Origin of the sequence: Achromobacter veterisilvae (genome assembly GCF_900496975.1) — a bacterium.
Lineage (GTDB): Bacteria > Pseudomonadota > Gammaproteobacteria > Burkholderiales > Burkholderiaceae_B > Achromobacter > Achromobacter veterisilvae.
The window spans coordinates 54663-108293 of record NZ_UFQC01000020.1 but is presented as its reverse complement, the minus strand read 5'-3'; the positions used below and the strand labels follow the sequence as shown (position 1 = coordinate 108293).

The 53631-nt window shown below is 67.3% G+C and carries 59 protein-coding genes, 1 tRNA gene and 1 other RNA gene (2 of these 61 running past the window's edge); 30 read left to right on the top strand and 31 right to left on the bottom strand.

What is annotated here, in order from left to right:
* On the top strand, window positions 1-645 hold the 3' portion of the coding sequence (hppD, locus tag AVE30378_RS19205; RefSeq protein WP_129242443.1) for a 4-hydroxyphenylpyruvate dioxygenase. 468 nt of this gene lie to the left of the window's left edge; the window shows 645 of its 1113 coding nt (coding positions 469-1113); its start codon lies beyond the left edge, outside the window; the stop codon is at window positions 643-645.
* 103 nt (window positions 646-748) lie between these two features.
* Here hppD and msrA read toward each other — a convergent pair whose 3' ends face one another.
* The 3 genes from msrA to ilvD form a co-directional block, all read right to left on the bottom strand.
* Entirely contained in the window at window positions 749-1303 is a 555-nt protein-coding gene (gene msrA, locus AVE30378_RS19200) for a peptide-methionine (S)-S-oxide reductase MsrA (RefSeq protein ID WP_129242442.1), read from the bottom strand.
* An 80-nt stretch (window positions 1304-1383) separates the two neighbouring features.
* Window positions 1384-1719 carry a c-type cytochrome gene (locus AVE30378_RS19195; protein ID WP_208742411.1) on the bottom strand — a complete coding sequence of 112 codons (336 nt, stop codon included), beginning with the start codon at window positions 1717-1719 and terminating at the stop codon, window positions 1384-1386.
* Window positions 1703-3388, bottom strand: coding sequence for a dihydroxy-acid dehydratase (gene ilvD / locus AVE30378_RS19190; RefSeq protein ID WP_129242441.1), 1686 nt, complete (start codon window positions 3386-3388; stop codon window positions 1703-1705). The genes AVE30378_RS19195 and ilvD overlap by 17 nt, the downstream gene beginning before the upstream one ends.
* Window positions 3389-3465: 77 nt before the next feature.
* On the opposite strand from ilvD, the gene lgt reads away from it, so the two are divergent.
* Window positions 3466-4254: a prolipoprotein diacylglyceryl transferase gene (gene lgt / locus AVE30378_RS19185; protein WP_129242440.1), complete on the top strand. Its 789-nt coding sequence runs from the start codon at window positions 3466-3468 to the stop codon at window positions 4252-4254.
* Here the strand turns inward: lgt and AVE30378_RS19180 are convergent.
* The 4 genes from AVE30378_RS19180 to AVE30378_RS19165 form a co-directional block, all read right to left on the bottom strand.
* A complete protein-coding gene (locus AVE30378_RS19180) occupies window positions 4229-4987 on the bottom strand; it encodes an SIMPL domain-containing protein (RefSeq protein ID WP_129242439.1) in 759 nt (252 codons plus the stop codon). The genes lgt and AVE30378_RS19180 overlap by 26 nt on opposite strands.
* A gap of 78 nt (window positions 4988-5065) precedes the next feature.
* A non-coding RNA gene (ssrS, locus tag AVE30378_RS19175) (6S RNA) lies at window positions 5066-5250 on the bottom strand.
* A gap of 48 nt (window positions 5251-5298) precedes the next feature.
* A complete protein-coding gene (locus AVE30378_RS19170) occupies window positions 5299-5610 on the bottom strand; it encodes a cell division protein ZapA (RefSeq protein WP_129242438.1) in 312 nt (103 codons plus the stop codon).
* A complete protein-coding gene (locus AVE30378_RS19165) occupies window positions 5610-6056 on the bottom strand; it encodes a hypothetical protein (RefSeq protein ID WP_165360241.1) in 447 nt (148 codons plus the stop codon). The genes AVE30378_RS19170 and AVE30378_RS19165 overlap by 1 nt, the downstream gene beginning before the upstream one ends.
* A gap of 474 nt (window positions 6057-6530) precedes the next feature.
* Between AVE30378_RS19165 and AVE30378_RS19160 the strand changes: the two genes are divergently transcribed.
* From AVE30378_RS19160 to AVE30378_RS19145, 4 genes are all read left to right on the top strand, one after another.
* Entirely contained in the window at window positions 6531-6995 is a 465-nt protein-coding gene (locus tag AVE30378_RS19160; protein ID WP_129242436.1) for a tripartite tricarboxylate transporter TctB family protein, read from the top strand.
* A gap of 13 nt (window positions 6996-7008) precedes the next feature.
* Window positions 7009-8514, top strand: a complete 1506-nt coding sequence (locus AVE30378_RS19155; RefSeq protein ID WP_129242435.1) for a tripartite tricarboxylate transporter permease — start codon at window positions 7009-7011, stop codon at window positions 8512-8514.
* Between the two features lie 181 nt (window positions 8515-8695).
* Complete coding sequence (locus AVE30378_RS19150) at window positions 8696-10300, top strand: gamma-glutamyltransferase family protein (protein ID WP_129242434.1); 1605 nt, start codon at window positions 8696-8698, stop codon at window positions 10298-10300.
* 58 nt (window positions 10301-10358) lie between these two features.
* On the top strand, window positions 10359-11264 hold the full coding sequence (locus AVE30378_RS19145; protein ID WP_129242433.1) for an NAD(P)-dependent oxidoreductase: 906 nt from the start codon (window positions 10359-10361) through the stop codon (window positions 11262-11264).
* 65 nt (window positions 11265-11329) lie between these two features.
* On the opposite strand, the gene AVE30378_RS19140 is transcribed toward AVE30378_RS19145, so the two are convergent.
* Window positions 11330-11959, bottom strand: a complete 630-nt coding sequence (locus AVE30378_RS19140; RefSeq protein ID WP_129242432.1) for an FMN-dependent NADH-azoreductase — start codon at window positions 11957-11959, stop codon at window positions 11330-11332.
* A 204-nt stretch (window positions 11960-12163) separates the two neighbouring features.
* Here AVE30378_RS19140 and AVE30378_RS19135 point away from each other — a divergent pair, with 204 nt between their 5' ends.
* The gene (locus tag AVE30378_RS19135; RefSeq protein WP_129242431.1) at window positions 12164-13099 is read left to right on the top strand and encodes a LysR family transcriptional regulator; all 936 of its coding nucleotides are present in this window, start codon (window positions 12164-12166) and stop codon (window positions 13097-13099) included.
* On the opposite strand, the gene AVE30378_RS19130 is transcribed toward AVE30378_RS19135, so the two are convergent.
* The 6 genes from AVE30378_RS19130 to AVE30378_RS19105 all read right to left on the bottom strand — a co-directional run bounded on the left by AVE30378_RS19130 (window position 13093) and on the right by AVE30378_RS19105 (window position 19120).
* The gene (locus AVE30378_RS19130) at window positions 13093-14022 is read right to left on the bottom strand and encodes a 2-hydroxyacid dehydrogenase (protein WP_129242430.1); all 930 of its coding nucleotides are present in this window, start codon (window positions 14020-14022) and stop codon (window positions 13093-13095) included. The genes AVE30378_RS19135 and AVE30378_RS19130 overlap by 7 nt on opposite strands.
* Before the next feature lie 111 nt (window positions 14023-14133).
* Window positions 14134-15663 (bottom strand): tripartite tricarboxylate transporter permease, encoded by a 1530-nt coding sequence (locus AVE30378_RS19125; RefSeq protein WP_129242429.1) that lies wholly within the window; start codon window positions 15661-15663, stop codon window positions 14134-14136.
* Window positions 15664-15669: 6 nt separating this feature from the next.
* On the bottom strand, window positions 15670-16098 hold the full coding sequence (locus AVE30378_RS19120; RefSeq protein ID WP_129242452.1) for a tripartite tricarboxylate transporter TctB family protein: 429 nt from the start codon (window positions 16096-16098) through the stop codon (window positions 15670-15672).
* 259 nt (window positions 16099-16357) lie between these two features.
* The gene (locus AVE30378_RS19115) at window positions 16358-17890 is read right to left on the bottom strand and encodes a sensor histidine kinase (RefSeq protein WP_244235099.1); all 1533 of its coding nucleotides are present in this window, start codon (window positions 17888-17890) and stop codon (window positions 16358-16360) included.
* Window positions 17887-18567 (bottom strand): response regulator, encoded by a 681-nt coding sequence (locus AVE30378_RS19110; RefSeq protein ID WP_062681263.1) that lies wholly within the window; start codon window positions 18565-18567, stop codon window positions 17887-17889. The genes AVE30378_RS19115 and AVE30378_RS19110 overlap by 4 nt, the downstream gene beginning before the upstream one ends.
* Complete coding sequence (locus AVE30378_RS19105; RefSeq protein WP_042796390.1) at window positions 18548-19120, bottom strand: RNA pyrophosphohydrolase; 573 nt, start codon at window positions 19118-19120, stop codon at window positions 18548-18550. Before AVE30378_RS19105 ends, AVE30378_RS19110 begins: the two co-directional genes overlap by 20 nt.
* A gap of 65 nt (window positions 19121-19185) precedes the next feature.
* On the opposite strand from AVE30378_RS19105, the gene AVE30378_RS19100 reads away from it, so the two are divergent.
* The 10 genes from AVE30378_RS19100 to AVE30378_RS19055 all read left to right on the top strand — a co-directional run bounded on the left by AVE30378_RS19100 (window position 19186) and on the right by AVE30378_RS19055 (window position 28227).
* Window positions 19186-20916, top strand: a complete 1731-nt coding sequence (locus AVE30378_RS19100; protein ID WP_129242428.1) for a proline--tRNA ligase — start codon at window positions 19186-19188, stop codon at window positions 20914-20916.
* Between the two features lie 58 nt (window positions 20917-20974).
* Complete coding sequence (ybgC, locus tag AVE30378_RS19095) at window positions 20975-21397, top strand: tol-pal system-associated acyl-CoA thioesterase (protein ID WP_129242427.1); 423 nt, start codon at window positions 20975-20977, stop codon at window positions 21395-21397.
* Window positions 21398-21399: 2 nt separating this feature from the next.
* On the top strand, window positions 21400-22080 hold the full coding sequence (gene tolQ / locus AVE30378_RS19090) for a protein TolQ (protein WP_129242426.1): 681 nt from the start codon (window positions 21400-21402) through the stop codon (window positions 22078-22080).
* Window positions 22080-22538, top strand: coding sequence for an ExbD/TolR family protein (locus AVE30378_RS19085; RefSeq protein WP_129242425.1), 459 nt, complete (start codon window positions 22080-22082; stop codon window positions 22536-22538). Before tolQ ends, AVE30378_RS19085 begins: the two co-directional genes overlap by 1 nt.
* 39 nt (window positions 22539-22577) lie before the next feature.
* Window positions 22578-23729, top strand: coding sequence for a cell envelope integrity protein TolA (gene tolA / locus AVE30378_RS19080; protein ID WP_129242424.1), 1152 nt, complete (start codon window positions 22578-22580; stop codon window positions 23727-23729).
* A 16-nt stretch (window positions 23730-23745) separates the two neighbouring features.
* Window positions 23746-25068, top strand: coding sequence for a Tol-Pal system beta propeller repeat protein TolB (gene tolB, locus AVE30378_RS19075; RefSeq protein WP_129242423.1), 1323 nt, complete (start codon window positions 23746-23748; stop codon window positions 25066-25068).
* A gap of 31 nt (window positions 25069-25099) precedes the next feature.
* Window positions 25100-25600, top strand: coding sequence for a peptidoglycan-associated lipoprotein Pal (pal, locus tag AVE30378_RS19070; protein WP_062681256.1), 501 nt, complete (start codon window positions 25100-25102; stop codon window positions 25598-25600).
* 85 nt (window positions 25601-25685) lie between these two features.
* Entirely contained in the window at window positions 25686-26375 is a 690-nt protein-coding gene (ybgF, locus tag AVE30378_RS19065) for a tol-pal system protein YbgF (RefSeq protein WP_129242422.1), read from the top strand.
* Window positions 26375-27418, top strand: a complete 1044-nt coding sequence (locus AVE30378_RS19060) for a FecCD family ABC transporter permease (RefSeq protein WP_129242421.1) — start codon at window positions 26375-26377, stop codon at window positions 27416-27418. Before ybgF ends, AVE30378_RS19060 begins: the two co-directional genes overlap by 1 nt.
* Window positions 27415-28227: an ABC transporter ATP-binding protein gene (locus tag AVE30378_RS19055; protein ID WP_165360240.1), complete on the top strand. Its 813-nt coding sequence runs from the start codon at window positions 27415-27417 to the stop codon at window positions 28225-28227. The genes AVE30378_RS19060 and AVE30378_RS19055 overlap by 4 nt, the downstream gene beginning before the upstream one ends.
* A 39-nt stretch (window positions 28228-28266) precedes the next feature.
* Here AVE30378_RS19055 and AVE30378_RS19050 read toward each other — a convergent pair whose 3' ends face one another.
* Window positions 28267-28764, bottom strand: coding sequence for a YbaK/EbsC family protein (locus AVE30378_RS19050; protein ID WP_129242420.1), 498 nt, complete (start codon window positions 28762-28764; stop codon window positions 28267-28269).
* 138 nt (window positions 28765-28902) lie between these two features.
* On the opposite strand from AVE30378_RS19050, the gene AVE30378_RS19045 reads away from it, so the two are divergent.
* Window positions 28903-29712 carry an alpha/beta fold hydrolase gene (locus AVE30378_RS19045; RefSeq protein WP_129242419.1) on the top strand — a complete coding sequence of 270 codons (810 nt, stop codon included), beginning with the start codon at window positions 28903-28905 and terminating at the stop codon, window positions 29710-29712.
* Between the two features lie 19 nt (window positions 29713-29731).
* On the opposite strand, the gene AVE30378_RS19040 is transcribed toward AVE30378_RS19045, so the two are convergent.
* Complete coding sequence (locus tag AVE30378_RS19040; protein ID WP_129242418.1) at window positions 29732-30202, bottom strand: Lrp/AsnC family transcriptional regulator; 471 nt, start codon at window positions 30200-30202, stop codon at window positions 29732-29734.
* A 244-nt stretch (window positions 30203-30446) separates the two neighbouring features.
* On the opposite strand from AVE30378_RS19040, the gene AVE30378_RS19035 reads away from it, so the two are divergent.
* Window positions 30447-31403: a DMT family transporter gene (locus AVE30378_RS19035; protein ID WP_244235098.1), complete on the top strand. Its 957-nt coding sequence runs from the start codon at window positions 30447-30449 to the stop codon at window positions 31401-31403.
* A gap of 7 nt (window positions 31404-31410) precedes the next feature.
* Here AVE30378_RS19035 and fusA read toward each other — a convergent pair whose 3' ends face one another.
* The 4 genes from fusA to AVE30378_RS19015 all read right to left on the bottom strand — a co-directional run bounded on the left by fusA (window position 31411) and on the right by AVE30378_RS19015 (window position 36286).
* On the bottom strand, window positions 31411-33522 hold the full coding sequence (gene fusA, locus AVE30378_RS19030; RefSeq protein ID WP_129242417.1) for an elongation factor G: 2112 nt from the start codon (window positions 33520-33522) through the stop codon (window positions 31411-31413).
* Window positions 33523-33878: 356 nt separating this feature from the next.
* Complete coding sequence (locus AVE30378_RS19025) at window positions 33879-34343, bottom strand: universal stress protein (protein WP_062681247.1); 465 nt, start codon at window positions 34341-34343, stop codon at window positions 33879-33881.
* A 98-nt stretch (window positions 34344-34441) separates the two neighbouring features.
* The gene (locus AVE30378_RS19020; RefSeq protein ID WP_129242416.1) at window positions 34442-34786 is read right to left on the bottom strand and encodes a protein tyrosine phosphatase family protein; all 345 of its coding nucleotides are present in this window, start codon (window positions 34784-34786) and stop codon (window positions 34442-34444) included.
* Between the two features lie 39 nt (window positions 34787-34825).
* Entirely contained in the window at window positions 34826-36286 is a 1461-nt protein-coding gene (locus tag AVE30378_RS19015; protein ID WP_165360239.1) for an aminotransferase-like domain-containing protein, read from the bottom strand.
* A gap of 112 nt (window positions 36287-36398) precedes the next feature.
* On the opposite strand from AVE30378_RS19015, the gene AVE30378_RS19010 reads away from it, so the two are divergent.
* Window positions 36399-37319 (top strand): DMT family transporter, encoded by a 921-nt coding sequence (locus AVE30378_RS19010; protein WP_129242415.1) that lies wholly within the window; start codon window positions 36399-36401, stop codon window positions 37317-37319.
* Complete coding sequence (locus AVE30378_RS19005) at window positions 37316-37960, top strand: LysE family translocator (RefSeq protein ID WP_129242414.1); 645 nt, start codon at window positions 37316-37318, stop codon at window positions 37958-37960. Before AVE30378_RS19010 ends, AVE30378_RS19005 begins: the two co-directional genes overlap by 4 nt.
* An 8-nt stretch (window positions 37961-37968) precedes the next feature.
* On the opposite strand, the gene AVE30378_RS19000 is transcribed toward AVE30378_RS19005, so the two are convergent.
* Together AVE30378_RS19000 and AVE30378_RS18995 are read right to left on the bottom strand one after the other, a co-directional pair.
* Window positions 37969-38661, bottom strand: a complete 693-nt coding sequence (locus tag AVE30378_RS19000; protein ID WP_129242413.1) for an LrgB family protein — start codon at window positions 38659-38661, stop codon at window positions 37969-37971.
* Complete coding sequence (locus AVE30378_RS18995) at window positions 38651-39055, bottom strand: CidA/LrgA family protein (RefSeq protein ID WP_129242412.1); 405 nt, start codon at window positions 39053-39055, stop codon at window positions 38651-38653. Before AVE30378_RS18995 ends, AVE30378_RS19000 begins: the two co-directional genes overlap by 11 nt.
* Before the next feature lie 96 nt (window positions 39056-39151).
* Between AVE30378_RS18995 and AVE30378_RS18990 the strand changes: the two genes are divergently transcribed.
* Window positions 39152-40039 (top strand): LysR family transcriptional regulator, encoded by an 888-nt coding sequence (locus tag AVE30378_RS18990; protein WP_129242411.1) that lies wholly within the window; start codon window positions 39152-39154, stop codon window positions 40037-40039.
* 38 nt (window positions 40040-40077) lie between these two features.
* The gene (locus AVE30378_RS18985) at window positions 40078-40965 is read left to right on the top strand and encodes an alpha/beta hydrolase (RefSeq protein ID WP_129242410.1); all 888 of its coding nucleotides are present in this window, start codon (window positions 40078-40080) and stop codon (window positions 40963-40965) included.
* 25 nt (window positions 40966-40990) lie between these two features.
* On the opposite strand, the gene AVE30378_RS18980 is transcribed toward AVE30378_RS18985, so the two are convergent.
* On the bottom strand, window positions 40991-41470 hold the full coding sequence (locus AVE30378_RS18980) for a multidrug/biocide efflux PACE transporter (RefSeq protein ID WP_129242409.1): 480 nt from the start codon (window positions 41468-41470) through the stop codon (window positions 40991-40993).
* A gap of 114 nt (window positions 41471-41584) precedes the next feature.
* Here AVE30378_RS18980 and AVE30378_RS18975 point away from each other — a divergent pair, with 114 nt between their 5' ends.
* Window positions 41585-42448: a LysR family transcriptional regulator gene (locus AVE30378_RS18975; RefSeq protein ID WP_129242408.1), complete on the top strand. Its 864-nt coding sequence runs from the start codon at window positions 41585-41587 to the stop codon at window positions 42446-42448.
* A gap of 13 nt (window positions 42449-42461) precedes the next feature.
* On the opposite strand, the gene AVE30378_RS18970 is transcribed toward AVE30378_RS18975, so the two are convergent.
* Window positions 42462-43277, bottom strand: a complete 816-nt coding sequence (locus AVE30378_RS18970) for a ChbG/HpnK family deacetylase (RefSeq protein ID WP_129242407.1) — start codon at window positions 43275-43277, stop codon at window positions 42462-42464.
* Between the two features lie 36 nt (window positions 43278-43313).
* On the opposite strand from AVE30378_RS18970, the gene AVE30378_RS18965 reads away from it, so the two are divergent.
* Window positions 43314-43709, top strand: a complete 396-nt coding sequence (locus AVE30378_RS18965; RefSeq protein WP_129242406.1) for a GtrA family protein — start codon at window positions 43314-43316, stop codon at window positions 43707-43709.
* Here the strand turns inward: AVE30378_RS18965 and AVE30378_RS18960 are convergent.
* Window positions 43663-45252 carry a glycosyltransferase family 39 protein gene (locus AVE30378_RS18960; protein ID WP_129242405.1) on the bottom strand — a complete coding sequence of 530 codons (1590 nt, stop codon included), beginning with the start codon at window positions 45250-45252 and terminating at the stop codon, window positions 43663-43665. The two genes, AVE30378_RS18965 and AVE30378_RS18960, sit on opposite strands and share 47 nt — an antisense overlap.
* Before the next feature lies 1 nt (window position 45253).
* Window positions 45254-46306, bottom strand: coding sequence for a glycosyltransferase family 2 protein (locus tag AVE30378_RS18955; RefSeq protein WP_129242404.1), 1053 nt, complete (start codon window positions 46304-46306; stop codon window positions 45254-45256).
* A gap of 145 nt (window positions 46307-46451) precedes the next feature.
* On the opposite strand from AVE30378_RS18955, the gene AVE30378_RS18950 reads away from it, so the two are divergent.
* The 5 genes from AVE30378_RS18950 (at window position 46452) to AVE30378_RS18930 (ending at window position 50531) form a co-directional block, all read left to right on the top strand.
* On the top strand, window positions 46452-46952 hold the full coding sequence (locus AVE30378_RS18950; protein WP_129242403.1) for a GNAT family N-acetyltransferase: 501 nt from the start codon (window positions 46452-46454) through the stop codon (window positions 46950-46952).
* A gap of 103 nt (window positions 46953-47055) precedes the next feature.
* Window positions 47056-48264: a sodium/glutamate symporter gene (gltS, locus tag AVE30378_RS18945; protein ID WP_129242402.1), complete on the top strand. Its 1209-nt coding sequence runs from the start codon at window positions 47056-47058 to the stop codon at window positions 48262-48264.
* A gap of 2 nt (window positions 48265-48266) precedes the next feature.
* On the top strand, window positions 48267-49763 hold the full coding sequence (locus tag AVE30378_RS18940; RefSeq protein ID WP_129242401.1) for a TAXI family TRAP transporter solute-binding subunit: 1497 nt from the start codon (window positions 48267-48269) through the stop codon (window positions 49761-49763).
* Between the two features lie 41 nt (window positions 49764-49804).
* The gene (locus AVE30378_RS18935; protein ID WP_129242400.1) at window positions 49805-50071 is read left to right on the top strand and encodes a hypothetical protein; all 267 of its coding nucleotides are present in this window, start codon (window positions 49805-49807) and stop codon (window positions 50069-50071) included.
* 4 nt (window positions 50072-50075) lie between these two features.
* Complete coding sequence (locus AVE30378_RS18930; RefSeq protein ID WP_129242399.1) at window positions 50076-50531, top strand: YaiI/YqxD family protein; 456 nt, start codon at window positions 50076-50078, stop codon at window positions 50529-50531.
* Window positions 50532-50547: 16 nt separating this feature from the next.
* On the opposite strand, the gene AVE30378_RS32600 is transcribed toward AVE30378_RS18930, so the two are convergent.
* From AVE30378_RS32600 to AVE30378_RS18915, 5 genes are all read right to left on the bottom strand, one after another.
* On the bottom strand, window positions 50548-50715 hold the full coding sequence (locus tag AVE30378_RS32600) for a hypothetical protein (RefSeq protein ID WP_087881433.1): 168 nt from the start codon (window positions 50713-50715) through the stop codon (window positions 50548-50550).
* Window positions 50716-50884: 169 nt separating this feature from the next.
* Window positions 50885-51013 carry a hypothetical protein gene (locus AVE30378_RS33025; RefSeq protein WP_279636203.1) on the bottom strand — a complete coding sequence of 43 codons (129 nt, stop codon included), beginning with the start codon at window positions 51011-51013 and terminating at the stop codon, window positions 50885-50887.
* A 7-nt stretch (window positions 51014-51020) separates the two neighbouring features.
* Window positions 51021-51095 (bottom strand) — tRNA-Val (locus AVE30378_RS18925).
* 61 nt (window positions 51096-51156) lie between these two features.
* Entirely contained in the window at window positions 51157-51879 is a 723-nt protein-coding gene (gene dnaQ / locus AVE30378_RS18920; RefSeq protein WP_129242398.1) for a DNA polymerase III subunit epsilon, read from the bottom strand.
* A 7-nt stretch (window positions 51880-51886) separates the two neighbouring features.
* Window positions 51887-53631, bottom strand: partial view of an efflux RND transporter permease subunit gene (locus AVE30378_RS18915; protein ID WP_129242397.1) — the 3' portion only. 1372 nt of this gene lie beyond the right edge of the window; the window shows 1745 of its 3117 coding nt (coding positions 1373-3117); its start codon lies beyond the right edge, outside the window — the gene reads right to left on this strand; it ends in the stop codon at window positions 51887-51889.

Below are 53631 nucleotides of genomic sequence, written 5' to 3'. Positions count from 1 at the left end.
GACCCGGCGAACGCGCAAGCGGACCTGAACCACCGCGGCGCCGGCCTGACGCTGGTGGACCACCTGACCCACAACGTGCACAAGGGCCGCATGGCCGAGTGGGCCGAGTTCTACGAGCGCCTCTTCAATTTCCGCGAAGTGCGCTATTTCGATATCGAGGGCAAGGTGACGGGCGTGAAGTCCAAGGCCATGACATCGCCCTGCGGCAATATCCGCATTCCGATCAACGAAGAAGGCACGGAAGAGAAGGGCCAGATCCAGGAATACCTGGACCTGTACCGCGGCGAAGGCATCCAGCACATCGCCATGTCCACGGAAGACATCTACGGCACCATCGAAGCGCTGCGCGCGAATGGCGTCGTGTTCCTGGACACGCCCGATACCTATTACGAACTGCTGGACCGCCGCCTGCCCAACCACGGCGAGGACGTGGCGCGCCTGCAGAAGAACCGCATCCTGCTGGACGGCGCCCCGGGCGGCGGCCTGCTGCTGCAGATCTTCACCGAAAACCAGATCGGCCCGATCTTCTTCGAGATCATCCAGCGCAAGGGCAACGACGGTTTCGGCGAAGGCAATTTCAAGGCGTTGTTCGAATCGATCGAACTGGACCAGATGCGCCGCGGCGTGGTCAAGTCGGTCGACTGAACGCCCGCCCCCGGCCGATTCCTTCCCCGGCCAGGCCACCGGTGCTCGCGCACCGGCGCCGGCCTTGAAACCTCACCTCGGTGAGGTTTTTTTTGCCTATTTCCTATTTCTTCAGCCGGTCCTGGAACTGCTTGCGGAACTTGGCGACCTTGGGCGCGATCACGAATTGGCAATAGCCCTGCTCGGGATGCAGCGCGAAGTAATCGCGATGGTAGTCCTCGGCCTGCCAGAACCTGGCGGGCGCCAGCAGCCTGGTCACGATGGGCGCGTCGTAGACTTTCTGCGCCTCGACCTCCGCGATGACGGCTTGCGCCTGTTCGCGCTGGGCCTCGTCCTGCCAGAAGATGGCGGATTCATATTGCGGACCGATGTCGTTGCCCTGCCGCCCCGGCGTGGTCGGATCATGGGTCGCGAAGAACACGCGCAGCAAGTCGCCGTAGGACAGCTCGGCCGGATCGAATTCAACGCGGGCGACCTCGATGTGGCCGGTATCCTTGCCGCACACCTGCTCGTAGCTGGGATTGTCCACGTGGCCGCCGCTGTAGCCGGGCAGCACGCTCTTCACACCGCGCAGATCGGTGAACACCGCTTCGACGCACCAGAAGCAGCCGCCGCCGAGTACGGCGACCTCATTGCCTGGGGAGGGTTGTTCTGCCATGACGATTCCTTCTTTCTAGATGGGCGGCCGCCGATGGCGGCCAGCGCCCGGGTTTCATGCGCGAAACGCTGCCGGCAAGACTACTGCCTGGGCGGCGCCAGCGACAGGATCCATTCCGCCAGCGAGCGGGCATCTTCCTGGCTGACCTGCGTCTGGGCGGGCATCGGAACGGCACCCCAGGCGCCCCGGCCGCCGCCCCGGATCTTGCCCGCCAGGTAATCCACCATGGCGTCGCCCTGCCCCGCGTAACGTTCGGCCACGCTTTTCAGTGGCGGGCCCACGCGCCTGGCCTCGACCTGGTGGCAGGCCATACAGGCCTTGTTCTTGGCAAGGTCCAGGCCGGTGGTTTGCGCATGCGCCGCGCCCGCGCCCAGGGCGCAAGCGGCGGCCAACAACAGACTACTCTTCAAATGCATCGGTTACGGCCCCACGGCTCGCGGTGCTGGCGAGCTTGCCGAACTTGGCAAGCACACCGCGTGTATAACGCGGCTTGGGCTGAACCCAGGCCTGGCGACGAGCCGCCATTTCTTCGTCGCTGATATTGAGCTGCAGCAGCAGCCTGTGGGCATCGATGGTAACCGAATCGCCCTCCTGGATCAGCGCGATGGGACCGCCGACGAATGCCTCCGGCGCGACGTGGCCCACCACCATGCCCCAGGTGCCGCCGGAGAAGCGCCCGTCGGTGATGAGCCCGACCGTTTCGCCCAGGCCCTGCCCGACCAGCGCCGAGGTGGGCGCCAGCATTTCGCGCATGCCCGGGCCGCCCTTGGGGCCTTCGTAGCGGATGACCACGATGTCGCCGTCCCGGATCTCGCGAGCCATGATGGCCGTCATGGCGTCGTCCTCGGAATCGAAGACGCGCGCAGGACCAGTGATGACGGGGTTCTTCAGCCCCGTGATCTTGGCCACGCACCCTTCGGGCGACAGATTGCCTTTGAGGATGGCCAGGTGGCCCTGCGGATACAGCGCGCGGTCCAGCGGCATGATGACGTCCTGGTCCGCGCGCGGCGCGTCCGGCACATCGGCCAAGGTTTCGGCGATGGTCTTGCCGGTGATCGTGATGCAGTCTCCGTGCAGCAGGCCCGCGTTGAGCAACAGCTTCATGACCTGCGGAATGCCGCCGGCCCGGTGCAGGTCGGTGGCGACGTACTTGCCGGACGGCTTCAGGTCGCACAATACCGGAACGCGCTTGCGGATGCGCTCGAAGTCGTCGATGGTCCAGGGCACTTCGGCGGCGTGCGCGATCGCAAGAAAATGCAGCACGGCGTTGGTGGATCCCCCGGTGGCCATGATGACGGACACGGCGTTTTCGATGGACTCGCGCGTGATGATGTCGCGCGGGCGCAGATTGCGCCTGACCGCCTCGACCAGCACGCGCGCCGATTCCGCCGCGGAGGCGACTTTTTCCTCGTCTTCGTTGGCCATCGTGCTGGAATACGGCAGGCTCATGCCCATGGCCTCGAAAGCGGAACTCATGGTGTTGGCGGTGTACATCCCGCCACAGGAGCCCGATCCGGGGATCGCGCATTTCTCTATCTGCTTGAAATCCGCTTCGGGCATGCGGCCCATCGTGTATTCGCCCACGGCCTCGAAGACCGAGACGATGGTGAGATCGTTGCCCTTGTAGTGGCCGGGCTTGATCGTGCCCCCGTAGACATAGATGCCCGGCACGTTGGTGCGCGCCAGCGCGATCATGCCGCCCGGCATGTTCTTGTCGCAGCCGCCGATGACCACCACGCCGTCCATCCACTGGCCCTGCGCCGCGGTCTCGATGCAGTCCGCGATGACCTCGCGCGACACCAGCGAGTACTTCATGCCCTCGGTGCCCATGGACATGCCATCGGAAATGGTCGGCGTGCCGAACACCTGGGGATTCGCGCGGGAGGCGCGGATGGCGTCGATGGCGGCGTCGGCCAACCGTTGCAGGCCGCTGTTGCAGGGCGTGATGGTCGAGTGGCCGTTGGCCACGCCGATCATGGGGTTGTCGAAATCGGCTTCCTGGTAGCCCAGTGCGTAGTACATGGCGCGATTGGGCGCGCGCGCGACGCCTTGGGTGATGTGTCGGGAACGTTCGTTGTGCGGCATGGTCTGTGTCTCCTGTCGGCCATCGGGACGCGGGCTTGCCGGTTATTATCATTCAACTTCATTGTGTCGGGCAGACCATGCTGCAATATCCAAAATTCGACCCCGTCGCCCTGCAGATCGGGCCGCTTGCCATTCATTGGTACGGGCTTATGTACCTGGTGGGCTTCGCGCTGGTGTACCTGCTGGGCCGCCGGCGCATCACCAGCGGCCACACGACGTCGCTGAACGTGCGGGACCTGGAAGACCTCATCTTCTACAGCGTGCTGGGCGTGGTGCTGGGCGGGCGGCTGGGCTATGTGCTGTTCTACAAGCCGTCGCACTACCTGTCCCATCCTGTCGAGGTGCTGTATCTGTGGCAGGGCGGCATGTCGTTCCACGGCGGCCTGATCGGCGTGATCCTGGTGATGCTGCTGTTCGCGCGCAAGAAGAAACTGCCCTTTTTCGCGGTCAGCGATTTCATCGCGCCGCTGATCCCGCTGGGGCTGGGCTTCGGCCGCCTGGGCAACTTCATCAATGGGGAACTCTGGGGCCGGCCCACGGACGTGCCCTGGGCCATGGTCTTCCCGGACAGCGGCGACGGCCTGCCGCGGCATCCGTCGCAGCTCTATGAGCTGGGCCTGGAAGGCATCGTGCTTTTCTTGCTGCTGTGGTGGTTTTCGAGCAAACCGCGTCCGCTCGGCCAGGTAAGCGCCCTGTTCCTGATGGGCTACGGGACGTTCCGCTTCCTGGTGGAGTTCACCCGCGAGCCGGACAATTTCCTGGGCCTGCTCGCGGGCGGATTGAGCATGGGACAGTGGCTGTCCCTGCCGATGGTCGCCCTGGGCGCCATCATGTTCAGCGTTACTGCAAAACGATCGTCCCGTTGACCGCGATGCTGACCGTGACCTCTCCCGCTTCCAGCGGGACGTCCGGGCTATAGCCGGCGGAGGCGTCCTTGGCCATGGCCGCCCCCAGCATGCGGGGCATGGGCGCCGGCCCCGAACCGCCGGAACCGCCGAGTTCCAGCTTGCTCAGGCGATAGCCGGAAAAACCGAAGGCATTGGCGGCCGCCAGCGCGCGGTCCTTGAAGGCTTGCGCGGCCTCTTTGAGCAGCTTGCGCTCTTCGGCCTCGCGCGCCTCGCGCGACAACAGGAAGCCGATGTTGGAGATGGCGGTCTTGTCCGACAGTTTGGACGCCAGGGCGGCGGCCGCTTCGAAGTCCTTGGATTCCAGGATCACTTCGCCATGGCCGCGCCAGGACGCGATCTTGCCTTTGCTGCTGGTATTGGGCCACACGTTGTAGCCGCCCGTCCGCACTTCCACGCCCTTGACGTCGCGCGCGCGCTTGACCACGTCGTCCAGCGCGGCGCTCAGCTTCTTGCCAGCGCCGGGCTGATCCGGCGCGTCGACTTCGGCGGACAGCGAGATGCGGACAGTGTCCTGCTTGACCTCGGAAGACGCGGTGGCCTGCAGCGACAGCTCGGGAGCGCGGCTCGCGACGGTTTCCGCGGCGGCGGGCGCTTGCGCCTGCGCGTAGGCGGGCTGCACGGCGGCAAGAGCGGCCACGGCTGCGCACGCCGCACCGAGTCTGGTCAGCGAAAAAACGGGGTGTTTGAACATGGACGGGTCCTAGGAGGGAGGACGATGGGGAGGGAGGCGCCCGGCGCGGACCTGCGCTCAGGGCAGGTCCGCTGGGATAGATGCCCCGCCTGTGCCGTCAAGGCCGGCATCTCGAACCCTGAGGTTCAAGGTGGTCGCGTTCCGTAGAGCGTCGGGTTCGTCTACAGGAGACGATCACTCCAGCTCTGCACTCCCGCAACCAATATGCCATAAGACATAGGTTCAGAGAATGTATGGCCTAGTCACGAACACGGCAGGGACAAACTGAAAAATCTTGACTACAGCTTGATGAACTACAGCCTGATGAACTGTTAGAGCAGCTTTTCCTGACCCGACAAGGCGTCATCGAGTGCTGCGTTCATGTCCTCGATTCTACGCTTGAAGTCGCCGACCGCCAAACCGCCCAAGGGACCGTCGGGCGCTTTCATCGCAAGCAGTTCGCCCGCGATCTGCAATGCGGCCATCACGGCGATGCGTTCGTTGCTCGAAACCTTGCCCGTGCCCTGGATGCGCAGCATCAGTTGGTCCACGTGGCGCACGGCGGCCACCAAGGTCGGCTTCTCTTCCGCGGAGCACGCCAGGGAATAGTCGCGCCCCAGTATCGTTACATCTACGCGTTCCATCAGTGTTGCTCTCCAGACGGCGCACCCGGCAAGCGGGCCAGCACGGCGTCGATGCGCTCGCGGGCCGAAGCGGCGGCCACGCGCAAGCGCTGTAGTTCGGTGTCACGGGTGTGCAGGTTGCCCTGCAATTCGGTTTCCCTTGCGGAGAAACGCGATTCGAGCGAATGGCGCTCGGCGGTTTCGCGGGCCAGTTGTTCGCGCAGCGCGACTTCGGCCTGCTGGGCTTGCTCGAGCATGGCGCTGACGGCCCCGTCGTGTTCCTGAAGCTTGCTTTGCAGCGTGACGATCTCGGCCTCGCGCTCGGCGGCGCGCTGCTTCAGCACGCGCTGCTCAGCTTCGGTTTCGTTCAGACGGGCGCGCAACGCGTCACGCTCTGCGTGGAGTTGGCGGGTGCGTTGCACCAGTTGCCCGATGCGGGCAGCGAGTTGGTCTAGATCTTGCAGCATGGGCGCTATCGTAAACCATCCTGGGTTGGAGGGGGCCTCTTCACGCAAGGTGAGAAACCCGGCAATATTCGGTAGGAATTACGGCTGTGGCTTCGGGATGCGACCTTACCCGATTCCGCGCCGAAAAAAATCCGATGGCAGAAATCCCGCATCTGGCCGATCCTGCTTTCGCATTTCTTTCTATAAACTTTCACTTAGCTTTCAAAAAGCCCTCAAACTTCCTGCCCCGTTACAACTTGGGGTCGGGAGTTCCCCAATTTTAGGGAAAACCCCAGGCTTTCACCGAGCTTACAGGGTTTGCAGCGTGCCGGGCGTCCATTACCATTCGCCCTTTCAAGAAACCACGCCGTCGCTTTCAGAAGAACAAATGGCACCCCGAAGTGCCTTTTTTGTGCCTGTCACCCGCCTTTCGGCGGGCCTTTCCGGCTACAAACCTTTTTCTATCTACATGCTGTAAACAGGAGCCAACCAATCATGCAGCTACGCAATCGACAGGACTTCTGGTCGGGGGTGATGTTCATCGCCCTTGGACTGGGATTCGCCTGGCAAGCCAGCAGCTACCAAATGGGTACTGCCGCACGGATGGGCCCAGGGTATTTTCCTTTCTGGCTAGGCATTGTTCTGGCATTGCTGGGTGCCATCGTGCTGCTTGGCTCGCTGTCCAAGAAAGCCCATGAAACGCACGTCGACAAGTTCGACTGGCGCATCGTTTTCCTGGTGGTCGGATCGGTCGTGCTCTACGGCTTCATCCTCAAACTGCTGGGCATCTATATCTCGGTATTCGTCCTGGTTGTCGTCAGCAGCCTGGCCAGCCACGAGTTCAGCCTGAAGGTCGCCGTCGCCAACGGCATCTTCCTGGTGATCTTCTCGTATTTGGCATTCGTCAGGGGGCTGGGGCTGATTTTCCCGCTGTGGCCGTCCTTTCTGGGCATGAACTAAGGAGCAACCGGTCATGGAATTGTTTGACAACCTGATGTTGGGTTTCTCGGTGGCGTTCACGCCCGAAAACCTGCTTTACGCCCTGCTGGGCTGCATTCTGGGCACGCTGATCGGCGTGCTGCCGGGCATCGGCCCGGTCCCGACCATCGCGATGCTGCTGCCGATCACGTACGTGCTGCCTCCGGTGGCCGGCCTGATCATGCTGGCCGGCATTTACTACGGCGCCCAGTACGGCGGCTCCACGACGGCGATTCTCGTGGCGCTGCCAGGGGAAACGTCCGCGGTGGTGACCGTGCTGGACGGGCACCAGATGGCCCGCAATGGCCGCGCCGGCGCCGCCCTGGCCATCGCCGCCCTGGGTTCGTTCTTCGCCGGCTGCGTGGCCACGCTGCTGCTGGCCGCCTTCGCGCCCCCGCTGGCTGAAGTCGCGTTCAAGTTCGGCCCCGCCGAATACTTCTCGCTGATGTGCCTGGGCCTGGTCGGCGCCGTGGTGCTGGCCTCGGGCTCGCTGCCCAAGGCGATCGCGATGATCCTGCTGGGCCTGCTGCTGGGCATGGTGGGCACCGACGTGAACTCGGGCGTCGCCCGCTTCGACTTCGGCATCCCCGAACTGCAGGACGGCATCGACTTCGCCATCGTGGCCATGGGCGTGTTCGGCTTCGCCGAAATCATGACCAACCTCGAGCAGAAGGAAAACCGCGTCGACATCACCGACAAGATCGGCTCGCTGTATCCCAACAAGCAGGAATTCAAAGAGTCGTATCCGGCGGTGATCCGCGGCACGGCCCTGGGTTCGGCCCTGGGCATCCTGCCGGGCGGTGGCGCCGTGCTGTCGTCGTTCGCGTCGTACACGCTGGAAAAGAAGATCTCGAAGAATCCGGAACGCTTCGGCAAGGGCCACCCGGCCGGCCTGGCCGGTCCGGAATCGGCGAACAACGCCGCGGCCCAGACCTCGTTCATCCCGCTGCTGACGCTCGGCATCCCGGGCAACGCCGTGATGGCGCTGATGGTTGGCGCGATGACCATCCACAACATCCAGCCCGGCCCGCAAGTCATGACGAGCCACCCGGAGCTGTTCTGGGGCCTGATCGCCTCGATGTGGATCGGCAACCTGATGCTGGTGGTGCTGAACCTGCCGCTGATCGGCCTGTGGGTCAAGCTGCTGAAGGTGCCCTACCGCATCCTGTTCCCGGCGATCCTGGTGTTCTGCACGATCGGTGTGTATTCGTTGAACTACAACACCTTCGACATCTTCACCACGGCCATCTTCGGCGTCATCGGCTACGTGTGGTCCAAGCTGAAATGCGAAGGCGCTCCGCTGCTGCTGGGCCTGGTCCTGGGCCCCATGATGGAAGAGAACTTCCGCCGTGCCCTGCTGCTGTCGCGCGGCGACTTCACCACCTTCGTCACGCGTCCGCTGTCGGCTTCGCTGCTGGCCGTGGCTGTCTTCCTCGTGATCCTGGTGGCGCTGCCCGCCATCCGCAAGAAGCGCGAAGAAACCTTCGTCGAAGAAGAGTAAAGCGCGGCTTGCCGCCCCTCGGCGGCGGTCCCGCCCCCAAGAACCCCCGGCCTGGTCCGGGGGTTTTTTTGGTCTGGCCGCCCAAGACAAAAGAAACTAATTAATACAATACAAGACTGACTGTTCTACGATTCCGGTCTTCTACGTTAAGCTACGGGTTTACCCCACGCGATGATTCGAGATGAATTTCGACTGGAACAACCCTTACCCCAGCACCCGCCGGCCAGTGTTCGCCCGCAATGTCGTCGCCACTTCGCAACCGCTGGCGGCCCAGGCCGGCCTGCGGATCCTGGCGCGAGGCGGCAATGCGGTCGACGCCGCGATTGCGGCGGCCGCCACGCTGGCCCTGACCGAACCGGTCAGCAACGGGTTGGGATCGGACTGCTTCGCGATCGTCTGGGACGGCTCGAAACTGCACGGGCTGAATGCCTCCGGCACGGCTCCCGCAGCCTGGAACATCGATTATTTCCGGCGCAGGCACCAGGGCCTGATCCCGGCCCGGGGCTGGGACAGCGTGACCGTCCCGGGCTGCGTGGCCGGTTGGGCCGCCCTGCACGAAAAGCTGGGGAGCCTGGCGTTCGCCGACGTCCTCGAACCGGCCATCGAATACGCCGAACGCGGCTTTGCCGTGTCTCCGGTCGTGCAGCAGAAATGGGCGGGGCAGGCCGATGCGCTACAGCCGCAACCCGGCTTCGCGGACCATTTCCTGCCGCGCGGCCGCGCGCCGCAGGTCGGCGAGCACTTCGTCCTGCAAGGGGCCGCGGCCACGCTCAAGCGCATCGCGGCCACCGGCGGACGGGATTTCTATGAAGGCGAAACGGCCCACAAGCTGGTGGCGCATGCCCAGGCGCACGACGCCGCGCTGACGCTGGCGGACCTGCGCGACTACGCGCCGGAATGGGTGTCACCGATAGGCCAGTCGTACCGCGGCCATACGCTGCACCAGATTCCTCCCAATGGCCAGGGCATCGCCGCCCTGATCGCCCTGGGCATTCTGCAGCACTTCGACGTGGCGGCCCGCCCCGTCGACCATCCCGACACGCAGCACCTGCTGATCGAAGCGATGAAGCTGGCCTTCGCCGACGTCTACGCGCACGTGGCCGATGCCCGCCACATGCGCGTGACGCCCGAACAGATGCTGCAGCCAGGCTACCTGGCCGAGCGCGCGCGCCTGATCGACCCCGCCGCCGCCCAGGCCTTCGACAGCGGCCATGCGCCGCAGGGCGGCACGGTCTACCTGACCGCCGCCGACAGGAACGGCATGATGGTGAGCTTCATCCAGTCGAACTACATGGGATTCGGCTCGGGCGTGGTGGTGCCCGGCACCGGCGTCAGCCTGCAGAACCGCGGGCACTGCTTCAGCGCCGACCCCGCCCACCCCAACGCGGTGGCCGGCGGCAAGCGGCCTTTCCACACCATCATCCCCGGCTTCCTGATGCGCGACGGCGCCCCCGTCATGAGTTTCGGGGTCATGGGCGGCAATATGCAGCCCCAGGGGCAGGTGCAGACGCTCGTGCGCATGCTGGACTACGGCCAGCAGCCGCAGGCCGCCTGCGACGCGCCCCGCTGGAAATGGAACCATGGACTGGCGGTGGACGTGGAGGCCGGCCTGGCCCCGTCCGTGGCCCAGGGCCTGCGTGCGCGGGGCCACGTCCTCGAAGGCCTGGAAGACCCCTACATGGACTTCGGCTCGGGCCAGTTCATCTGGCGCCTGGGCGATCCGGCGGTGGACGGCTACGTCTGCGCGAGCGACAGCCGCCGGGATGGGCTCGCCGCGGGCTTTTGATTGCGTTAAGGTTAGTGTCCTCAGACTGACCTTACCCTCATAGAGCGGAGTTCCCTGCATGGCAACGATCGGTACCAAGAGCTACGACGCGGTTGTAGCCCAGAAAGTCACTTTCCTCGGACTGGGCGTGATGGGCCTGCCCATGGCCGGCCATCTGGCCCGCGCGGGTCACGACGTCACCGTCTACAACCGCACGCCGGCGAAAGCCCAGGCCTGGGTGGCCGAGTTCGGCGGCAAGAGCGCGGCCACGCCCCGCGAAGCCGTCGCGGGCGCGCAGATCGTCTTCGCCTGCGTCGGCAACGACGACGACCTGCGCAGTGTCGTGCTGGGGCCGGACGGCGCGTTCGCGGGCATGACGCCGGGCGCCGTCTTCGTCGACCACACGACCGCGTCGGCCGACGTGGCTCGCGAGCTTTACGCGCAGGCCAAGGACCTGGGGCTGAATTTCGTGGATGCTCCGGTGTCGGGCGGACAGGCGGGCGCGGTCAACGGCGCGCTGACCATCATGTGCGGCGGCGAGCCGGCCGTGTTCGACGCGATCAAGCCGGTGGCGCAGAGCTTTGGCCGCGCCGTGACGCTGGTCGGGCCGCCGGGAGCCGGCCAACTGGCCAAGATGGTCAACCAGATCTGCATCGCCGGCGTCGTGCAGGGGCTGTCCGAAGCGATCGCCTTCGGCCAGGCGGCCGACCTGGACATGAAGCTGGTGCTGGACGTGATCAGCAAGGGCGCGGCGCAGAGCTGGCAGATGGAGAACCGCGGCGGCACCATGGTCGACGACAAGTTCGACTTCGGGTTCGCGGTGGACTGGATGCGCAAGGACCTCGGGCTGGTGCTGGCCGAGGCCCGCCACAACGGCGCGCGCCTGCCCCTGACCGCCCTGGTGGACCAGTTCTACGGCGATGTCCAGAAAATGGGCGGCAACCGCTGGGATACGTCCAGCCTGATCAAGCGCCTGCGCGGCTGAGCGCCGGCGGGGCAAGAAAAAGGCGAGCCTCGCGGCTCGCCTTTTCTGCGCTTGCGCCGGGAAGCTTACGCCGCCAGGCTGGCCGGCGCCGCGCCGGACACCAGCGCGTCGATGCGCTGCCTGGCCTGGGCAACGCCTTCCAGCGCCGCGACTTCGCCCATGGCCATGCCTTCCGCGGCGACGAACGTCAGGTCGTCCATGCCCAGGAAGCCCAGCATCTGGCGCAGATAGGGCGTCAGCGTGTCGGACGGGGTGCCTTCGGCCTTGCCGCCGCGAGCGGTCAGCACGAAGACCTGCTTGCCCTTGATCAGCCCTTCGGGCACGCCTTCCGACGTATAACGGAACGTGACCCCGGCGCGGGCGACATGATCGAGGTAGCTCTTGAATTGCGCGGGCAGGTTGAAGTTGTAGACCGGCACGGCGAAGACGATGCGGTCGGCTTCCATCAGTTCGGCGATCAGCTCGTCGCTCATTTCGACGATGCGGTGCTGCTCGACGGTGCGCGCGTCGGCCGGGGTGAACAGCGCGCCGGCGGTGTTGCCGTCGAAGTACGGGATGGGCTGCGCGCCGAGGTCGCGCACCTTGACGGCCGCGGCCGGATTGGCGGTCTTGACGCGCGCAATCAGGTGATCGGCCAATTGCTTACTGTTGGAACGGTCGCCGAGAATCGAGGAAAGGATTACCAGGGTCTTCATTGCAAATTTCTCCAGTGGGGGCCCGCGCGTCGCGGGCGGCGGGCATCCGCCAGCGCCGCGCCCGATGCCGGAACAGGCCGGCGGGCTTGGCCTGCCGCCGGATTGGCGTGGGCTGATGCCGTATGCATGGCGCCACTGTAGACGGGTTAATTGTTCACATAAATAGGGTTATGATGAACTGTTCGTTCCAGATATAGAACAATCATGCAAGATCTCAATGACCTCTACTATTTTTCCCAAGTCGTCGAGCAAGGCGGCTTCAGCGCCGCGGCGCGGGCGCTGGACATCCCGAAATCCCGGCTGTCGCGCCGGATCTCGCACCTGGAGGAAAGCCTGGGCGTGCGCCTGCTGCAACGCACGACCCGCCGGCTGCGCCTGACCTCCGCCGGCGAACGCTATCTGCACTACTGCCGCGAAATGGCGGCGTCCGCGCGCGCGGCCGACGAGGCCATGCGGCAGTTGCAGTCGGAGCCCAGCGGGCCCGTGATCGTAAGCTGCCCGGTCTCTATCGCGCAGGACGTGCTGGCGCCGCTGCTGCCCGAGTTCCTGGACGCCTGGCCGGCGATATCCGTGCAGTTGCTGGTGACCAACCGCCGCGTGGACCTGATACGCGAGGGCGTGGACCTGGCGCTGCGCGTGCGCACCAAGCTGGATACGGACGCCGAACTGGTGGTGCGCCACTTCGGCACGGCGCGGGGCACGCTGGTCGCCAGCCCGGGCTACCTGCAACGCTACGGCGTGCCCGACACGCCGCAGGATCTGGCCACCCACACCACGCTGAGCTTCAGCGACCCGCAACACGAAGTGCGCTGGCCGCTGCGCAACGACAAGGGCGAAGAAGTGCACATCGAACTGAAGCCGCAGCTATCCTGCAATGACTTCATCGTGCTGACCGAAGCGGCGGTGCGCGGACGGGGCATCGCGCTGCTGCCCTCGATCGCGACCCACGAGGAATTGCGGCGCGGCCAGTTGGTGCCGGTGCTGCCGCAGTGGCAGTCGCCCGAAGGGATCGTGCACTGCATCTATCCGTCGCGGCGAGGCATGATGCCCGCCGTGCGCGCCCTGCTCGATTTCCTGTCGGAGCGCCTGCCCTCCATGTACCAGCGGCTGGAAAAGGCGCCGGCGCCGGCGGCTCAATAGCCGCGCGAGCGCTCCACCACGCCGCTGATCGCCTCGCCGCGCTGCAACTGCGCGACCTTGCCCGCGATCTGCGCAATGCTTTCGTCGCGCAGCGTGCGCGCCGCGATATGGGGCGTCACGTGCACCCGGGCGTCGTGCCAGAACGGGTGGTCCCGCGGCAAGGGCTCGGTGTGGAAGACGTCCAGCGTGGCGCCGGCGATCTCGCCTTCTTCGAGCATCTGGACCAGGTCGTCCTCGACCAGGTGCTCGCCGCGCCCCACGTTGACCAGATGGGCGCCGGGCAGCAGCCGCGACAGCGTATCGCGATTGAGGATCCCGACGGTATCCGGCGTCAGCGGCAGGACGTTCACCAGGAATCGCGTGCGGGCCAGGAACGCCGGCAGCGCGGCCACGCCCGCGAAGGATTCGACCCCGGGGACGTCGCGCGGCGAACGCGACCAGCCCGCCACCGGGTAACCGAAGTCGGCCAGGGTCTGCGCCACGCGCAGGCCCACCTGCCCCAGCCCCAGCACGCCCACCGGCCAATCGGCCGGCCGGCTGCCTTCGCGGGTGTCCCAATGCTGGCGCGCCTGGGCATGGTCGAAGGCTTCGAAATCGCGCGAGACGCGCAGCAGCGCATACAGCGCGTATTCGGCCATCTGCACCGCCATGCCCGCGTCTTCCAGGCGCACGATGCGCACGTGGGACGGGATCTCGGGCATTTTCAGCAAGGCGTCGACGCCCGCGCCCAGGTTGAACAGCGTCGTCAGGCCGGTCTCGTGTTTGAAGAGTTCGGCCGGCGGGCGCCAGACCAGGGCGATGTCCGCACCCGAGGGCGGGCCGTCGGGATCCCATACCGAAATGCGGCAGCCGGGCATGGCGGCCGCCAGGCGCGGGACCCAGGCGTCGGGATCGTGGTGAGGACAGGCAAAAAGTATGTGCATGGTGGCATTCATGTGCGGAACTCGGGGAACCCCAAGCATGAGGGATGCCGCGCCACAAATCAAACGGCCCGGCGAAGGCCGGGCCGTGTTCGGGAGGGACGGGATACCCGCTCAGGCTGTCTGCGGCACTTCGGGCTTGTCCCCGCCCTTGTTGCGGCCGCGGCGCAGGAACGCCCACACCTGCAGCGCGATCAGCAAGGCGCTCGCGGCGATGAACCAGGCGCTGATCGGGCGTTCGACGAACACCGCCAGGTCGCCGCGCGACAGCAGCAGCGCGCGGCGGAAGTTCTCTTCCACCATCGGCCCGAGCACGAAGCCGAGCAGGATGGGGGCCACGGAAAACTCCAGGGTCATCAGAATGGCGCCGATCACGCCGAAGGCCAGCACTTCCCAGATCTGGAAGAGGCTGTTCTGCGTGCTGAACACCCCCACCGCGATGAAGAACAGCGCGGACGGGAACAGGTAGCGATAAGGCACCTGCAGCAGTTTCACCCACACGCCGATCAGCGGCACGTTCAGCACCATGAGCAGCACGTTGCCCACCCAGAAGCTGGCGATCAGGCCCCAGAAGATGTCCGGATGCTCGGTGATCAGTTGCGGGCCGGGCTGGATGCCCTGGATCAGCAGCGCGCCCAGGATCAACGCCATCACGGCGTCGCCCGGAATGCCCAGGCTCATCGTCGGGATGAAGTCCACCTGCGTCTTGGAGTGCGAGGACGCTTCGGGCGAGGCCACGCCGGCGATCATGCCGGTGCCGAACTTCTCCGGCGTCTTGGAGATTTTGCGCTCCAGCGCGTAGGCCACGAACGTGGTGATGGTGGGGCCGGTCCCGGGCATGGCGCCGAACAGCGTGCCCACCGCGGTGCCGCGGACCATGGGCCAGAAGGCGGTCTTGAGTTCTTGCTTGCTGGGCCGCATGTCCTTCAGGCGCAGCTTCGCGCCGCTGCCGATGATGCTCATGCGGTTGACGCTCATCAGGAAGTCGGCCACGCCGAACAGGCCCATGGAGATCGCCACCAGTTCCAGGCCGTCCGACAGGTCCAGCAGGCCGAACGAGAAACGGATGGTGCCCGTGTTCACGTCCGTGCCCACCACGCCGCACATCAGGCCGAACAAGGTCATCGCCACGCCCTTCAGCGGCGAGCCGCGGGACATCGTCGCGCCCGCCAGCAGCCCCAGCAGCATGATCGAGAAGATTTCGGTCGGACCGAACTTGAAGGCCACTTCCACCAGCAGCGGCGAGGCGAAGATCATGACGATGATCCCCACCGAGGCGGCGAAGAACGAGCAGATCATCGTGATGCCCAGCGCCGTCCCGCCCTTGCCCTGCTTGGTCAGCGGATAGCCGTCCAGGCAGGTGACCGCGTGGGGCGGATGCGAAGGCAGGTTGAGCAGGATCGCGCCGATGGCGCCGCCGTACTGCGAGCCGTAGAAAATACCGGCCAGCATCAGGATGGCGGGCACCGGATGCATCACATAGGTCAGCGGCAGCAGGATGGAAATGGCCGACAGGGCGCCCATGCCGGGCAGCACGCCGATGAGGTTGCCCACCAGCACGCCGAAGAACGACCACATGAGGTTATGCCACTGGAAGGCGACGCCGAAGCCGTACCAGAGGTCCATCAAGGATTGGGAAATCATGGTGCTTCAACCCCAGCGAAACAGCGGCAACTGCAATTGCAGCGCCCACCAGAAAACGACGACCGCGATCGCGGCCATGGCGATCGACAGCAGGAACGCCTGCTTGATCGTGTTCTTGCGGTCGCCCAGCGCGGAAATGAATACGATGGCGAACGTGGCGGGCAGCAGGCCGCCGTAGTGGCCCAGGGCCAGGAAGGCCAGGATGCCCAGCAGGATGCAGACGCCGCCGCGGAGGTCCGGCAGCCCGTGGGCGTGGCCGTCGCCGGGCGCCGGCGCGGCCGTCCCGCCCGAGCGCGCCGATATCGCGATCAGCGCCCCCGTCAACGCCAGCAGGCCGCCGAGCGCCGCGGGAAAGAAACCCGGGCCCATGTGGCTCAACGTCCCGATGTGATAGTCGGTCCCGCCGTAGATCGCCCCCAGCCCGATGAGGACCATCAGCGCTCCGCCGTAATAGTCCTTCCTGTTGATTGTTTTTTGCACTTCATCCTCCTTCCTGATGCAGGGCACATGCCGGCCCTCGATGTGCCGCCCCGGACGGACGCCACCCGGCCTCTGACGACAGGCCGGAGCGCAGATTACGGAAGGAAGCTGCGAATTCGCTTTCTGTGCGCTGTCGCCTTCCTGAATCCAGGGGTAATCCCTGACCGGAAGGCGGATCTCATGTGTAAGCGGTGGTGAAAGCGGCTTGCGGGGATTATTGGTCGCCCTTGAGCTCGACTTCGAGCGGGCGCGGATACTGCGAGACGGTCGAGGCGAGCGGCAGCCACAGCACGGACGACAGGCCGACGCCCCCCTGCGCGTTGGGTTCGCCGTCGCGCAGTTCGATGTCGCCGTCGTTGCGGCGGGCGTAGGCGCGGGCGATCGCCAGCCCCAGGCCCGAGCCCGACGAGGCGACCGGCTTGTCCGTGCCGACCCGTTCGAAACGCGCGAACGCGCGCTTGCGCAAGACCGGGTCCAGCCCCGGGCCATTGTCGGACACGGCGACTTCCGCGCGGTTTTCCTCGCGGCAGACGGACACGGTGATGCGAGCGCCCACGGGCGCGTAGTGGATGGCGTTGTGCACCAGGTTCGAAAGCGCCTCGTGCAGTTCGGCCTCGTTGCCCGAGACCGGCACGGGCGTCTCCTGCCCTTCTTCGGAGCCGGCCTGCACCCACCCCAGGTCCTGCTGCTTCTCGTGCGCCAGCGGCAGGTATTGCAGCACCACTTCGCGCGACACGGCGTTCATGTCCAGCAACTGGCGCGGCAACGGGTCGGCCTGGTTGGCATGCGCCAGCGACAGCAGTTGTTCGGTAAGGCGGCGGGTGCGGCCCAATTGGTCGACAATGCCGCGCAGGCCTTCCTGCGCCCGCGCCGGATCCCGTTCGCGCAGCGCATACTGCGCCTGCGTCAGCATGATGGCCAGCGGCGTGCGCAATTGGTGGGACGCGTCGGCCAGGAAGTGCGACTGTTCGTCCAGCACCCGGCGGTAGCGGGCGATGTGGTGGTTGACGGCGTCGACCAGCGGGGCCACTTCGCTGGGCACGCGCGACGCGTCCAGCGGCGTCAGGTCGTCGGGGCGGCGCCCCCGGATATCGTTGCGCAGCCGGCGCAGCGGCTTCAGCGCCCAGGACACGCCCCACCAGACCAGCAGCACCACCAGCGCCAGCATGCGGGTGTCGCGCAGGATTTCCTGGCGCCGCGCGCGGTTCTCGGCCTCGATGCGCTTGCCGGTGCTTTCGGCCACGACCACCAGCACCTGGCGGTGCTGCCCCTGGTAGTACAGGTCCCGCACCACCGAGACGACCCGCACGGGATCGTTGCGATAGACGCTATCATAGAAAACGGGCTGGCCATTGGAACGCGGCCAGTTGGGCGGGCGCGGCATTTCCGGCATGCCCAGCAGGGTCTTTCCCGGGTCCGTGGGCACCGGCGAACCGTCCGGCAGGGGCGGATCGATTTCTTCGATGCGGAAGTACTTGCGCAGGCCCGCCCGGGATTCGAGCATCACCTGCGCATAGAGCGGCGTGGCGACCTGCAGCTTGCCGTCGGGCGTGAATTCGAGGCTGCTTTCCAGGACGCGGGCGGGCTCCACCAGCGCGCTGTCGTAGGCCTCGTTGGTGATTTCGGCCAGCGTGCGGTAGTCGTTCAGGCTGTCCACGACCAGCAGCACCACCACGCCCGGCAGCAGCAGGATGATGAGCAGCGCGCGAATGCCGACGCGCGGCAACCCGGGTATCCGCAAGCTCAAGCCGACTCGCTGGCGACGCTTTCCAGCATGTAGCCCAGCCCCCGCACCGTCACGATGCGCACGTCGCTGCCCGCCAGCTTCTTGCGCAGCCGGTGCAGCACGACCTCGATGGCGTCGGGATTGGCTTCGCTGTCGTGCGTGAAGACCTTGCCGAACAATTGGGATTTGTCCACCGGATAGCCGCTGCGGGTCAAGAGCGCCGCCAGGGCGGCGTGTTCGCGCGGCGTCAGGAACAAAAGGGAGCCGTCCAGGGTGAAGGCGCGGCTTTCGCTGTCGTAGGACAGCGAACCGCATTGCAGGCGCGGATGCTGGCGGCCGCGGCTGCGGCGCACCAGCGCGGTGAGCCGCGCTTCCAGTTCTTCCAGCGCGAACGGCTTGGTCAGGAAGTCGTCCGCGCCCAGGTTCAGGCCGCGCACGCGGTCTTGCAGGGCGCCCTGGGCGGTCAGCAGCAGAACCGGCGTGCGGTCGTCCCGGTTGCGCATTTCGCGCAGGACCACCAGCCCGTGCTTGTCGGGCAGGCGCAAGTCCATGACGATGGCGTCGTACTCGGTGCCCGCCATGAAGGCCTCGGCCGTCCGGGCGTCCGCCGCGTGATCCGGCACGAACCCACTCTGGGCTAGCGCGCGCATCAGCCAGGACGCCATGTCCCGTTCGTCTTCAACCAACAATATGCGCATGACCGTCCGTTCCTTCGGGCAAATTCTCTGCCGCCCGCTGCCCATGCACCCGCTGGCGCAAGTAGCGGGTTTCGTGGTGACGCCGAAAGAGGATAGCCGACAACTCGTTCAACGCCTGGGTATAGACATCGCGCTTGAACTCGATCACGGCGTCCAGGGGCACCCAATACTGGCTCCAGCGCCAGGCATCGAATTCCGGATGCTGCGTCGCGCGCAGGCAAACGTCGCTGTCACGTCCCACCAGGCGCAACAAGAACCAAATCTGTTTTTGTCCTTTATAGTGGCCACGCCACTCACGCCGGACGAAGTGATCGGGCACGTTATAACGTAACCAATCGCGTGTACGCCCCAAAATACGGACATGCTCGGGCTTCAAGCCCACCTCTTCATGGAGTTCGCGATACATGGCCTGCACCGGGCTTTCGCCATATTTGATGCCGCCCTGGGGGAACTGCCAGGCATGTTCCCTGATACGCTTGCCCCAAAAGACCTCGTTTCTACCGTTGACGAGAATGATGCCGACATTGGGGCGGTAGCCTTCGCGGTCAAGCATGGGCCACCCCCACCGAATTCAATACAATTACGGTCGATTATACGTATCTGCTGCCACCTTTAAACATGCGCGCATCCAACTACCACATCAACACCCTCAAAGAAGCCCCTTCCGAGGCCGAAGTCGCCAGCCACCAACTGATGACCCGGGCCGGCATGATCCGCAAGCTCGCGGGCGGCATCTACACCTACATGCCCCTGGGGCTGAAGATCATCCGCAAGGTCGAGGCCATCGTCCGGGAAGAGATGAACGCCGCGGGCGCCATCGAACTCCTGATGCCGGTGGTCCAGCCGGCGGAACTCTGGCAGGAGTCGGGCCGCTGGGAGCAGTACGGCGCCGAACTGCTGCGCATCAAAGACCGGCACCAGCGCGATTTCGTGCTGCAGCCCACGTCCGAGGAAGTCATTACGGACATCGCCCGCAATGAAATCCACAGCTACCGGCAACTGCCGCTGAATTTCTATCACATCCAGACCAAGTTCCGGGACGAGCGCCGCCCGCGCTTCGGCCTGATGCGCGGCCGCGAATTCACCATGAAGGACGCCTATTCCTTCGACCGCGACGAAGCCGGCGCCCAGCGCAGCTACGACATCATGTTCAACGCCTACATGCGCATTTTCGGCCGCCTGGGCCTGGAATTCCGCGCGGTGGCGGCCGACACGGGCTCGATTGGCGGCACCCGCAGCCACGAATTCCAGGTGATCGCCGACACCGGCGAAGACCTGCTGGTCTACAACGCCGAATCCGACTACGCCGCCAACATCGAGCTGGCCGAGGCGCCCGCGCTGTACGCCACGCGCGCCGAGCCCGCCCAGGCCATGGCCGACGTGCCCACGCCGGGCGCGGCCAAGTGCGAGGACGTGGCCCGCCTGCTGGGCCTGCCGCTGGAACGCACGATCAAATCCATCGTGCTGGCCACCGACGGCGACAAGGGCCGGGTCGACATCTGGCTGCTGCTGCTGCGCGGCGACCACGAACTCAACGAAATCAAGGCGGGCAAGCTGCCCGGCCTGGCCGGCTTCCGTTTCGCCACGGAAACCGAGATCGTCGAGCACTTCGGCTGCAAGCCCGGCTACCTGGGCCCGGTCAAGACCGCCCGTCCGGTGCACGTCATCGCCGACCGCACCGTGGCCAACATGGCCGACTTCGTCTGCGGGGCGAACAAGGAAGACTTCCACATCCAGGGCGTGAACTGGGGCCGCGACCTGCCCGAGCCGGAACGGGTGGCCGACCTGCGCAACGTCGTCGCCGGCGACCCCTCCCCGGACGGCAAGGGCACCCTTTCCATCCAGCGCGGCATCGAAGTGGGCCACGTTTTCTACCTGGGCAAGAAGTACTCGGAAGCCCTCAAGGCCACCTTCCTGGACGAGACCGGCAAGCCGGCGGTGCTGGAAATGGGCTGCTACGGCATCGGCGTGACCCGCATCGTGGGCGCCGCCATCGAGCAGAACCACGACGCCCGCGGCATCATCTGGCCCCGCGCGATCGCGCCTTTCGAGGTGGTCATCTGCCCGGTGGGCTGGGGCAAAAGTGAAACCGTGCGTGACACCGCCCAGAAACTCTACGAATCCCTCCTGGCGCGGGGCGTCGACGTCATCCTGGACGACCGCGACGCCCGCCCCGGCGTGATGTTCGCCGAGTGGGAATTGATCGGCGCGCCGTTGCGTGTAACAGTTGGAGAACGCGGCCTGAACGATGGTGTGGTGGAATTGCAGGCCCGTCGGGAAACCGAAGCGGCCAAGATTCCGGTAGAGTCCGCGCTGGAAGCCGTGCTGACGAAGCTCGACACCCTGTGAACCTTGCAGTAACTACGGACTTCCTGCGTCCCGTCCCCGAAATCTGCCCCTCTGTATCGTGACCGACCCGAAGTCCCCCGAATCCGTCCTGCAAGTCCGTGTCTACTACGAGGACACGGACGCAGGCGGAGTGGTTTTCTACGCCAACTACTTGAAATTCCTGGAACGCGCGCGCACCGAGTGGCTGCGCGACCTGGGAGTCAACCAGTCCGGCCTGGCCGCCAGCGAGCAACGGCTGTTCGTCGTCCGCGCGCTGGACATGTCGTACCGGAAACCCGCCAGGCTGGACGATTTGCTTACCATACGCAGCCGGGTCACACGACTGGGCCGCGCTTCGATACACTTCGCGCAGCGCGCGGAGCGCGACGGGGAACTGCTTGCCGAAGGCAACATCCAAGTCTGCTGCGTCGATGCCATTCACATGCGGCCGGCGGAATTGCCGGCTGACGTTCGCGCCAAACTGGAATTCATTCAGGAATAACCATGCAAGTCACCAACGACATGTCGTTGCTTTCGCTGATTACCCACGCCAGCGTGCCGGTCCAACTGATCATGCTGATGCTGTTGGGCATCTCGATCATGTCCTGGACCTACATCTTCGCCAAGCGTCTGGCCATCAAGCGCGCGCATGCCCAGACCCGCCGTTTCGAGGATGATTTCTGGTCGGGCGGCGACCTGTCCATGCTGCAGCAGGCGGTGGCCTCGCGCCGCGACGAACAGGGCGCGCTGGCCCGCATCTTCGATGCCGGCATGACCGAATTCCTGAAGGCCCGCCGCGGCAACGCCTCCGGCGACGCCACCGCCGTGCTGGACGGCCCGCGCCGCGCCATGCGCGCCGCCTACCAGCGCGAAATGGACGCGCTCGAGTCGCACCTGAACTTCCTGGCCTCGGCCGGTTCCGTGTCGCCCTACATCGGCCTGCTGGGCACGGTCTGGGGGATCATGCACGCCTTCATCGGCCTGTCGAACATGCAGCAGGCCACCCTGGCCTCGGTGGCCCCCGGCATCGCGGAAGCGCTGATCGCCACCGCCATCGGCCTGTTCGCCGCCATCCCGGCTGTCGTCGCCTACAACCGCTTCACCAACGATATCGACCGCATCTCGATCCGTTTCGACAGCTTCGTCGATGAATTCCTGAACATTCTGCAACGGCAGGTGCGCTAATGCCCTCGGTAAGCTCACGCGGCAGGTCCGGCCGCCGCATGAAGGCCGACATCAACGTGGTGCCGTACATCGACGTGATGCTGGTGCTGCTGGTCATCTTCATGGTGACCGCCCCCCTCATCACGCCCGGCCTGATCCAGCTACCCTCAGTGGGCGCCGCCTCCGAGGTGCCGGTCAAGCCGCTGGAAGTCCAGATTTCGGAAGACGGCAAGGTCGCCCTGCGCATGCGCGAACCCGGCGCCACCCCGCAGGACATCGCGCGCCCCGAACTGGTGGCGCAAGTGCGCTCGCGCATTACCGCGGAAACGCCGGTGGTCATCGCCGCCGACGGCAAAGTGCCGTACGAGACGGTGGTGAAGGTCATGGACGAATTGCGCACCAACGGCATCACCCGCCTGGGTCTGCTGGTGGACCAATCCTCCGGCGCCCCCCAGCCCGCACCCGCGAAAAAACGCTAACGCGACGCCTTCCGCCGGCGCCGCCGGCATGCAACGCTCATGACGCCACCCATAATCCGACACCGCAGCGGCCCCCCGGCCCCCCCGCCCAACCACGACAACCGGAAGGCATTGCTCCTGGCCGTGGCGGTGCACGTGCTGCTGCTGATCGTCTTGATCTTTGGCGTGAACTGGCGCTCGGAGAACCCCGGCCCCGTGCAGGTGGAACTCTGGGCGGACGGCAATTCGCCCGTCTCGCCTCCGCCCACGCCCCAGCCCGAACCTCCCAAGCCGCAACCCAAGCCCGAGCCGCAGCCCGAACCTGAAAAGGCGCCCGAGCCGCCGCCCCCTCCGCCGCCGCCGCCTCCTCCCGAGCCCGAACCCCAGGTTCAGCCCAAGACCGAGGAAGTCGACCCCGAGATCGCGCTTCAGGAAGCCAAGAAGAAGCGCGAAGAAGAGGAAAAGGCGCGCCAGGCCGCCGAAGCCGCCAAGGAAAAGGCGCGCATCGAGGAAGAGCGCAAGCAGGCCGAGCTGAAAGAGAAGAAGCGCCTGGAGCAGGAACGCCAGGCCGCCGAAAAAGCCGCCGCTGAGAAGGCTGCCGCTGAGAAGGCTGCCGCGGAGAAGGCCGCGGCCGAGAAAGCCGCCGCCGACAAGGCGGCCGCCGAGAAGAAGGCCAAGGAAGACGCCGCCAAGAAGGCCGCCGCGGAAAAGGCGGCTGCCGAAAAAGCCGCAGCCGACAAGGCCGCCGAGGAAAAAGCGGCGGCCGAGAAGGTTGCCGCCGAAAAGAAGGCCGCCGCCGAGAAAAAGGCGAAGGAAGATGCCGCCAAGAAGGCCGCCGCCGACAAGGCGCTGAAGGACGCGTTCCGCAACGACGCCCTGGGCGCCGCGGGCATTCCGGGCGGCACCGCCGACCGCAACCAGGCGGGCGGCGGACGCGACAGCGGCTATGGCGCCAAGGTCCGCGCCTGCGTGCAGCCGGGGGTGGCTTATCCGCCCCCGCCCCGCAGCGGATCGGAAAATCCCACGGCACAATACCGGGTACAGTTAGGTTCCGACGGGAAAGTCAACGGCGTGACGTTGACCAGTTCTTCGGGCAATGCCGGCTTCGACCGCGCGGTCGAAACCGGCATCCGCCGCTGCAACCCCTTCCCGAAGCCCTCGACGGGCCGCTACGAACCCATTATCGATGTTGTGTACAGAATGTATGATTGACAGGAGATTGAAGAATATGACTCCCGCTTATAGCCGACGAGTACCCCAGCTCGCTCTCTGGCGATCGTATGGACTCGGCCTGCTGATGCTCGCGCTGGCCTGCCTGATGGCCATGAAACCCGCCCAGGCGCAGTTGCGCGTCGATATCTCGGGCACCGGTGCCACCCAGTATCCCGTGGCGATCGCCGATTTCGCCGTCGATGACACGCATGGCCGCGCCCTGGCCGACGTGATCCGCGCCGATCTCACCCGCACGGGCCAGTTCCGCCTGATCAACGCCGCGGGTTCCGGCCTGAACGTGGACTCCCCCATCGCCCACGACGACTGGCGCGCCAAGGGCGCCGACTTCATCGCCTACGGCAGCATTTCGCGCGGTGCCGACGGCCGCTACGACGTCCGCTACCGCCTTGCCGATACCGTCAAGAAGGGCCAGTTGGATGGCGTGGCGTTCTCGGGCACCGAACAAGAGCTGCGCCGCGTGGCGCACCAGATCGCCGACCGCATCTACGAGAAGATCACCGGCGTTCGCGGCGTGTTCTCGACCCGCATCGCGTATGTGCTGAAGAAAGGCGCCACCTACGAACTGCAGGTGGCCGACGCCGACGGCCAGAATCCGCAAGTGGCCCTGCGTTCGCGCGAGCCCATCATTTCCCCGTCCTGGTCGCCCGACGGCTCCAAGCTGGCCTACGTCAGCTTCGAATCCGGCAAGCCGGTGGTGTACGTGCACAACCTGGCCTCCAGCGCCCGCGCGCCGGTCGCCAACTTCAAGGGCAACAACAGCGCGCCCGGCTGGTCGCCCGACGGCTCCAAGCTGGCGGTGGCGCTGACCCGCGATGGTTTGTCGCAAATTTACATCGTCGGCGCGTCCGACGGCTCCAATCCGACCCGAGTTACGCGTTCTCCCGGTATCGACACCGAACCGAGCTTTACGCCGGACGGGGCATCCATTATCTTTACGAGTGACCGCAGCGGCGGGCCGCAGATCTATCAGACCGGCTCGAGTGGTGGCGAAGCACGCCGCCTCACGTTTAATGGTGGTTACAACATCTCACCCCGAATTTCCCCCGATGGATCGACGCTGCTGTACGTTGCAAGACGCGACGGCGCGTTTCGAATCGCGTCGTTGAACCTGTCCTCAGGCGCCGAGACCTTGCTGACTGATGGTCGTGACGATCAGTCCCCGAGCTTTGCGCCAAATGGCATGCAAGTCCTTTACGCCGCCATCCAAAATGGCCGTAGCGTGCTTGCGGGTGTCTCGAGCGATGGCCGCGTACGGCAGACGCTTTCGGTACTGAACGGGGAAATACGTGAACCGACTTGGGGCCCATTTACCCGATAACACGTGTGACTCTCTTTGCAAAGGAACTATCATGAAGTCGCGCATTGCCAAAAGCCTAACCATCGCCGCTCTGGCTGCCACCCTGGCAGCTTGCAGCTCCGTCCCTCTCGACGATAAAGCGGGTCAGGGCGGAGGCGCTGGCCAAGGATCCTCGGCCTCCGGCCAGATCCTTGATCCCTTCAACCCCCAAAGCATCCTGGCGCAACAGCGCTCGGTATACTTTGACTTCGACAGCTACACGGTGTCGGATCAGTACCGCGGCCTGGTCGAAACCCATGCCAAGTACCTGGCCTCGCACCAGCAGCAGACCATCAAGATCGAAGGCAACACCGACGAACGCGGCGGCGCTGAATACAACCTGGCCCTGGGCCAGCGCCGCGCGGACGCCGTGCGCCGCATGATGACCTTGCTGGGCGTCAGCGACAACCAGATCGAAACCATCAGCTTTGGTAAAGAAAAGCCGAAGGCGACCGGTACGTCGGAAGCCGACTTTGCGGAAAACCGTCGCGCCGATATTGTCTATCGCCGCTAAAATCTCCGTATAGTCGAGAGCCCTACCACGCGTCGGGGCGGTCAGCCGGCCGTCCCGACGTTTGTTTTTTTACCCGGGAATTTTCATGCGCGATAACGTTCTGTCCCTGCGTCCCCTGCTTGTGGCCACTGGCCTGGTGCTTGCGGCCCTGACGGCCCCGGCCCATGCTTTTTCCGACGATGAGGCCCGCCGGGCCATCCTGGATCTGCGCCAGCAGGTGCAGCAGCAGAACGAGCAAAGCCAGCGCGCCAAGCTGCAATTGGCCGACCAGATCCAGGCCCTGCAGCAGGAAGTCGCCCAGTTGCGCGACCAGCTCGAACTGGTGTCGCGCCAGCAGCCCAGCGCCAAGCCGGGCGGCGCCGCCGGCAGCGCCAACCCGCCAGGCGCCTCCGCCGGCGATCCCCAGGAACAAGCCGCCTACGACGGCGCGATCGACCTGTTCCGCAAGGGCCAGTACAAGGACGCGTCCGAATCGCTGGCCGCGTTCACCGCGCTGTACCCCGCCAGCCAGCTCGCCCCCAGCGCCCAGTTCTACCTGGGCAGCAGCCGCTATGCGCTGAAGGACTTCAAGGGCGCCATCGACCAGTTGAACGCCATGGTCCAGAAGTCGCCCGACAACGCCCGCGCGCCCGACGCCCTGCTCGTCATCGCCGGCAGCCAGATCGAACTGAACAACCGCGCCGGCGCCAAGGCGACGCTGCAGCGCATCGTCCGCGACTACCCGACCACGCCGGCCGCCGGCACGGCCAAGAGCCGGCTGCAGTTGCTGCAGTAATGCGGCCAACCGCCAGCGCGGTTGCCGCCTACCGGCATATCCTGCGCCGCCGGGCAGGGCTGATCGCCCTGCTGCTGGCGGCGATTTTCCTGGCGCTGCTGATCGACTTCACCGTGGGGCCCTCGGGCCTGCCGTGGCACGATCTTTGGCGGACGCTGAAGTCCCCCGCCTCCGCCGACCCGACCTACCGGGTCATCGTGTGGGAAATCCGCCTGCCCTCCGCCCTGATGGCCGCCCTGGTGGGCATGGCGCTGGGGCTGGCGGGCGCCGAGATGCAGACCATCCTGAACAATCCGCTGGCCAGCCCGTTCACGCTGGGCGTGTCCTCCGCCGCCGCCTTCGGCGCCTCGCTGGCGATCGTGCTGCAACTGGGCGTGCCGGGCCTCCCCGCCGGATGGCTGATCGCGGGCAACGCCTTCCTGTTCGCGATGCTGGCGGCGCTGCTGCTCGACGCGGTGACCCGATGGGGCGGCATGAATACCTCGGCCGTGGTGCTGTTCGGCATCGCCATGCTGTTCACCTTCAACGCGCTGGTGTCGCTGGTGCAGTTCATGGCCAGCGCCGAAGCCCTGCAGAACCTGGTGTTCTGGACCATGGGGAGCCTGTCGCGTTCCGGCTGGGCGTCCGTGGGCGTGCTGGCGGCCGCTTTCGGGGTGGCCCTGCCCCTGGCCATGCGCCAGTCCTGGAAACTGACCGCCTTGCGGCTGGGCGAGGACCGCGCGGCCAGCTTCGGCGTGGACGTGCGCCGCGTGCGCGTCGCGGCGCTGGCGCGGGTCAGCCTGCTGTCGTCGCTGGCCGTGGCCTTCGTCGGCACGATCGGCTTTATCGGACTGGTGGCGCCCCACATCGCGCGGCGGCTGTTCGGCGAGGACCACCGCTATTACCTGCCGGGCAGCGCGCTGGTGGGCGCGGTGATCCTGTCGCTGGCGTCGATCGTGTCCAAGAACCTCGTGCCCGGCGTGGTCGTGCCCGTGGGCATCGTGACCGCGCTGGTCGGCATTCCGTTCTTCGTGTCGGTCGTCCTGCGGCGGCAACTGCCATGACGCGGCCCGCCGATACCGCGCCATCGATGGCGCTGGCCGTGAACGGGCTGGCCGCCGGCTATGGGCGCGGGGACGTGCTGCATGGGCTGACCATCCCGGCGCTGGCCGCCGGCGAAGTCACCGCCCTGCTCGGCCCGAACGGCAGCGGCAAATCCACCCTGCTCAAGGCGCTGGCGGGCCTGGTCCGCGCCCGGACGGGCAGCGCCACGCTGGGCGGGCAGGACCTGATCCGCCAGAGTTTCGGCGAGCGCGCCCGCCACGTGGTCTACCTGCCCCAGAGCCTGCCCGCCGCGGTGCACCTGCGGGTGTTCGAATCGGTGCTGGTGGCGGCCAGGGCCAGCGGCGACGCGGCGGCGTCCGCCGCCCCCCAGGCCATCGAGCGGCTGCTGGAGCGGCTGGGCATCGCCCACCTGGCGCTGCACTACCTGGACGCGCTGTCAGGCGGACAGAAGCAACTGGTGGGGCTGGCGCAGGCCCTGGTCCGCCATCCGCGCGTGCTGCTGCTGGACGAACCGCTGTCGGCCCTGGACCTGAATTACCAGTTCCACGTGATGCGCCTGCTGAAGCAGGAAACACGGGAGCATGGGCTCATCAGCCTCATCGTGCTGCACGACCTGAACGCGGCCCTGCAGCACGCGGACCGGGCGGTCATGATCCATGACGGACGGTTGTACGCGGCGGGCGCGCCCGCCGAGGTGATCACCCCCGCCTCGCTGGCGGCCGTCTACGGCGTGCGGGGACGCGTGGAAACCTGCTCGCGCGGATTGCGGCAGGTGCTGATCGACGGCCTGGAGGCGCACCCGCGCTGACGCCGGCCCGCCCATGAGGCATGAGGCGGGCGCCCGCGCTCAGGCGCGCTGCGCCACGTCCGCGACCGGCGCGCCGGTCATGTCCGCCAGTTGCCGCGGCGTCAGGTTGAACACCGCATGGGGATGCCCGGCGGCCGCCCACAGGCTGTCGTAGTTGAACAGGTCCGCGTCCAGCAGCATCACCGGCTTGACCGTGTGGCCGATCGGGCAGACCCCGCCGATCGCGTAGCCGGTCATGTCGCGCACGAACCTGGCGTCCGCCTTGGCCAGTTCGCCCACCTGCGAGGCCACCTTGGCCTCGTCCACGCGGTTGACGCCGCTGGCGATGACCAGCACCGGGGCATCGTCCGACGCCCGCCGGAAGATGATGGACTTGGCGATCTGCGCGACTTCGCAGCCCAGCCCCGCCGCGGCCTCCGCCGAGGTCTTGCCGGTTTGCGGCAGGACGACGACGGGTTTGTCGTGCCCCAGTTCCAGCAGCCGGCGGGCGACGCGTTGGGCGGATTCGGGCAAGGCGGCAAGGGACTCGGGGGACATCGGGACAGGCTCCGTTCTGGAAGGGCCGGCGCGAACCGCCGGCCGGCTGGTCGGAAAACGAGTGTATCAGCGCCGGGCCGCGCCGGCCGCGGGTAGGGCCGGGCTAGAATGCGGGCCTGGCTTTTCCATACGAATCCCATGCGTTCCGAACCCGTCCTGCCCCTGCAAACCGCGCCGATCGGCGGCTACGCCATGTCCTACACCGAATACGGCAGCGGCGCGCCGCTGGTGCTGGTGCACGGCTCCCTGTCCGACTGCCGGTACTGGAAATCGCAGATGGCGCCGCTGGGCCGGTCGTTTCGCGTGCTGGCGGTGTGCCTGCGCCGCTATTGGCCCGAGACCTGGGACGGCGCGGGCGACGGCTTTTCGGTCGAGCAACACGCCAGCGACGTGCTGGAATTCATCGATACGGTGGCCGGCGGCCCGGCCCACCTGGTGGGCCACTCGCGCGGCGGCCGCGTCGCGCTGGAAGCGGCGCTGCAGCAGCCCGACGCGTTGCGCAGCCTGACGCTGGCCGACCCCGGCCTGCCGCTGCCCGGCAAGGACGACCTGCGCGGCGGCTTTCGCCAACGGGCGCTGGAACTCATCCGCCAAGGCGAAACCGAAGCGGGCCTGGCGCTGTTCGTCGATACCGTGACCGGCCCCGACACCTGGCAGCGCATGGTGCCCTGGTTCAAGGAAATGGTGCGCGACAACGTCGGCACGCTGTTCGGCCAGGCGGTGGAAACGCCCGAAGCGCTGACCCCGCGGCAGATCGCGTCCCTGAAGCTTCCCACCTTGCTGATCGGCGGCGCGCTGAGCCCCGCGCCCTACCCCGCCGTGCTCGACGCCCTGTCGCAATGGCTGCCGCAGGCGCACCGGGTGACGATCACCGGATCGTCGCACGGCATGAACCTGGGCAATCCGCGCGCCTTCAACGGCGCCATCGCGGAATTCATCGGAAGCTAGGACGCGCGCGAGCCCGCCGTCAGGGCTCGACCGAAGGCGTGTGCTTCAGGCGCCGCAGCACGAACGTGGAACGGCTGTGGCGCACGCCGCGCAGCTTGTACAGCCGCTTGCGCAGGAAGGCTTCATAGCCTTCGGTGCCCGCCACGGCCACCTTGATCAGATAGTCGTATTCGCCCGTGACGAGAAAGGCCTCGACCACCTCCGGCAGGCGGGTGATCTCTTCGCCGAAGCGCGCCAGCGTCTCGTCGTCGTGGTGTTCCAGCGTCACCTCGATCATGACGGTGTCCGGCAACCCCAGCGCCTTTTGATTCAACAGGGCCGCGTACCCCTCGATCACGCCGGCTTCCTCCAGCGCCTTGACGCGGTTCCAGCAGGGCGTGGGCGACAGCCCCACCTGCTCGGCCAGCTTCAGATTGGTGAGCCGCCCGTCCGCGCGCAACGCGCGCAGGATCTTGCGGTCGGTTTCGTCGATTTTGGGCGTGGCGGACATGGAAGGCAGGGCCGGAAGAGAATATCTCTTGAAAATTGGATTTTACCGGATAGATATTTTCCAATATCCCGAAATCCGGCGTGAATCAGGAATCCTATTTTCCACGCCTGCACGTAGACTTTCCTGCAAGACGGCCGCCTATCCCGGCCGTCGGATTTCGGCATCGGCGCTGCGGCACAACCCGGCGCGGGCGCCGGTAGTTCCAACGCATCATGCCGCGCGCCGATCCGCGCGGCCGGAAACCATGTCCTTCGCAGCAGCAGCACCCGCAAGATCCGGCCTGGGCCTGTCCGGCACCGCCATGCTATTCACCGCGCCGGCGCTATTCGCCTCCAATATGGTCGCGGCCCGCTGGGCCCACGACGCCAGCCTTCCCCCCGTCTTCCTCGCCTTCGGCCGCTGGCTGATCGCCCTGCTGATCCTGCTGCCGCTGGCGGCGCCCGCCCTGCGCGCGCACCGCGGGGTGCTGCGGCGCAGCCTGCCCGCGCTCCTGCCGCTGGCGGTGCTGGGCATGGGCGTGGCGGTGGCGCCGCAGTACATCGGCGCCCAGACCACCAGCGCCACGAACATCGCGCTGATTTTTTCGTGCAGCCCCATCCTGGTGGCCTTGCTGGAGGCCGCGATCTGGCGCAAGCCCTTGTCGGCCCTGCGCGGCGCGGGCCTGGCGCTGGCCCTGTGCGGCGTGCTGGCGGTGCTGTCGCGCGGCGATGCGCGCGCGCTCGCCCGCCTGGACTTCGGCCAGGGCGACCTGTGGGTGCTGCTGGCCGCCACCGGCTGGGCGTTCTACACGGTGTTGCAGAAGCGCCTGAGCCTGCCCGCGGTGCCGGACAGCGCCCGGCTGGCGACGATGATGCTGGGCGGGGTGCTCGCGCTGGCGCCCTTCGCCGCCATCGAGGCCGCGGCCGGCGCCATGCCGCCGTGGACCGATCCCCGCCTGGCCGCGGTGCTGCTGTTCCTGGCCGTGGTGCCCAGCCTGGGCGCGTACTACGTCTACGGCCGGCTGATCGGCCTGGCCGGCCCCGCCACGGCGGGCCTGTCGATGTTCCTGGTGCCGGTCTACGCGGCGCTGCTGGCCTGGCCGCTGCTGGGCGAAGCCCCGCAACTGTTCCATGCCTACGGCTTCGCGATGATCCTCCTGGGCGTGAAGCTGGCCTCGGCGCGCATGCGCGCGGCGGGCGGCCCGGCGGCCGCCCCCGCCTGAGAGGCGTTCAGCGGCCCGCGCCGTGGGCCGCCATCACTTCCTGCGCCACCTGGCGCGGCGCCTCGGCGTAGTGCTTGAACTCCATGGTGTAGGTCGCGCGCCCCTGCGTCAGCGAACGCAGCGAGGTCGAATAGCCGAACATCTCGGCCAGCGGCACCTCGGCCCGCACGAGCTTGCCGCCGCCCCCGGCGATGTCTTCCATGCCCTGGACCATGCCGCGGCGGGAGGACAGATCGCCCATGACGTTGCCGGTGAAATCCTCGGGCGTTTCCACCTCGACCTGCATCATGGGCTCCAGCAGCACCGGGTCGGCCCGGCGCATGCCTTCCTTGAACGCCATCGAGGCCGCCATCTTGAACGCGTTCTCGTTCGAGTCGACGTCGTGGTAGGACCCGAAGAACAGCGTCACTTTCACGTCCACCACGGGATAGCCGGCCAGCACGCCGGCGTTCAGCGATTCGCGCACGCCCTTGTCCACGGCCGGAATGAACTCGCGCGGCACCACGCCGCCCTTGATGGCGTCGACGAACTCGTAGCCCTTGCCCGGTTCCTGGGGCTCCAGTTTCAGCACCACGTGGCCGTACTGGCCGCGGCCGCCGGACTGCTTGACGAACTTGCCCTCGACCTCGTTGCAGGTCTTGCGGATGGTTTCCCGGTAGGCCACCTGCGGCTTGCCCACCGTGGCCTCGACGCCGAACTCGCGCTTCATGCGGTCGACCAGGATTTCGAGGTGCAGTTCCCCCATGCCCGAGATGATGGTCTGCCCCGATTCCTCGTCGGTGCGCACGCGGAAGGACGGGTCTTCCTGCGCCAGGCGGCCCAGCGCGATGCCCATCTTTTCCTGGTCGGCCTTGGTCTTGGGCTCCACGGCCTGCGAAATCACCGGTTCCGGGAAGACCATGCGCTCGAGGATGATGACGTGCGCCGGATCCGTCAGCGTGTCGCCGGTGGTGACGTCCTTGATGCCGACCGCCGCCGCGATGTCGCCCGCATAGACCTCGGTGATCTCGCGCCGCTCGTTGGCGTGCATCTGCAGGATGCGGCCCAGCCGTTCCTTCTTTTCCTTGACGGGGTTGAAAATGGAGTCGCCCGATTTCACCACGCCCGAATAGACGCGGAAAAACACCAGTTGGCCGACGAACGGATCCGTCATGATCTTGAAGGCCAGCGCCGAGAACGGCTCGTTGTCGGCGGGATGGCGTTCGATCTCGCGGTCGCGCTCGTCGTGGCCCTTGATGGCCGGCACGTCGACGGGAGACGGCATGTAGTCGAGGACGGCGTCCAGCATGGCCTGCACGCCTTTGTTCTTGAAGGCGCTGCCGCACAGCATGGGCACGATCTCGTTGGCGACGGTACGGATGCGCAGGCCCTGCTTGATCTCCGCTTCGGTCAGCGGTTCGCCCGACAGGTATTTTTCAAGCAGCGTCTCGTTGGCTTCGGCGGCCTTCTCGACCATCTTGTCGTGCCATTCCTGCGCCTGCGCCTGCATCGCGGCCGGGATGTCGCGGTATTCGAAGCGCACGCCCTGGCTGGCGTCGTCCCAGATGATGGCCTTCATTTTGACCAGGTCGATCACGCCTTCGAAATGGTCTTCGGCGCCCACCGGCAACTGGATGGGAACGGCGTCGCCTTTGAGGCGCTCGGCGATCTGGCGCTGCACGCGCAGGAAGTCGGCGCCGACCCGGTCCATCTTGTTGACGAAGGCCAGGCGCGGCACCTTGTACTTGTTGGCCTGCCGCCAGACGGTCTCGGACTGGGGCTGCACGCCGCCCACGGCGTCGTAGACCATGACCGCGCCGTCGAGCACGCGCATGGAGCGCTCGACTTCGATGGTGAAGTCCACGTGGCCGGGCGTGTCGATGATGTTGATGCGGTGCTCGGGATAGTTGCCGGCCATGCCCTTCCAGAAGGCGGTAGTGGCGGCCGACGTGATCGTGATGCCGCGCTCCTGCTCCTGCTCCATCCAGTCCATCACCGCCGCGCCGTCATGCACTTCGCCGATCTTGTGGGTGATGCCGGTGTAGAAGAGGATGCGCTCGGTGGTCGTCGTTTTGCCCGCGTCGATATGGGCGCTGATGCCGATATTGCGGTATAGCTCGATACGCGTCTTGCGAGTCATGGCCTCTTCCTTGGAGTGAGCCGCCAGGCGAAGACGGCAAGCCCGACCGGGCGTTGCCGCGGCGGGCGCCATGCCGCGTAGAGTGCTTGGGGGTGGCGAAATCGCGCCCGCGCTGATGCGTAAATATTACGCGCCGCGGACGAAGATACAAAGGGCTGGTGGGGGGGGGCGTGGGCGGAGGGTGTCAGACACCCGGGGGACGTTGCTTCAATTCGTACCGTCGTCCCGTACGGGTGTCAGACACTTGGCCACGGGTGTCAGACACTTGGTGGCGGCGGCGGGCACCCAAGCAAAAAGCCCCTTCGCATGGAAGGGGCCAGGGGATGCCGCAGCCCGGCTCGGGCCGAGCCGGGCGGCTACTTCTTTTCTTCCTTGACGCGATACACCAGCACGGCGGTGCTGGCCAGCGACAGGACCTTGGCGGTGACGCTGCCCAGCAGCAGGCGCGACAGGCCGCTGCGGCCGTGGCTGCCGATGAAGATCAGGTCGCAGCCGGCGTCGGCGGCGGCTTGCACGATGCCGTCGGCGACGTTGAAATTGGACACGGCGCGCGCCTCGGACTTCACGCCGGCGGTGTCGGCGCGGTCGGTGATCTGCTTGAGGTACTTGTCGGCCTGTTCGGCCGAGGCCTTTTCGTAGTCTTCGTCGGTGATGGCATAGGCCGCGGCCATGCCGTCGAAGCCGATGGTGGCGGCGAAGGGCTGCGTCACGTAGAGGGCGACAATTTCAGCCCCCACGGAACGCGCAAAGCAAATACCCGCATTGGCGGCTTGCGCCGAGAGCGGCGAACCGTCGGTGGGAATCAGGATCTTCTTGAACATCTGCCTGCTCCTGTTTGAGAGGAGTCTCCATGCTACCGGAAACGCGCCAGGTTCACATCAATTGAACCCGGCATCCTTGACGCGCGTCAACCGCCCGTTCAGCCCAGTTGCTGGCTGGCGGCGAACAGATTGGTGCAGCGGGTGCCGGTGCGGCAGTAGGCCAGCACGGGACCCGGCAGGGTGCGCAGCAGTTCGGCGAAGCGCTGCACGTCGGCGGCGGTCATGGCGCTGCCCACGACGGGCTGGTATTCGACCTGCAGGCCGGCCGCCTGCGCGGCCTGGGACACGTCCGCGGCGGTGGGCTGGTCCGGGCCGCCCTCGAAATCGGGACGGTTGATGATGACGCTCTTGTAGCCTGCGGCGGCGACATCTGCCATATCGTCGGGGCCGAGCTGCGGGGCCACGGCGAAATTCTGGGTCAGGGGCTTGATGGGTGCGGACATGACGGTTCCTTCAATGGCTTCAGAGAGTGCTGCCTATTATTATTGATTGCCGGGCCCGGTTTGCGCGAAGATTTTTTCGAGATCGGCCCAGATGCCCCGATGGTCCGCGATGGTGACCGAGAAGCGCAGCATGGTCGACGGCGCCTGCGACGGCGAGAACAGCGTGCCCGGCGCCAGCAGCATGCCGCGGTCGGCCGCCGCGCGCGCCAGCACTTCCGTATCGCGGCCGCAATCCGCCCACACGAACATCCCCGCGTGCGGCTCATGGTGCACCGTCAGCCCCAGCTTGAGCAGCCCTTTCAGGCAGCGCTGGCGGGCCTCGTCCACCCGCGCGCGCACACGCTCGATGTGCCGCCGGTACTGCCCTTCCATCAGCACGCGGTGCACCACCCGTTCACCCAGCTCGGGCGAGGTCAGGCCGGCCAGCATTTTCAGGTCGGCCAGTTTCTGCAGGACGTCCGGATTGGCGGCCAGGTAGCCCACGCGCAGGCTGGCCGCCAGCATCTTGGAATACCCGCCCACCAGGATCACGCGGTTCAGGCGGTCCAGCACAGCCAGCTTCATGGCGCCGCCCGGATGCAGTTCGCCGTAGGTGTCGTCCTCGACGACCATGAAATCGTGGCGTTCCGCGATCCGCAGGATGTCGTAGGCCGCGCCGGCCGACAGCGTATGGCCGGTGGGGTTGTGCACGGCGCTGTTGACGATGAAGAGTTTGGGCTTGTGCTGGGCGGCCAGTTGCTCCAGCAGCGCGGTGTCCGGGCCGTCGGGGCCGCGCGGGACGCCGATCAGGCGCGCGCCGAAGGCGGCCAGGCGGCCGAAGATGACGAACCAGGCCGGGTCCTCGACCAGTACAGTGTCGCCCGGCTTGACCAGATGCCGCGCGATCAGGTCCAGGCCGTGCGTGACGCCGTTGGTCGTGAGCAGATTCAGTTCCGGGTGCGCCGGCACCCCGTCGTTCTGCAGTGAAGCCGCGATCTGCTGGCGCAGCGGCGCGAAGCCCTGGGGATGGCCGTAGCTGACCAGATGCCCGCGCACCGAACGCCCCACCGCCCGCACGGCCCCGGCCACCATTTCCGGGTCCAGCCAGTCCGGGGGCAGCAGCCCCGCGCCACCCGGCATGCCGAGCGCGCTGGTTTCGCGGAACATGCTGCGCAGCAGCCAGGCGACGTCGATCCGGGCGGGCGGCGCCAGGGTGGCGGGCGCTGCCGCGGCCACCGCCGCCAGCGGGCCGCTGCGCGCCCGCACGAAAAACCCCGCGCCCCGGCGCGACTGCACCAGGCCCCGGGCCACCAGGCGGTCGTAGGCTTCCACCACGGTAAAGCGGCTGACGCCGGACTGTTCGGCCATTTTGCGGATGGACGGCAGCCGGGTGCCGGGGCGCAAGCCCTGTTCGTCGATGCGGCGGGCCAGGCCTTCGGCCAGTTGGGCCACCAGGGTGGCATCGGCCTGGCGCACGGGCTGCCAGGGCAGGGAGGACGGCGTAGCGGAAGCAACTGTCATGGGAATTTCACCAGGCCAGTGATTAAAGTGACATGCCAAAGTGTACCGGTACTGTACCGATGACTATGCGTAGAGTGGCAGCAATAACGAAAACCCGCAACTGGTGGCTGTCATGACCCGTCCCGCTTTCTATCCCTCTTCCCAGGCCGCGACCGGCTCATCCGGTTCCGTATGGGAAGGCTATGCCTACGGATTCCTGGGCGTGCTGGTCTTTTCCCTGACGCTGCCCATGACCCGGCTGGCGGTCGCCGAACTGGAGCCGCTGCTGGTGGGCCTGGGCCGGGCGCTCGTGGCCGCGGTGCCGGCCGTCGCCCTGTTGTGGCTGACCCGCGCCCGCCGGCCGAACCGCCAGGAGTGGCCCGGGGTGATCCTGGCGGCCGTGGGCATCGTCGTGGGCTGGCCGCTGGCTTCTTCCTTCGCCATGCAGACCGTGCCCTCGTCGCACGGCGCGGTGTTCAACGGGCTGCTGCCGCTGTCGACCGCGGCGTTCGCCGCCCTGCGCAGCGGCGAACGCCCGTCGCCCGCGTTCTGGGGCTGGGCCCTGGTGGGCGCCGCGCTGGTCACGGCCTACGCCCTGCGCCAGGGCCACGGCACGCTGGCCCTGGGCGACCTCTGGCTGCTGGTGGCGGTAGTGCTGGGCGGCATGGGCTATGCCGAGGGCGCGCGGGCCTCGCGCACGCTGGGCGGCGCGCGCACAATATGCTGGGCGCTGGCGATCAGCGCCCCGGTCGTGGCGGCCCCGGTGGGCTGGATGGCGGCGCAGGCCAACTGGCCCGGCGCGCCGGTCGTCCTCGCCTGCGCCTACCTGGCCTTCGGCTCGATGTTCCTGGGGTTCTTCGCCTGGTACCGCGGCCTGGCCGTGGGCGGGATCGCCCGGGTCGGGCAAGTGCAATTGCTCCAGCCCTTCCTCACGGTCGTGGCGGCGGCGATGCTGTTCGGCGAATCCGTGGAAACGGCGACCTTCTTCTTCGCCGCCGCCGTGATCGTCGTGATCGCCGGCGGACGCCGTGCCATCGTCAGGACCAAGAAATGAATCTGCTTCCCGCCAACTGGGCCGACGTGCCCCTGATGTCGCTGTCGTTGCTGGGCCCGCTGGCGATGTTCGCGCTGGTCAGTTCGATCACGCCCGGCCCGAACAACGTGATGCTGGCATCCTCGGGCCTGAACTTCGGTTTCCGCCGCAGCGTGCCGCACCTGCTGGGCGTGAACCTGGGCTTCACGCTGATGATTTTCCTGGTGGGCATCGGCCTGGGTTCGGTGTTCCAGCAGGTGCCGCAGTTGTACACCGTGCTGAAGTACGCCGGCGCCGCCTACCTGCTGTACCTGGCGTGGAAGATCGCCAACTCGGGCAGTATGGAAGACGGCGAGGCGCGCGGCAAACCGTTCACCTTCCTGCAGGCCGCGGCCTTCCAGTGGGTCAACCCCAAGGCATGGGTGATGGCCGTCGGCGTGGTCGCGGCCTACACCCCGCAAAACGGCTTCTTCGCCAATCTCGTCATCGCCACCGTGGTCTGCGGCATCGTCAACCTGCCCAGCATCGGCATCTGGGTGACCTTCGGCACGGCGCTGCGCCGCGTGCTCCACAGGCCCTGGGCCATCCGGACCTTCAACGTGGGCATGGCGCTGCTGCTGGTGGCGTCGCTGTATCCGGTGGCGCTCGAACTGGTGCACTGACTCCGCGTTCAGGCTCGCAGGGCCACGACCACGGCCGGCGTGACCAGCACATTGAACAGGCCCGCCATCACCATCACCAGGCCCGCGACCGCGCCCTCGTCGGCCGCCAGTTCGCGGGCCTTCGCCGTGCCCGCGCCGTGCGCGCCCATGCCGAACAGCGCGCCACGCGCCAGGGCCGAGCGCAGCGGCAGCCAGCGGCGCATGAACTGGCCGATGGCCGCGCCGAACACGCCCGTCACGATCACGAAAACCGCGGTCAGGTCGGGCACGCCGCCCACATGCGACGACACCGCCACGGCGAAGGGCGTGGCCACGGAGCGCGGCAGCAGGCTCAGCCTGAGATCGGCCGGCAGGTCCAGCAGGCTGCCCAGCAGCCAGGCGCTGGCGCCCGCGATGAGGCTGCCCACGGCGACGCCCGCCGCCAGCACCGGCCAGTAGCGGCGGATCAGCGCCCGCTGCTCGTAGAGCGGCAGCGCGAAGGCCACGATGACCGGCCCCAGCATCGCCATCAGCCAGTGCGATCCCGCCATGTAGTCCCGGTAGCCGGCATGCAGCGCGATCGCCAGCCCCAGCAGCAGCGCCGGCGCCACCACCAGCGTCGACGTGCACCAATAGGCATGGCGGCGGTAGAACAGCCGGGCGCAGGCATAGGCGAGCACGGTCGCCGCCGGCCAGAACAGCAGATTGAAATCAGGCGGCATGGCGGTTCATCCAGCGGTAGCAGAGATCGATGGTCAACGCGGTGCCGGCCATGACCAGCGCGGTGCCCAGCAGGATGACCGCCAGCAGCTTCAGCCCCAGCAGCCCCAGGAACTCGCGGTGGTCCAGCAGCGACATGACGGCGGGAACGAAGAACAGCAGCATCTCCCCCAGCAGCCAACTGGCGCCGCGATGCACGTTGCGCACCCGCAGGCGGCGCGTCGCCAGCAGGGCCAGCACGATTGCCATGCCGATGACGCCGCCCGGAACGGGCAGCCCCAGGAACTGGGCGACGGCCTGCCCCAGCCAGGAAAACAGGACGATGAGGCAGATTTGCAGCACGCGGCTGCGGCGCAGCGCGCTGCGCAAAAGAATGGAGTAACGGGGCAAGGACATCGGAGAACTTCCAGCGGCAAGCTTCTGTTTTACGCCCGCGCTTGCCATAGATAAAATGAATTCATTGAATTCACTTTATTCCAATCAGGCATAACCATGGAACTGCGCCCCCTGCGCGCCCTGGTAGAGGTGGTCCGCCAGGGCGGCTTTTCGCAGGCGGCCAAGGCCGTCTTCGCGACCCAGCCCACCGTAAGCAAGGCCGTGCGCCAACTGGAAGACGAACTGGGCATGCCGTTGCTGGACCGCCACGCCCAGCCCCTTCGGCTGACCGCGGCCGGCGAAATCGTCTACCGGCGCGCGGTGGCCATGCTGGCCCAGCGCGACGACCTGTACGCCGAACTGGACGAATTGAAAGGGCTCAAGCGCGGCGTCCTGCGGCTGGGCTTGCCGCCGCTGGGCAGCAGCACGCTGTTCGCGCCGATGTTCGCGCGCTTCCGCAGCCGCTACCCGCAGGTGGAGATCAGCCTGGTGGAACATGGCAGCCGGCGCCTGGAAGAAATGGTGATGGCCGGCGAAATCGAACTGGCGGCCTCGCTCAGGCCCGTGCCCGACCATTTCGAATGGCAGCCCGTGGCCCGCGAACCGCTGGTGGCGCTGATGCCCGCCGACCATCCCAAGGCGCGCGCCGAATCGGTAAGCCTGCGCGAACTGCGGGAGTCGCCCTTCATTCTGTTCGAGACGGGCTTCGCCCTGAACCGCATCCTTCACGACGCCTGCCAGCGGGCCGGCTTCGCGCCGGCCATCGCCGCGCGCAGCGGCCAGATCGATTTCATCGTGGCGCTGGTGGCCGCCGGACTGGGCGTGGCCTTCCTGCCTCGGCTGAAGGCCCGCGAGGAACTGCACGCCGGCGTGTCCCGCGTGCCCCTGCGCGACGCGGGCACGGACTGGGAAATGGTGCTGGTGTGGCGGGGCGGCGGCTACCTGTCGCATGCCGCGCAGGCCTGGCTGGCCTTGACCCGGGAGGTCCATCCCGAAGTATGCTGATGCCGGAACCCCGCCGCCCCGCCCGGGTCTCATCATCCATGCCCGTACTGTCCCGCCCCCCTTTCCGCCGGTTGTTCGCCGCCGCCCTGCTCGCCGGAGCCGGGGTGGTGGGCTGCACCCAGTTGGACTCCTGGCAGCGCCAGACCATTTTTTCTCCCCAGGCCGAACCCCAGACCTGGTGGCGCGAGCCCGCCGCCGGCACCCGGGTGTACGACCTGGCGCTGCCCGACGGAGACCAGGTGCGCGCCTGGTACTGGCAGAGCCCGCAGGCAAACGCCCCCACCGTGCTGTACCTGCACGGCGCGCGCTGGAACCTGAACGGCAGCGCCTTCCGGATAGAGGGCTGGGCGCGCATGGGCTATTCGGTGCTGGCCATCGACTACCGCGGCTTCGGCGCCTCCACCTCGCGCCTGCCGTCCGAAAAAAGCGCCCAGGAAGACGCCATGGCCGGGCTGAAGGAGCTGGCCCGGCTCCAGCCCGATCCTGCGCGCCGCTTCGTCTATGGGCATAGCCTGGGCGGCGCGATTGCGATCGACCTGGCCGCGCGCCCGGAACAGCCGGACTTCGCCGGCCTGATCGTGGAGTCGAGCTTCACCAGTATCGGCGCGATGCTGGCCACGCTGCGCTGGGGCAAGGTGCCGGGCGCGAGCCTGCTGGTCACGCAGCCGTTCGATTCCGTGGACAAGCTGGCCCGCATGCACACGCCCATGCTGTTCATGCACGGCACCGCGGACCGCGTGGTGCCGCATACGATGAGCGACGAACTCTTCGCCGCCGCGCGCAGTGTTTCTCCGGACCTGAAGCGCCTGGTCAAGATCGAAGGCGCCTCGCATTCGGGCGCCTTCCGCAGCGGCGAACAGTATGAAACCGCCGTGAAGACCTTCATGCGGGACGCCAGCCGCGCCTACCGGCGCAAAGCGGGCTGAACCCCGCATTGCGCCGCGCGGGGATTTACCCGCAGGGCGTCTGGCCGGCGGCCGCCGGCACGGGCTGCCCGCCGCGGCCCAGCCACTTCATGACCCGCGGACGCGAACGGTCATAGGCCAGGTTGTAGAGAAACGCGTAGGGCAGGTAGAACAGCACCAGCGCGATATCCAGCACGAACGCCTGCCACAGGCTGATGCTGAGCCACCAGGCCGCCAGCGGGATCACGATCAGGATCAGCCCCAATTCGAAGCCGAACGCGTGCACGACGCGCACGCGCAAGTTGCGGGTCCAGCCGAAGCGGTTTTCGATGCGGTCGAAGCCGGCGTTGTAGAGCATGTTCCAGACCAGCGCGATCCAGGCGATCACCGCGGTCAGCACGCCCATCTCGAACAGGGACTTGCCCATGGCCCAGGCGGCCGCGGGCGCGCACAGGCCGATGGCGAGGATTTCGAACAGAAAGGCGTGGAAGAAACGTTCTTTGAGGGTTTTCTTGGCTTGCGTCATGACCCACCCGAGGCCGGTTGCTACGTAATGGCGGCGATTCTCCACGATATTTCCGGTGCTATAAAGATAGTATTCATCGGAAAAACCGATACCACTAACTACCGGACGCCCCGCATGCGCCACTCATTGGAATCCCTGGCGGCTTTCGCCCAGGTCGCCTCGGAAGGCACGTTCTCCGCCGCCGCCCGCAAGCTGAAGAAAAGCCAGTCCACCATCAGCGAGACCATCGCCAACCTGGAGGTGGACCTGAACGTCACCCTGTTCGACCGCGGCCAGCGGCAGCCCGCGCTGACCGAGGCGGGCCGGATCCTGCTGGGACAGGCCCTGCAGGTACTCGCCGCGAACGACCGCCTGAACCGCTGCGCCAGCCAACTGGCCGAAGGCCTGGAGCCTCGCTTGACCGTGGTGCTGTCCGACACGTTCCAGTCGGAAACCTTCGAGACCATGCTCAGCCAGATCGACCAGCGCTATCCGGCGCTGCGCTTCGAATGCCTGATCGCGGAATACGAGGACGTGGTGGCGCTGGTGCAGCAGGGGCGCGCGCACCTGGGGCTGATGGCCGCCCAGGACGACTATCCGCCCGACGTGGCGCACGCCACGCTGGCCGAGCTTTCCGAGATCGTCCTGTGCGTGGGCCGCAGCCATCCGCTGGCCAGCCTGCCCAGCGTCACGGAAGACCAGTTGAAATCCGCGCGCGCGCTGCGCCTGAGCACGTACGAACTGGGCGACAAAGAGGCCGAACCCGCTTATTCCACCTGGTCGGCGCCGGGCTATCTGATGCTGCTGGAAATGGCCAGCCGCGGTTTCGGCTGGACCGAACTGCCGCGCTGGATGATCCAGCGCTTCGGGCAGGACCAGTTGGCCGAACTGAAGGCGCCCGGCTGGCCGCGGCACATCCGGGTCGACGCGGTCTGGTCCAGGCGCCGGGCGCTGGGGCCCGCGGGCGCCTGGCTGCTGGAGAGCCTGACGGGCGGCTAGTCCACCCCGGATCTCAGCGCGCCGCGGCCGGCAGGCGCGAGATGCGCACGCCGTTGACGCGGAGCCAGTCTCCCAGCTTCGGGCTGGCCAGCACGTCGAACTCGGCGCGGCGCTGGCGCGACAGGGCGCTGCCGTCCTTGCAGTCGACGGCGGGATGGCACATCAGCAGATCGCAGTCGCGCGCGTTGAACAGCCAGTTCTGCAGCAGGTCCGCGTAGCGCCGCTTGCCGCCTTCGAAGCCGTAGACGCCCAGCAGCCGGCGATTGGTGCGCAGGCCGTCCTTGCGCGCCTCGCGCGCCAGCGCCGCCGCGCCCAGGGCGCCGATGACGCGGGCCTTGAATGCTTCGCGCAATGGAATGCCGCTCTGCATGCCCGGCGCCGTCTGGCGCAGCCATGGCCTGTCCGCGCCGTAGCGGTCCTTGAGCAGCAGCAACAGGCGCGCGCGGATGCCGGGCAACTGGTGCACGTGCCGGTGGCCGTCGATGTAGTCCGGCGCGCGTCCCATAGCGGCCTCGAACGCGTCGAACTGGCGCGCCAGATGCGCGTCGATCCACTGGGCGTCCAGGCGCCCCGCGTAGGCATTGAAAATCAGCGCGCCCAGCGCCGGCAGCGGCGCGGCGTCCGGGCGCAGCGTTTCCGTGAAGTTCACGTGCAGGCCCGCGTCCACGTCCAGCGGCGCCAGCCGCCGCGCGTTCGCGGCGAACGTGGGCCCCAGCGCCAGGCAGCTCACCGCGCTGAGACGGCCCATGCCGGCAAGCGCGATCATGCCTTCATCGATGTCGGCATTCATGCCAAAATCATCCCCGCAGACCACGATGCGTTTGCTCATTGCAATACCCCTCACTTCCATTTCGCCACGGCTTCCATGCGCGCCCTGCTGCAACAAGTAAGCACTTTCATTGCCGTCGGATGCGCCGCCGCGGCCACGCATTGGGCCGTCGCCGTGGGTTGCGTGGAGGCCTTCGGGATGCCGCCGCTCGCCGCCAACCTGATCGGCTGGCTGGTCGCGTTCGCGGTTTCCTTCGCGGGCCACTACCGGCTGACGTTCCGACATTCAAAAACCCCCTGGACAATAGCAGCGCGCCGTTTCTTTCTTGTGTCAGCCGCCGGCTTCGCCATCAACGAAGCCTCCTACGCCTGGCTGCTGCACAGCACGGCGATCCGCTACGACATCCTGCTTGCCCTGATACTGGCCGGACTGGCCGTCGCCACGTTCATCGCGAGCCGGCTTTGGGCGTTTCGCCACAGACCCGCTGCCTGAGAGCGGCGCCCGCCTCGACGCGCCACATGGCGTGCTTCGCGCTGCTGACCGCGGGCTCCAGGCCCCGCAGCGGCGCATAGGCCTGGTTGTCCGAGGCGGTGCCCCACACCCAGTAGCGCGCTCCGTCGGGCGCCTTGCACAGGCGCGCGTTGAACTCCGCCGGGCCGATCAGCACTTCCGCGCCGGTGGCCGGATCGAACCTGGCCGCGTCGTACAGTTCTTTGCGCCAGTTGTCCCGGGTCGGCACCTCGGGGTTGAGCCAATCGTCCACCACCCACGCCGGCCGCGGAGCCCGGGCGTACAGGGCCAGGTCGAAGGGGTAGGCATGCAGCGATACGTAGGTATCCCCTGGGCGCGCCTGCTCGCGCAGGACCTTTGCCAGCGGGGCGGCGCTGCCGCGCGCATTGTTGGCGGCGATGCCCACCGCGATCGCGCAGATGCCGGCCGCCACGGCCGCGCTCAGGCACACCAGGCGCGGCGTGGCGCCCCCGGTTTTCGCGCGCCAGGCGCCAAGGATGACTTCCGACAGCAGGAACGCCAGCGGCGCCAGCGCGGGCAGGACGTAGCCCACCAGCTTGGAATGCGGCAGCGAAAAGAACGCGATCACGACCGCGAACCACAACAGCGCGAACCGCCGCAGGTCGCGCGCCGGGCCGTCCGCCCAGAACGCCTTGCGCAGGATGCCTCCGCCCCACAGCGACCAGGGCAGGCTCAGCCCCGCGACCACCGGCAGATAGAACCAGAACGGCTGCGCATTGTTGAAACCGCCGGCGGCGAAACGCTGGAAATGCTGATAGACGAAGAAGTAATCGTAGAAGCCGGGATAGCGTAGCTGCATCAGCACGAACCACGGCGCCGCCACCGCGATGAACACCAGCACCGCGGGCGGCCAGAGCAGCGCGGCCAGGCCGCGCCAGCGCCGCCCCCATGCCAGCCAGAGGAACAGGATGGCGCCCGGCAGCACCACGCCGATCAGCCCCTTGGCCAATACGGCCAGCGCCGCCAGCGCGGCGGCGGCCAGCGACATCCACCGATAGGCCTGCCCGCGCTCGGCGCGCAGCACCGTGTCCGCCGCGGCCAGCAGGCACAGCGTGATCATGCCGGCGACCAGCATGTCCAGATTCGCGAACTGCGCTCCGCCGTAGAAGAACGGCAGGGTGGCCAGGATCAGCACGGTCAGCGTGGCGGCCGCCGCGTCGCGGTGGCGCCGCAGAAAGCCGTACAGCCCCGCCGCCGCGCCCCACGCCGCGAGCCAGGACGGCACGCGCGCGGCCCAGGGATGCGCGCCGAATACGGAAAAGGACAGCTCCGTCAGCCAGTAGTAGAGCGGCGGCTTGTGGAAGTACGGCATGCCGTCAAGCAGGGGCACCGCATGCGAGCCGCTGCGCAGCATGTCCCAGGCCACGCCGGCGTAGCGGCCCTCGTCGGGCAGCGTCAGCGGCCGTATCCACGCCAGCCATGCCAGCCAGACCCCGATCGCAAGCAGAAAGCGGCCTGCCGGCGGGGTCCGGACGGAACACCCCCGCAGCGTCATGGCGGGCATGTCAGCGCGCGTCCCGGGGCGGACGGGAAGCGCGGCCCTGGCGCCGACGCACCACGAACAAGGGCCGGCCCTTCACCTCGTCGAAAATGCGGGCGACGTATTCGCCCACCACGCCCAGGGAAATCAGGTTCACGCCGGCGAAGAACAGGACGGCCGTCACGATGGTCGTCCAGCCGGACACCGGATTGCCGGACACCAGGTAGTCGGCGACCAGATAGCCCGCGTACGCCAGCGCCAGCAAGGCGAAGGCCGCGCCGACCAGGCTGACCAGGCGCAAGGGCCAGGTCGTGAAGGCGGTCAGCCCGTCCAGCGCCAGCCGGAACAGGCGCATCCCGCCGAAACGGCTGTCGCCGTGCATGCGCTCGTCCGGCGTATAGGCCAGCGCCTCGCCCTTGAAGCCAACCCAGGCGTACAGGCCTTTCATGAAGCGGGTGCGCTCCGGCAAGGCGTTCAGCGCGTCCACCACGCTGCGGTCCATCAAGCGGAAGTCGCCCGCGTGGGCGGGCACGTCCACGCCGCGCGCACCGCTCAGCAGCTTGTAGAACCAGCGGGCGCCCGAGCGCTTGATCCAGGATTCGCCGGCGCGGCTCTCGCGCACGGCATAGACCATTTCGGCCCCGGCGGCCCAGCGCGCCAGCATCTGCTCGATGAGCGCCGGCGGATGCTGCAGGTCGGCGTCCAGGCAGATCACGGCGTTGCCGATGGCGGCCTCCAGGCCGGCGCTGAGCGCGGCTTCCTTGCCGAAATTGCGCGACAACTGCACATAGCGGAAGCCCTCGTGCCCGGTCCATTCCTCCATGAGCGCCTCGGTGCCGTCCGTGCTGCCGTCGTCGGCGACGATCACCTCCCAACTGGAGCACAGCGCCGTAAGCCGGCTGCGCAGCAGGGGCAGCAGCACCCGCAGGTTGTCGCATTCGTTCAGGCAGGGAATGACGCAGGTCACGCAGGTGTCGTACGGCACGTTGGCCGCCTGCGCCGACCACAGCGATTCCAGGGGAAACGATTTGGCAAGCACTTGCGCGGCGGCGGGCTCGGACCGGAATTGGATGTGCATGGAACTCTGGAATGCGGAACACTATGGCGCGCAGTATGAGCGGGGGCTCGTCGAATTTTCATGAAATGCGGCCGGGGGCCGGCGTGGCTACAATGCGCCCGAGTTCCTGTTTTCCCCCATCGCCATGCAATACCGAGTCAGGCCCATGCTTGCCAGCGACGTGGACGGCATCCTGGCCGCCCAGGCCCTGGCCTACCCCGCTTTCCTGCTGGAGAGCGCCGGCTTCTTCCTGAACCGCCTGGCGCTCGCCCCGTCGCACTGCTGGGTCGCGCAGGCGGAGCCGCCGGCCGGCGGCGGCCTGCTGGGCTACCTGGTTTCCTATCCCTGGGACGCCGGGCTGCCGCCGGCCCTGGACGCCGCGCTGGCGTCGCTGCCGGCCGGCGCCGACCACTGGTTCCTGCACGACTGCGCCGTGGCACCGCAAGCGCAGGGGCTGGGCGTCGGCCAGGCGCTGGTCCGCGCCGCCGCGGCCTGCGCCCTGGAAAACGGCTTGCGCCGGGCCAGCCTGGTATCCCTGGAATCCGCGACGGGCTATTGGCGGCGCCATGGCTACGCTCCGGTGGCCGCCGGCGGCGCCGGCCTGGCCGAAAAGCTTGCCGGCTACGGGCCGCAAGCCCTTTACATGTCGCGCGGCCTGCCGCTCTAGCCGTCCTGCCGCGGCGGACGTAACATAAGCCGCATGCGTGTGAGGCGGCAAGGTTCCCATCGCCGGAAATCCAACTGTGCCCCGACAGGGCGCAAAGGCATCCATGATCTCGCTTTCGCCCGTTCAATCGCTATTGGCGTGCTGCCTGGTGCTCGTCGTCGGACGCGTGCTGACTACCCGGATCGGCATCCTGGCGCGCTACAGCATTCCCGACCCCATCGTGGGCGGCCTGCTGTTCGCCGCGATCGCCTACCTGCTGTCGGCCTGGGGCGGCATTTCCGTCTCGCTCGAAACCAGCATCAAGCCGACCCTGCTGCTGCTGTTCTTCGGCTGCATCGGCCTGACCGCCAATCTGAAACTGCTGGCCAAGGGCGGCCCCTGGCTGATCGCCTTCCTGCTGGCCCTGATTCCCTTCCTGATCCTGCAGAACGCCGTCGGGCTGGGCATGGCCTGGCTGCTGGACATGCACCCGCTGATGGGCCTGCTGGGCGGCACGATCACCCTGGTGGGCGGGCACGGCACGGGCGCGGCCTACGCCACGCGCTTCGCCGACGTCAACAACATCCAGGACGTGATGGCGCTGGCGATGACGGCCGCCACCCTGGGCCTGGTGCTGGGCGGCGTGGTGGGCGGCCCGGTGGCCGAATGGATCATGCGCCGGCACAAGCTGGCCGGCAGCCTGGACCCTGCCGCCGACGCCGGGCATGACGCCCCCGACCTGACGGAAAACGCCGGCCCCCCCTCCGCCGGTTCGTTCATCGTGTCGCTGACGGCCGCCTTCGTCTGCCTGGTCGTCGGCGGATACCTGGCGGCGCTGGTCGAGGACGCCCCCGTCAGCCTGCCCAACTTCCTGTGGTGCCTGGCCACGGGCGTGCTCATCCGGAACGGCGGCGAACACCTGGGCCTGAAACTGGACGACCGCGTCACCGACATCATCGGCACGATCGCCCTGTCGCTCTTCCTGGGCATGACGATGATGACGCTGGACCTGTCCAGCGTGGCGCGCCTGGCCGGCCCGCTGGCGCTGATGCTGGCCGTGCAGACGGTGTTCTGCGCGCTGTACGCGGCCTGGGTGGTGTTCCGCATGCTCAAGCGCGACTACGAAGCGGCCATCATGTCGGCGGCCTTCTGCGGCTTCTCGCTGGGCGCCACCGCCACCGCCATCGCCAACATGCAGGCGCTCACGCGCCGCCACGGCCCGGCGCCCGAGGCCTTCATCGTGGTGCCGGTCACGGGCGCGTTCCTGGTCGACATCCTCAACGTGATCGTGCTGACCTCGCTGATCTCCTTGCCGTTCGTGGGAGGAATGTAGGCATGTTCAAACGCTTCGTTCTCCTCGTCCTGTGCCTGGCGCTGGCCGCCTGCGGCCGCGCGCCCGACGCCGACGCGCTGCGGGCCGACGTCGAACGCAGCCTGGCCGCCGCCTACGGCGAAGGCCTGTTCCGGATCGCCGAACTCAAGCGCATGGGATCCGCCGCGGACAACGGCGCCCCCGCGGGCGAGACCCGCCGCGTGGTCTATTACGACGTCGCGCTCGACCTGGACCGCGATGTCTCGCTGGGCGCCTGGGACCAGCCCGGCGCGGCCTCGCTGGTCACGCTGCTGGGCGCGGGCCCGCGCAGCATCAGCGGCGTGAAGTCCGGCGGCAACCAGGCCGGCGACCGCATCGTCGCGCACGCCAGCGCCATCTACCGCCAGGAAGGCAAGGCCTGGACGCTGGTGACCCCGGCCGGGTTCAAGGCGGCCGAAGCGCCCAGCCTGGATACCGGCGCGCCGCCGCCCGTCACGCGCCAGTTGCTGGACACGCTGGATCAGATCACCCATTCCGTCGCCTACAGCGCCTCCAGCACCGCGCAGCACGTGGTGCAGCAGGAACTGGAGCGCTCGGTGGCCCGCATCCACGGCCGCCTGTCCCGCCTGCAGCAAGGCTATCCCCTGGCCGGCGGCCCGGACCGCGGCGAATACGTGGCGTTCGCGCGAGCCTTGAGCGACGTGGCGCGCGCGCAGCAGATCCGGGTCTCGCCGCTGATCACGGGCGGCAGCGCCGAGAACATCGCGCTGCTGCGCAGCGGCGACGCGGTGGTCGGCCTGGCGCAGGCCGACACGGCGCGGCTGGCCTATGACGGCAAGGGGCCGTTCGCCTCCCAGGGACCGTTCACCGGCCTGCGCGCCCTGGGCAGCCTGTATCCGGAACTGGTGCACATCGTCGTTCGCGACGATGCCGCCCTGCGCGGCGTGCGCGACCTGAAGGGCAAGACCATCGCGCTGGGGCCGGAAGGCTCGGCGGTGCGCGCCACGCTGGAAGCGGTGCTGGCGGCGCACGGGCTGCAGGCCGGCCGCGACTACACCGTCGCCAGCACGCCGTTCGCGGCTTCCCTGCCCGCGCTGAATTCGGGCGAGGTCGACGCGGCCGCCCAGGTGATCGGCGTGCCCGCGGCGCCGCTGCGCGACGCCCTGACCCAGGCCCGCCTGAAACTGCTGCCGCTGGATCCCGCCGCCATCGCGGCGCTGACGGCCGCGGACAGCGCCCTGATGCCGCTGGACATCGCCGCGGGCACCTATCCCAACCAGGCGGAACGGATACCCACCGTGGGCATGGCGGCGCTGCTGCTCACCACCGCCGACCTGACCCGGGACGAAGCCCTGACGATCGTGCGCGCCGTCTACCTGACGGGGCAGGACCTGCTGGCCGCCGGATCGGCGCAGGGCGCCCAGGTGTCGGTCGCCACCGCCCGGCGCGGTTTGACCGTGCCGCTGCACGACGGCGCCCTGGAAGGCCTGGCGGCGCTGGAGCACGGCAAACCGCGATGAGGCCGTTGCGCTTATGATGGCGCTCCTCGTCAGGAATATCCATGAACAAATTCGATCTGCAGAAAAACCAGGCCCTGAAGCTGGCCGGCCAGCTCAAGCAGGCGGGCACGCCGGACCGCTACGGCGCCGCGTCGCACGCGCTGGACCGCCGCGAACAGCGCAAACTGGACCAGGCCGCGGGCCTGGTGCCGTTCCCGCTGAAACTGTCCCAGGCCGACGCCGACAGGCTGCGCGCCGCGGCGGCCGAACGCGGCGTCTCCACCAACGACATCGTGACCGAGGCGCTGCGCAAAGCGCTGGGCGAATAGCGCGATGCACATCTGGGTCGATGCCGACGCCTGCCCGGCGGTCATCAAGGACATCCTGTTCCGCGCCGCGCAACGCTGGCAGACGCCCCTGACCCTGGTGGCCAACCAGCCGCTCTACACCCCGCCCTCGCCCCTGATCCGCGCGGTGCAGGTGCCGCGCGGCTTCGACGTCGCCGACGCGCACATCGCCGAACGCGCCGAAAAGGGAGACCTGGTGATCACCGGCGACATCCCGCTTGCCGCGCAGGTGCTGGAGAAAGGCGCGATGGCGCTGAATCCGCGCGGCGAACGCTATTCGCCGGAGACCATCCGCGAACGGCTGGCAGTGCGGGACATGATGGAAGAGTTGCGCGCGAGCGGCGTGGACACGGGCGGCCCGGCGTCGTTCAGCCACGCCGACCGCAAGGCGTTCGCCAACCAGTTGGACACCCTGCTGGCGCGCGCGGCGCGCCAGCGCTGAGTGGCCGGCCCGGCCGTCAATAGAAGGTAATGTAGGCCTTGTAGATGATGGTGCCGATGGCGGTGATGAGGCCCAGGCCCATCAAGCCCATCCCGATATTGCGGTCGCGCAGCCCGAAACCGACCAGCATGAGCGCCACGCCCGTGACGATGATGATCAGCATGGTATTGGTATTCGGGGGCATCGCCTTCTCCTGTTCGTCCCGGCCCGGCTCCCGGCCAGGCCTTTGTCATCAATGATAGACAGGCCAGCACGCGATGCGGCTCAATCGATGAAGGCCCGCTTGCGTCAAATCAAGAGAAGGGTAATGAATGGGGCGAGCCTGCGCAATGGCTTGCGCGCAGATACCGTGGCTAAGCCGCCACCAGAACAAAAACAAAAAAGCCAACCGCGAGGTTGGCTTTTTGCTTTGCGTCTTTCTTGCCTGGACTTTTTACCTTGATACCGACAACGGCAAGCTTGGCGCAGGCGTTGTCTCTCAAGGGTCTTTGGTGGGTAGTACTGGGTTCGAACCAGTGACCCCTGCCGTGTGAAGGCAGTGCTCTACCACTGAGCTAACCACCCCGAAAGAGGCGAAATATTAGCACGTTTTTTTGAACGTGTGCAAGCAGGCCTCAAAAAGAATTCAAACAGCCGCCACCGGCGCGTCCATCTTGCGCCAGACGCACTCCCCGCCCACGGACTTGTCCAGCGCGGCAAGATAGGCCTCGTGTTCGGCCAGGTCTTCGTCGCTGGCCTTCAGCACGGGCAGGCCCGAGGCGTCGAACCTGGCCAGCACGACGCCGTTGCCGCCGGCGCTGCCGCCGTCGTCCACGTCGATCAGGAGCGCGTCCTGGCCGCGGGTCATGGCCAGCCAGACTTCCGCCAGCAACTGCGAGTCCAGCAAGGCGCCGTGCAGCGTCCGGTGGGCGTTGGAAATGCCGAAGCGGTCGCACAGCGCGTCCAGCGAGTTGCGCTTGCCGGGGAACATCGAGCGCGCGTGCAGCAGCGAATCGGTGACCGTCTCGCAGAAATCCGTGACCGGGCCGCGGCCGGTCTTGGCGAGTTCGGCGTTGAAGAACTTCACGTCGAACGCGGCGTTGTGCGCGATGAGTTCCGCGCCCTGGATGAACTTGACGAATTCGTCCGCGACCTCGGCGAAGCGGGGCTTGTCGGAGAGGAATTCCGTGGTCAGCCCGTGCACCGCCAGCGCCTCGGGATCGCTGTCGCGGTCCGGATTCAGGTAGATGTGCAGGTTGTTGCCCGTGGACATCCGGTTGACCAGTTCCACACAGCCGATCTCGACGATGCGGTGGCCCTGGGCGGGATCCAGTCCTGTGGTTTCAGTGTCAAAGATGATCTGGCGCATATAACGGCTATTCCGACGCTTGGGCGGGCGAGGCCGGCGGCGTGTGCGGGGCCGGAGCGGGGTCCGGATGATGCGCTGCGCTGCCGGCCTGGCCGGGTTTCTTGCGTGCGGTGGCAATCAGCGTGTAGGCCACCGGCACGACGAACAAGGTCAGTAGTGTACCCAGCATCAGCCCGCCGACGAGAACCCAGCCGATCTGCTGGCGCGATTCCGCCCCCGCGCCCGAGGACAGCGCCAGGGGCACGGTGCCCAGCACCATGGCGCCGGTCGTCATCAGGATGGGGCGCAGGCGCAGCACGCTGGCCTCGGTGACGGCTTCGAACAGTTCCTTGCCCTCGTCGCGCAACTGGTTCGTGAATTCGACGATCAGGATGCCGTGCTTGGTGATCAGGCCGACCAGCGTGATCAGGCCGATCTGGCTGTAGATGGACAAGGTGCCCCCGGTCAGCCACAGCGCCAGCAGCGCGCCGGTCATGGACAGCGGCACCGACAGCATGATGATGAACGGATTGCGCCAGCTCTCGAATTGCGCCGCCAGCACCAGGTAGATGAAGGCCAGCGCCATCGCGAAGACCAGGTAGATGCTGCCGGAGGAATCGCGGAATTCGCGCGACTGGCCGTCCAGGTCGGTGATGATGGTGTTGGGCAGCACGTCGCGCGCCACCTGGTGCATGTGCGTCAGGACCTCGCCCAGCGCATAGCCCGGCGCCACGGCGCCGTCGATCTTCACCGCGCGCAGCCGGTTGAAGTGGTTCAGCGACTGCGGCGACACGCCTTCGTGCACGCCCAGCAGGTTGTCCAGTTGCACCATGCTGCCGTCGCGCGCCCGAACGTAGATGCCCGAGATGTCGGTGGGATTGGCGCGGTCGCGCGGCGTCACCTGGACGATCACGTCGTACTGTTCGCCCTCGTCCTTGTAGCGCGTGACCTGGCGGCCGCCCAGCATGGATTCCAGCGTCCGGCCCACCGTGTCCACGTTGGCGCCCACGTCGGCCATCTTGTCGCGGTCCACCCGCACGCGCAGTTCGGGCGTGTTCAGGCGCAGGTCGGTGTCCAGGTTGATCAGGCCGGGATACTTGCGCAGCTCGGTCAGGAACACTTCGGTCAGGCGCGCCAGTTCCGCGTACGAAGCCTGGCTCATGATGATGAATTCCACCGGCTTGGAGCGCGCCGACTGGCCCAGCGACGGCGGATTGGTCGGGAAGGCGCGCACGCCCGGCAGCGAGGCGAACTGCGGCTGCAACTGCTGCGTGATGGCCTGCTGCCTGCGGCTGCGCTCTTCCCAGGGCTTCAGGCGCAGGATGGCGGTGCCGTCCGTCACGGTGGGGAAGCCCACCGTCACCTGGCTGCCGCTGGCCTCGGGGATGTCGGAATAGAATTTCTCGATGCCCAGCATGCTCTCGAGCGTGTAGTTCAGCGTGGCGCCTTCCGGCGAGCTGACGATGCCGAACACCACGCCGCGGTCTTCGATGGGCGCCAGTTCGCTCTTGACCACCTTGAACAGCACGCCGCTGGCGGCCGCGACCGCGATGCCGATCGCCACCACCAGCCAGCGGTGGCGCAGGGACGCCGCCAGCACGCGCCGGTAGCCGCGGCTCATGGCGTCCAGCCAGCCTTCGATCAGGTTGTACCAGCGGCTGTGGCTGCTCTGGTGGCGCAGCAGCACCGAACACATCATGGGGGTGAGCGTCAGCGCCACGAAGCCCGACACCAGCACCGCGCCGGCCAGCGCCAGCGCGAATTCGATGAACA

What these genes read in the sequence shown, in the direction of transcription:
- tolQ (WP_129242426.1), top strand. Translation starts at nt 21,400, where the DNA reads ATGCAAGTCACCAACGACATGTCGTTGCTTTCGCTGATTACCCACGCC.
- AVE30378_RS18970 (WP_129242407.1), bottom strand. Translation starts at nt 43,277, where the DNA reads ATGAGCAAACGCATCGTGGTCTGCGGGGATGATTTTGGCATGAATGCC.
- AVE30378_RS18940 (WP_129242401.1), top strand. Translation starts at nt 48,267, where the DNA reads ATGTTCAAACGCTTCGTTCTCCTCGTCCTGTGCCTGGCGCTGGCCGCC.
- AVE30378_RS19110 (WP_062681263.1), bottom strand. Translation starts at nt 18,567, where the DNA reads ATGCGCATATTGTTGGTTGAAGACGAACGGGACATGGCGTCCTGGCTG.
- gltS (WP_129242402.1), top strand. Translation starts at nt 47,056, where the DNA reads ATGATCTCGCTTTCGCCCGTTCAATCGCTATTGGCGTGCTGCCTGGTG.
- AVE30378_RS18985 (WP_129242410.1), top strand. Translation starts at nt 40,078, where the DNA reads ATGCCCGTACTGTCCCGCCCCCCTTTCCGCCGGTTGTTCGCCGCCGCC.
- AVE30378_RS19025 (WP_062681247.1), bottom strand. Translation starts at nt 34,343, where the DNA reads ATGTTCAAGAAGATCCTGATTCCCACCGACGGTTCGCCGCTCTCGGCG.
- AVE30378_RS19145 (WP_129242433.1), top strand. Translation starts at nt 10,359, where the DNA reads ATGGCAACGATCGGTACCAAGAGCTACGACGCGGTTGTAGCCCAGAAA.
- AVE30378_RS32600 (WP_087881433.1), bottom strand. Translation starts at nt 50,715, where the DNA reads ATGCCCCCGAATACCAATACCATGCTGATCATCATCGTCACGGGCGTG.
- AVE30378_RS19100 (WP_129242428.1), top strand. Translation starts at nt 19,186, where the DNA reads ATGCGCGCATCCAACTACCACATCAACACCCTCAAAGAAGCCCCTTCC.
- AVE30378_RS19160 (WP_129242436.1), top strand. Translation starts at nt 6,531, where the DNA reads ATGCAGCTACGCAATCGACAGGACTTCTGGTCGGGGGTGATGTTCATC.
- AVE30378_RS19135 (WP_129242431.1), top strand. Translation starts at nt 12,164, where the DNA reads ATGCAAGATCTCAATGACCTCTACTATTTTTCCCAAGTCGTCGAGCAA.
- lgt (WP_129242440.1), top strand. Translation starts at nt 3,466, where the DNA reads ATGCTGCAATATCCAAAATTCGACCCCGTCGCCCTGCAGATCGGGCCG.
- tolA (WP_129242424.1), top strand. Translation starts at nt 22,578, where the DNA reads ATGACGCCACCCATAATCCGACACCGCAGCGGCCCCCCGGCCCCCCCG.
- AVE30378_RS18995 (WP_129242412.1), bottom strand. Translation starts at nt 39,055, where the DNA reads ATGTCCTTGCCCCGTTACTCCATTCTTTTGCGCAGCGCGCTGCGCCGC.
- AVE30378_RS19170 (WP_129242438.1), bottom strand. Translation starts at nt 5,610, where the DNA reads ATGGAACGCGTAGATGTAACGATACTGGGGCGCGACTATTCCCTGGCG.
- AVE30378_RS19015 (WP_165360239.1), bottom strand. Translation starts at nt 36,286, where the DNA reads ATGACAGTTGCTTCCGCTACGCCGTCCTCCCTGCCCTGGCAGCCCGTG.
- tolB (WP_129242423.1), top strand. Translation starts at nt 23,746, where the DNA reads ATGACTCCCGCTTATAGCCGACGAGTACCCCAGCTCGCTCTCTGGCGA.
- AVE30378_RS19140 (WP_129242432.1), bottom strand. Translation starts at nt 11,959, where the DNA reads ATGAAGACCCTGGTAATCCTTTCCTCGATTCTCGGCGACCGTTCCAAC.
- AVE30378_RS18980 (WP_129242409.1), bottom strand. Translation starts at nt 41,470, where the DNA reads ATGACGCAAGCCAAGAAAACCCTCAAAGAACGTTTCTTCCACGCCTTT.
- AVE30378_RS19130 (WP_129242430.1), bottom strand. Translation starts at nt 14,022, where the DNA reads ATGCACATACTTTTTGCCTGTCCTCACCACGATCCCGACGCCTGGGTC.
- fusA (WP_129242417.1), bottom strand. Translation starts at nt 33,522, where the DNA reads ATGACTCGCAAGACGCGTATCGAGCTATACCGCAATATCGGCATCAGC.
- dnaQ (WP_129242398.1), bottom strand. Translation starts at nt 51,879, where the DNA reads ATGCGCCAGATCATCTTTGACACTGAAACCACAGGACTGGATCCCGCC.
- AVE30378_RS19165 (WP_165360241.1), bottom strand. Translation starts at nt 6,056, where the DNA reads ATGCTGCAAGATCTAGACCAACTCGCTGCCCGCATCGGGCAACTGGTG.
- AVE30378_RS19195 (WP_208742411.1), bottom strand. Translation starts at nt 1,719, where the DNA reads ATGCATTTGAAGAGTAGTCTGTTGTTGGCCGCCGCTTGCGCCCTGGGC.
- AVE30378_RS18960 (WP_129242405.1), bottom strand. Translation starts at nt 45,252, where the DNA reads ATGCCCGCCATGACGCTGCGGGGGTGTTCCGTCCGGACCCCGCCGGCA.
- AVE30378_RS19055 (WP_165360240.1), top strand. Translation starts at nt 27,415, where the DNA reads ATGACGCGGCCCGCCGATACCGCGCCATCGATGGCGCTGGCCGTGAAC.
- AVE30378_RS19150 (WP_129242434.1), top strand. Translation starts at nt 8,696, where the DNA reads ATGAATTTCGACTGGAACAACCCTTACCCCAGCACCCGCCGGCCAGTG.
- pal (WP_062681256.1), top strand. Translation starts at nt 25,100, where the DNA reads ATGAAGTCGCGCATTGCCAAAAGCCTAACCATCGCCGCTCTGGCTGCC.
- AVE30378_RS19000 (WP_129242413.1), bottom strand. Translation starts at nt 38,661, where the DNA reads ATGCCGCCTGATTTCAATCTGCTGTTCTGGCCGGCGGCGACCGTGCTC.
- AVE30378_RS19020 (WP_129242416.1), bottom strand. Translation starts at nt 34,786, where the DNA reads ATGTCCGCACCCATCAAGCCCCTGACCCAGAATTTCGCCGTGGCCCCG.
- ilvD (WP_129242441.1), bottom strand. Translation starts at nt 3,388, where the DNA reads ATGCCGCACAACGAACGTTCCCGACACATCACCCAAGGCGTCGCGCGC.
- AVE30378_RS18950 (WP_129242403.1), top strand. Translation starts at nt 46,452, where the DNA reads ATGCTTGCCAGCGACGTGGACGGCATCCTGGCCGCCCAGGCCCTGGCC.
- AVE30378_RS19050 (WP_129242420.1), bottom strand. Translation starts at nt 28,764, where the DNA reads ATGTCCCCCGAGTCCCTTGCCGCCTTGCCCGAATCCGCCCAACGCGTC.
- AVE30378_RS19180 (WP_129242439.1), bottom strand. Translation starts at nt 4,987, where the DNA reads ATGTTCAAACACCCCGTTTTTTCGCTGACCAGACTCGGTGCGGCGTGC.
- AVE30378_RS19040 (WP_129242418.1), bottom strand. Translation starts at nt 30,202, where the DNA reads ATGTCCGCCACGCCCAAAATCGACGAAACCGACCGCAAGATCCTGCGC.
- AVE30378_RS19005 (WP_129242414.1), top strand. Translation starts at nt 37,316, where the DNA reads ATGAATCTGCTTCCCGCCAACTGGGCCGACGTGCCCCTGATGTCGCTG.
- AVE30378_RS18990 (WP_129242411.1), top strand. Translation starts at nt 39,152, where the DNA reads ATGGAACTGCGCCCCCTGCGCGCCCTGGTAGAGGTGGTCCGCCAGGGC.
- AVE30378_RS19085 (WP_129242425.1), top strand. Translation starts at nt 22,080, where the DNA reads ATGCCCTCGGTAAGCTCACGCGGCAGGTCCGGCCGCCGCATGAAGGCC.
- AVE30378_RS19060 (WP_129242421.1), top strand. Translation starts at nt 26,375, where the DNA reads ATGCGGCCAACCGCCAGCGCGGTTGCCGCCTACCGGCATATCCTGCGC.
- AVE30378_RS18955 (WP_129242404.1), bottom strand. Translation starts at nt 46,306, where the DNA reads ATGCACATCCAATTCCGGTCCGAGCCCGCCGCCGCGCAAGTGCTTGCC.
- AVE30378_RS19045 (WP_129242419.1), top strand. Translation starts at nt 28,903, where the DNA reads ATGCGTTCCGAACCCGTCCTGCCCCTGCAAACCGCGCCGATCGGCGGC.
- AVE30378_RS19120 (WP_129242452.1), bottom strand. Translation starts at nt 16,098, where the DNA reads ATGGTCCTCATCGGGCTGGGGGCGATCTACGGCGGGACCGACTATCAC.
- AVE30378_RS19125 (WP_129242429.1), bottom strand. Translation starts at nt 15,663, where the DNA reads ATGATTTCCCAATCCTTGATGGACCTCTGGTACGGCTTCGGCGTCGCC.
- msrA (WP_129242442.1), bottom strand. Translation starts at nt 1,303, where the DNA reads ATGGCAGAACAACCCTCCCCAGGCAATGAGGTCGCCGTACTCGGCGGC.
- ybgF (WP_129242422.1), top strand. Translation starts at nt 25,686, where the DNA reads ATGCGCGATAACGTTCTGTCCCTGCGTCCCCTGCTTGTGGCCACTGGC.
- AVE30378_RS18935 (WP_129242400.1), top strand. Translation starts at nt 49,805, where the DNA reads ATGAACAAATTCGATCTGCAGAAAAACCAGGCCCTGAAGCTGGCCGGC.
- AVE30378_RS19105 (WP_042796390.1), bottom strand. Translation starts at nt 19,120, where the DNA reads ATGCTTGACCGCGAAGGCTACCGCCCCAATGTCGGCATCATTCTCGTC.
- AVE30378_RS19155 (WP_129242435.1), top strand. Translation starts at nt 7,009, where the DNA reads ATGGAATTGTTTGACAACCTGATGTTGGGTTTCTCGGTGGCGTTCACG.
- AVE30378_RS18975 (WP_129242408.1), top strand. Translation starts at nt 41,585, where the DNA reads ATGCGCCACTCATTGGAATCCCTGGCGGCTTTCGCCCAGGTCGCCTCG.
- AVE30378_RS19035 (WP_244235098.1), top strand. Translation starts at nt 30,447, where the DNA reads ATGTCCTTCGCAGCAGCAGCACCCGCAAGATCCGGCCTGGGCCTGTCC.
- AVE30378_RS19010 (WP_129242415.1), top strand. Translation starts at nt 36,399, where the DNA reads ATGACCCGTCCCGCTTTCTATCCCTCTTCCCAGGCCGCGACCGGCTCA.
- AVE30378_RS18965 (WP_129242406.1), top strand. Translation starts at nt 43,314, where the DNA reads ATGCGCGCCCTGCTGCAACAAGTAAGCACTTTCATTGCCGTCGGATGC.
- AVE30378_RS18930 (WP_129242399.1), top strand. Translation starts at nt 50,076, where the DNA reads ATGCACATCTGGGTCGATGCCGACGCCTGCCCGGCGGTCATCAAGGAC.